Raw genomic sequence first — 57,671 nt, forward strand, 5'->3', positions numbered from 1 at the left:
TCTGCCGCCCCGCCTTCAAACGCGCGGAACATCGACACCTATTCTTCCCAATGCGCGGCGATCCAGTCGCGAAAGAGATTCAGCTTCTGCTGATGCGCAACCGAATCGGGATACACGAAGTAGTAGCGCCAACCCGTTTTGAGGACCATATCGAAAGGCCGCACGAGACGCCTCGCGGCCACGTCCTCGTCGATTAGCGCGAGGTCGCTGATCGCCACGCCGAAGCCCTGCAACGCGGCGTTGGTTGCCATGTCCAGAGTGTCGAAGCTCGGCCCGTGCTCGGCGTCGATCTCGCGCGCGTCTGCCGTGTCTGCTTCGGCGATCTTGGCAAGCCACATTTTCCAGTCACGATGATCTCGCGTCGGATGCAACAGCGTATGCCGCGCGAGATCCCCGACGGCCGCGAGCGGCTTGTCCTTCAACAGATCGGGCGCGCACACGGGCGTGAGACGCTCCTCGAATAACGGCACCGCCTGCACGTCCGCACCGGGCGACGAGCCATAAATGATCGCGGCATCGAACGGTTCGAGTTGGAAGTCGACGTCGTGCTGCCATGTCGTGGTGATCTGTACATGCAGGTCCGGATATTCGGCCTGGAAGCGCATGATTTTCGGCAGCATCCAGCGCATGACGCAAGTGGGCACCTTCAGCGCGAGGTCCGTGCGTTGGCGCGTCAAGCGCAGCGAAATCTCCTCGATTCGCGCGAAGCTTTCCTTCACCGCCGGCAGCAGCAGCTCGCCCTCGGCGGTCAATGTCAGCCCTTTCGCGTGGCGCTTGAAGAGCGGAAACTTGTAGTAGTCCTCCAGCGCGATGATCTGCCGGCTCACCGCGCCTTGCGTAAGGCACAGATGATCGGCGGCGCGCGTGAAGCTGCGGTGACGCGCAACGGTTTCGAAAATCTGCAGCGCGTTGAGCGGCGGAAGGCGTCGCATGAAGTATCAGGTATCCGGATCAGAAAAAATCATTGAGGCGGTGTGAAGGACCGATGTCGTCATTCGTCGCCTGCCCACAGGATACGCGATCGCGCGTCGCCGCACGAGTCGTGGCAACGCGTAGCGGCATGCGTTGCGCTCATGCGCCGGTCGAAAAACGCGCCGAATGTGCGCGGCGCGCACTGCAGCGGGGCACGAGGCCGCCACAAACGCACCAGAACCGAGCTTTGCTCATACCTACGGGCAAGCGCAGAGTGCGGAAAAGCATGGACGTTAACCCGAATACGCCGGTGGCTCAACCTTCGGGTGGATTGCGTGACGCGCTTTCCGCAGTTCGCGATACATGCCCGGCATGAGATTACGTCATGCCCTCCATGCGCATATTTCGTTTGTTGACGGATTTTGGCAAACCTAGAGTGCATCCACAGTACGCATCCGCCAACGCCAACGATCGGTGCCGTGCGGTGCGGCGGCAGCGGTCACAGCGATTATCACCAGGCAACAGGCGTTCAACACAGGGAGACCGCCATGCAAGAGATCAAACGGGGCAGAAGGCAGGCCATCAAGACGATTGGCGCAGCGCTCGCGGCGTCCACGTTGCCGATGCCGTTCGTCAATCTGCGCGCGCAGCAGCAGAACTTCAGCGGCAAGACGTTGCGGCTCCTGACATGGTCGGACGACACGGGCGCGGCCGCGCTGCGCAACATCGCCGCGACGTTCATCGCGAAGACCGGCGCGAAGGTGATCGCCGACCGTGCCGACGGCACCTCGGGCATGGTCGCGAAGGTCAAGGCCGCGGGCGAGCGCCCGACCTACGACGTCATCACGCTCGCGGGCGTGGGCGCAGCCGGTCTCGGCGATGCGGGCTTGCTGATGAAGCCCGATCTCGACAAGCTGCCCAACCTGAAAGAAGTGGCGCCGCAGTACCGCACTGGCGCGAACGGCTTTGGCATTGGCTACCTGCTGTGGTCCGACGGTCTGATCTACAACACGTCGACGGTGAAAACCGCGCCGTCGTCGTATGAAGCGCTGTGGGACCCCAAATACGCCGGCCGCCTGTTCCTGCCGCCGCCGGAATGGGCCGAAGCGGTCGATCTGGCGATCATCGCCGCGAAGATGAACGGCGGCTCGCAGCAGAACATCGAGCCCGGTTTCAAGAAGCTGATGCAACTGAAAGACCACGTCATGACGCTCGGTGAAAATCCGAATCAGGTGGCCGATCTCTTTCGCACCGGCTCGCTCGACATTGGCGGCATCTATTCGCCGGCGTTTTTCCCCGATCAGATTCGCAAGCCGGAATACAAGATGGGCGTGACGTACGGCATGAAAGAAGGCTTCGCCACGCAATTGATGTTCACGGTGATCCCGAAAGCGCATCCCGGCGACATCGATCTCATCCATGCCTTCATCAACCATTCGCTCGATGCCGGCGTGCAAGGCCGCATGGCCGCCGACGTGCTCAACGGCCCGGTCAATTCGAAAGCGGTGATTCCCGCCGAGAGCCGCGCGTTCGTGCCAAGCGCGCAGCAGATCGCCGAAAAAGCCGTGCTGCATGACGACAAGGCGCTCGCCGCCGTGCAGCCCGCGTGGATCAAGCGCTACACCGAAATCTTTTCGGCATGACGACGATGCCCGCGCGCTTCTCGCGGCGTGCTTCAGCGGCCTCCTCCGATGCTACGGCTCACGAGGCGGCGCCTGGCATGAGCGCCGCGTCCCGCGCGGCACTCAACGCCGGACCCGACGCCGCAGGACCCGACGCGCCTGCAGCCAGCGTCGCGCAGAAGGCGCGGCCATGGCTGCTGCTCGCGCCGATCCTGTTGTTTCTCGCGGTGCTCGGCGCGGCGGCGCTCGTCGTGTTACGCATGAGCTTCGGCACGCAAGGCAACGAATGGCATGGCTTCACGCTGCAGAACTACGCTGATCTGCTGGACGGCTACTTCATGCGGTCGTTGTGGCTCACATTGAAGCTCGCGTTCCAGAGCATGATCTGCGCGGTGCTGCTGGCCATTCCGGTCGCGCTTGCGATGGCGCGCACCAAATCGCGTCTCGCGCGGCGGCTGTTGCTGGCCGGCGTGCTGCTGCCGCTGCTCGTCAATCTGCTGCTGCAAGGCTACGGCTGGCTGATCATCCTCGGCCCGGCCGGTTTGCTCAATCACGCGCTGCTCGGCAGCGGTCTCATGCATCGTCCGTTGATGTGGCTGTACCGTGAAAACGGCGTGCTGCTCGGCCTGATCCAGACGGCGTTTCCACTTGCGGTGCTGCCGCTTTCGAGTGCCATGCGCGCCGTCTCCAGTTCATTCGAGGAAGCCGCGGCGACGCTCGGTGCAACGCGCTGGCAAACGCTGCGGCATGTCCTGTTGCCGCTCGCCATGCCCGGTCTGGTGTCGGGCGCGCTACTCGTGTTCGCCTATAACGCCAGCGCGTTCGCCGTGCCGCTGCTGCTCGGCGGCCGCCGCGTGCCGATGCTCGCGGTACTGGTTCACGATCAGGTCGCGCCTTTGCTGAACTGGCCGGCCGCGTCGGCATCCGGTGTCGTATTGATGATCGCGACGCTCGCCGTGATGGCGCTTTCACAACGACTCGTGCGCCGCGCCCAACGTCTCGCCGAGGAGCCCCACGCATGAGCACGCCCGTCCCGAGTGCGCGCCTGCATCGCGCGTCGCCGCCGCCCCGCTGGCCGCGTCTGTCCAACGCTCTGCCCGGTCAGCTCGGCAAGGCCACCGCGTTGGTCGCGGCGATCGTGCTGTTCGTCGCCGCGCTGCCCATTCTCACCATGATCACGATGTCGTTCAGCGCGGCCGACACGCTGGAATTCCCGCCGCACGCGTACGGTCTGCACTGGTATCGCGCCGCATGGCAAAGCTTCGTGTCGCCGGACGCAACCAGTTCTCTTTCGATGGGCGCCGCGTTGAGCACGAGCCTGATCGTCGCGCTGTCGACCATGCTGATCGCGACGCTCGTCTCCGTGCCCGCGGCTTACGCGCTGAGCCGCTATCGCTTTCGCGGCAAACCGGCAGTCGAGCAACTGGTCGCGCTGCCGCTCGTCTATCCGCTCGTGATGCTGGGCCTGTCGCTGTTGCTCGTCTTCAACGTGCTGCCGGTCGAACTCGGCGTCTTCCGCCTGATCGTCGCGCACGTGATTCTGGCCCTGCCCTTCACGGTGAAAAACTGCGCGGCGTCGGTCGCCTCGATTGGTCCCGAGTTCGAAGAAGCGGCCTGCGTGATGGGCGCGAGCCCGGCCCGCGCGCTCGTCGACGTGATCCTGCCGCTGATGCGGCCGGGCATTCTCGCCGGCATGCTGTTCGCGTTCATCGTGTCGTTCAACGAATTCACCGTGACGTTCTTCCTGTACACCATCGACACGATGACCTTGCCGGTGTGGCTCTACAGCCGCACGGTGTCGTCGCTCGATCCGACCGTGTTCTGCTTCGCGGTGTTTATCGTCGCGATCGATTTCGCGCTGATCTGGCTGCTCGAAAAGCTGATCGGCGACGAAGGGGTTGCGCTGTGACCGCTCGTGTTTTTCCGACGCCTTCTTGCTGGAGCATTCGATGACTCATCTGACCTTGCAGGCCGTGACCCGGCGCTTCGGCGCGGCCTATGCTGTCGACAGCGTCGATCTGAGCGTGCCGGACGGCAAGCTCGTGTGCTTTCTCGGCCCGTCGGGCTGCGGCAAAACCACCTTGCTGCGGATGATCGCCGGCCTCGAAACGCCGACCTCGGGCAGCATCGAATTCGCGGGCCGCGACATCACGCGCGTGCCGGCCAACCAGCGCGACTTCGGCATGGTGTTCCAGTCACTCGCGCTCTTTCCGCACATGAGCGTCGCGCAAAACGTCGCCTATCCGCTGAAGCTGCGTAAGACGCCGAAGCCCGAACAGGCGCGCCGGATCGCCGAACTGCTCGAACTGATCCAGTTGCCGCACATGGCGAACCGGCCGGTCACCCAGCTTTCCGGCGGCCAGCGGCAACGGGTGGCGATTGCGCGTGCGATCGCGTCGCAGCCGAAACTGCTGCTTCTGGACGAACCGCTTTCCGCGCTCGACGCCAAACTGCGCGAAGCGATGCAAGTGGAAATTCGCCTGCTGCAACAGCGCCTCGGCATCACCACGATCATGGTCACGCACGATCAGCGCGAAGCAATGACCATGGCCGATGAAATCGTCGTAATGGAAAAAGGCCGCATCGCTCAGGTCGGTAAGCCGCTCGACATCTATCGCGATCCGGTCAGCGAGTTCGTGGCCGACTTTATCGGGCTCGGTAATATCCTGCCGGTCACTTACGACGGCGCGGGCGCGGTCAGTCTGCCAGGCGGCGTGCGCATTGCGGTGTCGCAGGCGGCTCGCGTTCCGGAGTCCACGAGCGACATCCGTTTGCTGATCCGTCCCGAGGACGTCTGCGTGAAATCCGCGACCGGCGCCGCTGCGGGGCCCAACCGGCTGGCCGGTACGGTCACGTTTATCCGCGACGTAGGCGCCTCGCTTGAGGCGACGATAGATTGCGCCGGCTTTACGCTGACTGCCGCAACTACGCCGCGCGAAACACCGGGCCTTGCGCTCGGCATGCCGGTGCTGGCCGAACTGCCGCCGCACGCGTGCAAGCTGATCGCCGCGCGAGCGGTGCAGTGATATCAAATCGCATTCCAACACAACAGTTGCACACATTCGACAGAGGACAGACTATGAATCAGCTCATGAATCAACCCAAGCCCGTTCGATCGACAGCGCGCCGCGCATTCGCCACGCTGGCCGCAGCGCTCGCGTTCACCGGCGCTGGCGCGCTCAGCGCGTTTTCGCCGGCCGCTCATGCCGATGCGCTCGACAGCATTGCCAAATCGGGCACCGTGCGCATTGGCGTGTTCATGGACTATCCGCCGTTCGGCTCGATCGGGCCGGACATGAAGCCGATGGGCTATGACATTGACGTCGCGAATCTGATCGGCCGCGCGCTCAACGCGAAGGTCGAACTGGTGCAGGTGACGGGCGACAACCGCATGGCATACCTCGCGGACCGTAAGGCCGACATGCTGCTGTCGGTCGGCCAGACGCCCGAGCGCGAGAAGGTGATCGACTTCTCGCAGCCGTACGCACCGTACTACCTGGCCGTATTCGGCCCGAAAGCATTGCCGGTGAAAAACGCCGCCGATCTGGCGGGCAAATCGATTTCGGTCGCGCGCGGCACGCTGGAAGACCTGAGCGTGACGAAGATCGCGCCGCCCAGCGCGAACATCAAACGTTTCGACGATCCTAACGGAGCAATTTCGGCGTTTCTTTCTGGTCAGGTACAGTTGATGGTCGTCGGCAACGACGTCGGCGCTACGATTCTCGCGCGTCATCCCGCGAACGATCCCGAGCAGAAGTTCTCGCTTTTCAGCTCGCCGGATCACGTCGGTTTGAACAAGAACGAGCCGCGTCTGAAGCAGAAAGTCGACGAAACCATAGCCAAGGCCCGCAAGGACGGCACCATGAATGCGATTTCGCAGAAATGGCTGCGCACGCCGTTGCCGGCCGACCTCTGATTTTCCTGTACGGAGTTTGACTCACGATGAGCGCCACGCCATGACCTATGCGTTCGATTTCAGCGGCTTCGGCCTCTATGCGGGGATGCTCGCGCGCGGTGTAGCCGTCACATTGGGACTCACGGCGATCTCGACCTTGCTCGGCGCCGTGGTCGGCATCGCGGGCGCGAGCGTCGCCGTGGCCGGACCAAAATGGGCGCGCTGGGTCGTGGCGAGCTATGTGGAACTGATCCGCAACACGCCGTTCATCGTGCAGTTGTTCTTCGTGTTCTTCGGCTTGCCGAGCCTCGGTATTCATATCGACGAAATACAGGCGGCAATTCTGGCGATGACCGTCAACCTGGGTGCCTACGCAATCGAAATCGTGCGCGCGGGCATCGACTCCATTTCGCGCGGCCAGGTTCAGGCCGCGCAAGCGCTCGGTCTCCATGGACGGCAAGTGTTTCGCTACATCGTTCTGCCGCAGGCGCTCGCCAATGTGTTTCCCGCGCTTCTGAGCCAGGTGCTGATCGTGATGCTCGGCTCGGCGGTGGTGTCGCAGATCTCCGTTCCCGATCTCACGTACGCAGCCAACTTCATTCAGTCGCGCAATTTCCGGTCGTTCGAGAGCTACCTGATCATCACGGCGACGTATCTGCTGCTGTCCATCGTGCTGCGGCAAATTCTCAACCGGTTCGGACGCGGCCTGTTTGCGGGCCGCACCGCGCGCGGCGCCGACAGCGCGCCTCGCAGCTGGCGCGCCCGCCTGATGTGGCGCGGCGCCCGCACCCTGCCCGCGGAGCGTTGATCATGGTCGAATTCACCCTGTGGGACATCGCTCGCAATCTGCTGCTCGCGGCGCGCTGGACAGTGCTGCTTTCGTTGATCGCGTTTGTCGGCGGCGGCATCGTTGGCCTGATCCTGCTCGCCATGCGTGTGTCGCCGATCGCGTGGCTGCGCCGCATCGTCGTGCTCTATGTGGAGGTGTTTCAGGGCACGCCGCTACTCATGCAACTCTTTCTCGCGTTTTTTGGTCTGCCGCTTCTCGGCGTGGACGTGTCGCCGTGGGTCGCCGCCACGGTCACGCTCACGCTTTACACGAGCGCGTATCTGGTCGACATCTGGCGAGGCTGTGTGGAAGCCGTGCCGCGCGGTCAGTGGGCCGCCGGCGCGAGTCTCGGCATGACGTTCAGCCAGCAGTTGCGTTATATCGTCTGGCCGCAGGCGCTCAAAATCGCCGTTGCGCCGACGGTCGGCTTTCTCGTGCAGGTAGTCAAGAGCACTGCGCTGGCGTCGATTATCGGCTTCACTGAATTGACGAAGACCGGCACGATGATTACGAACGCAGCGTTCCGGCCGTTTCCCATCTACGGGATGGTCGCCATGATCTACTTCGCGATGTGCTTTCCGCTGACCTGGTACGCACGCGTGCTGGAGAAGCGGCAAAAGGTCGGACAGCATCGCTAGACCTCGCGAGCCGGGTGCGTCGCAGAAGGTAAAAAGCGTCAACCGCCGAAAGACGGTTGACGCTTTTTCATGCGCTCACGCTTTACGCTACAGCTAGCGCGCCGCTTGAGTCGACTTGCGCAGCTTCGTCACGTCGGCGGCCGTGACTGCGGGCGCGCCGTTGTTCCAGCCGGCGCGCACGAACGTGAGCACGTCGGCGATCTGCTGGTCGTTGAGCACCGGCGCGTACTTCGGCATCGGATACGGCGCGGGAATGCCGCCGATCACGAGGTCCTCGGTGCCGTTCAGCGTCACGTTGATGAGCGACGACGCGTCCTTTTCCAGCACGTTCGGATTGCCGGCCAACGGCGCGAGCATCGGCGCAAAACCGCGTCCGTCGACGCCGTGACAATGCATGCAATACGCGGTATAGACGCGCGCGCCGGCATCGTTCGCGGGACGGTTGAGCGACACTTTCGTCGTTTGCGGATCGTACTTGTAGGGCGGCGCACCGTTGCCGCCCACCGCCGGCAGCGACTTCAGATACGTCGTCATCGCCGCGATATCGCCGTCGTTCAGGTTTTGCGTGCTGTTGTTGATCACGCTCGTCATCGAGCCGAATGCGGAAGCGTGACGATTCGCGCCGGTCTTCAGGAACGCCTGCAAGTCCTGATCGCTCCAGCGCCCGAGGCCGACGTTATGTTCGCCGGTGAGGTTCGTCGCGTACCAGTTGTCGAGCAGACCGCCAGTCAGAAACGCGCTGCCGGTTTCGTCGAGCGCCTTCTCCTGGAACGCAATGCCGCGCGGCGTGTGACATGAGCCGCAGTGCCCGAGTCCCTGGATCAGATACGCGCCGCGATTCCATGCGACGTCCTTGCCCGGCTTGTTCTGGTACACGCCCTTCTCGAGGAACACCATGTTCCAGAGCTTCAACGGCCAGCGCATGTTCATCGGCCATTTGATGTCGGACTCGCGATTGGCCTGCTGCACCGGCGCGACGCCGCTCATGAAAAACGCGTAGAGCGCTTTCATGTCTTCGTCGTTGACCTTTGCATACGACGGATACGGCATCGCCGGATACAGGTTGTGCCCGTCTTTCGCGACACCTTCGCGCATGGCGCGGGCAAAGTCCTGTTCCGTATAACTGCCGATACCGGTTTGCGCGTCAGGCGTGATGTTGGTGGTGTAGATCTGGCCCATCGGCGTGTTCATCGGCAAGCCGCCCGCGAACGGCTTGCCTTTCGGCGCCGTGTGGCATGCAGCGCAATCGCCGGCCTTCGCCAGATACGCGCCGCGTTGCACGAGCGCCTGGTCGGCTGCGGATGCCGCCGCGCTTGCCGGCGATGTCTGGGTCAGAAAAGGCAACGCCACGCATAGCGCCGCACCGAAACCCTTCAGAGTGTTTTTCATGTCGGGCTCCCGTTAAGCGGTTTTCAACTGGCTGCCGACCGGCAATTGCCGCAGCCGCTTGCCGGTGGCCGCGAAAATCGCATTGGTCAGTGCGGGCGCGAGCGCGGCTGTTCCCGGCTCGCCGATGCCGCCCGGCGCCTCGCTGCTCTTCACGATATGCACGTCGATAGGCGGCGTCTCGTCGATACGCAGCATCCGGTAGTCCGTGAAGTTGTTCTGCTCCACGCGGCCGTCCTTGATCGTGATCTCGCTATAAAGCGCCGCCGTAATGCCGAAGATGATCCCGCCTTGCACCTGCGCTTCGACGGTGTTCGGATTGACGACCATTCCGCAATCGACCGCGCACACCACGCGCTTGACCGCCACCTCGCCCTGATCGACCGCGACATCGACGACGATCGCGAAGTAGCTGCCGAACGCATGCATGACCGACACGCCGCGCCCTTGGCCCTTCGGCACCGCGCTGCCCCAATTGGCCGCCTGCGCGGCAGTGTTGAGCACGTTCAGCGCGCGCGGCGTCTTGCCGAGCAGATCGCGCCGGTATTTGACCGGGTCCACCTTGGCCTCGGCCGCGAGTTCGTCGATAAAACTTTCGACCACGAACGTGCCGCGCGTCGGGCCCACGCCGCGCCAGAACGCGGTGGGAATGGCGTGCGGCTCCTGGCGCACGTAGTCGACAAGCTGGTTGGGCAAGTCGTACGGCAGATCGGACGCGACTTCGACCGCGTCGGGATCGAGCCCGTCCTTGAATGCAGGCGGTGCAAAGCGCGCCATGATCGACGAACCGACGATCCGGTGCTGCCACGCGAGCGGCTTGCCGTTCGCGTCGAGGCCTGCGGAAATCTTGTCGTAGTAGTACGGCCGGTACATGTCGTGCTGAATGTCTTCTTCGCGCGTCCACAACACTTTGACGGGCGTCGACACCTGCTTGCCGATCTTGACCGCCTGCGTGACCATATCGAACTCGAGCCGGCGACCGAAGCCGCCGCCGATCAGATGGTTGTGCACGACGATCTTGTCGGCGGGCAAGCCGGTCACGGCCATTGCCGCGTCGCGCACGCGCGTGGGCACCTGCGAGCCGAGCCAGATTTCGCAGCCATCGGGGCGCACATGCACGGTACAGTTGATCGGCTCCATCGTGGCATGCGCGAGAAACGGCTGCTGATAGACGGCATCGACTCGCGTCTTCGCGTTCGAAAAGGCGTGCACCACATCGCCGTCTTTGCGTGCGACCGCGCCGTTGCGTTGCGACGCATTGGCCAGATCGTCGACGATCTGCTTCATCGAAAGCTTTGCGTCCGCGCCCTCGTTCCATTTGATGTCGAGCGCCTGCAGCCCGCGTTTGGCTGCCCACGTGTGATCGCCGATCACGGCGACCGCGTTGTCGATCTTGACGACCTGACGCACGCCGGGGATCTTCTTCGCGTTGGTATCGTCGACGCTCGCAAGCTTGCCACCGAACACGGGACAGTTAGCGATGGCCGCGTAGACCATGTCGGGTAGTCGCACGTCGAGGCCGAACGTTGCGGTGCCATCCACTTTTTCCGGCGAATCGAGGCGCTTCACAGCCGTGCCGATGATCTTGAAGTCTTTCGGGTCCTTCAGCGGCACGTTCTGCGGCACCGGCAGCTTGGCCGCGGCATCCACCAGCTGGCCATAGCCGATGCTGCGATTGCTCGCCGCGTGAATGACCTGGCCGGATTTCGCATGACAGCTCGCGGCGTCTACTTGCCATTGCTGCGCGGCCGCGCCGATAAGCAGCATGCGCGCGGTGGCCCCCGCCTTGCGCATCGGTTCCCATGCATAGCGGATCGACGTCGATCCGCCGGTGAGCTGGCCGCCGAGCAGCGGGTCGGTGAAGAGCTTCTCGTCAGGCGGCGCGTGATCGAGCGTGACGGTGTCGAGCGGCACTTCGAGTTCTTCGGCGATCAACATTGGAATCGACGTATAGACGCCCTGACCCATCTCGACCTTAGGAATCACCAGCGTAACCTTGCCTGCCGTGTCGATCTGGATGAATGCATTCGGTGCGAACACGCCGTTCTGCGCCGCTTCGTTCGCGTCGCCGCCAATCACCGACTTGCCGGCTTTCTGGTCCTGACTGACGGCCGGCATGCTGAAGCCGAGCAGCAGCCCGCCGCCGGCCGCCGCGCCGACGGTCACACTCAGCTTGAGGAATGTGCGGCGCGACACGCCGCGCTTTCCGTTTGCCTCGGGCGAAGACGTTGCGCCGTTCTGTGCATCGAGCAATCCTTGCGACATATCAGACTCCCTTCGCCGCATGCTTGATTGCAACGCGGATGCGGTTGTACGTGCCGCAGCGGCAGATGTTGCCGGCCATGGCCGCGTCGATGTCAGCATCGGTAGGATTGGGGTTGCTCGCAATCAGCGAGGCCGCCGACATGACCTGGCCCGACTGGCAGTAGCCGCATTGCACCACGTCCAGTTGGCGCCACGCCTGCTGCACCTTCTGGCCCGCGGGCGTGTTGCCGACTGCTTCGATGGTCGTGATCTTCTTGTCGCCGACAGCCGCCGCCGGCAATACGCACGAGCGCACTGCGACGCCGTCGAGATGAACGGTGCAGGCGCCGCATTGAGCGATACCGCAGCCGAACTTCGTGCCGGTCAAGCCGACGAGATCGCGAAGGACCCACAACAGAGGCATGTCGGGCGGCGCGTCCACGGTATGTGTCTCGCCGTTGATATTGAATGTTGTCATGAGCGACTCCTTGTGGGGTTATCTTTTGCCATGCTGTTTAGTCATGACCGGCGTTCAAAACGCAATGACTCGCCGCGTTTATTCGACAGCAATGACTAATGCACAATGACTATGCGCAATGCCAATATGCGCCGTTGCAAACGCGTCGTCGCGTAACTGCACGCCAGGCATCGCGCTAGTGACTGTGAGGGTTCGGCGAATTGTAGCCGTGCATTAAGAACTTCGCCTGGACCCCGCCATTGCTGTGCAATGGCACCGGAGCGGCCCCAGGCGCCGCATTTTTGTTAGCATGGGCGAGACCTGCACTGACCATCCGAAGGAGCCGCATCATGAACGACCAGCAATGCACCCAATTCCTCTCGGAGATCCGCAGACCTTTGCTGGCGCTGCATAAGGCGATACTCGATCATGAGCGCGCGTCGTACGAGAAAGAATTCGGCCCGGTCACGCCTGCGGCGTTTCTGCAAGTGCTGATCAACGGTACAGGCTTCCGCTGGCTCACGCCGCTCTCGACGATCATCGCGAACGTCGACGAAATTCTCGACGACAAGGAAGCCGACGCCACGGACCGGATCGCCGCTGCCGAAGCCGTTACCGGCCTCTTCTCCCCCGACCAGCCGAATAATATTTTCCTGCCGCGTTATCTGCCGCTGTTGCAGGCCGATCCGGCGATACTGCATCTGCATGGCCAGGTATCGCAACTCTTGCGCGGCGCGCAAGCGAAGTAGTCGAAGTAGTCACTGACAGGCCGCGTCTCCCGGATTTCCTCACCGTTCGCAAGCGGTTGCATGTGAATAGTCTGCGTCGATCCAGCGTGGTTGCTCCTACACGGCGGAGCGTCGCCAATCAGCGATTACCAGGCTTTGCTAACCATGACGGCGCAAAATCGCCCTGATTCAAGGGCATTCATGCGCGATTCGTAAAGATGAGGCATGCGCGATCGGTCGAAGGACATGCTTTGCAAGGGCGATGAAAGACCTATCGACCAAATTGCCTGGGTTTGCTGAACAATTTTAAGGTGAGCTTTTGCGGGATGTGAGCGGTCAAGCGGAGGAGAGTCTGGAGGTGATCGCGGCGCCGGCCGTTTAAAACCACGCAAAACCGTGATGCATGCTGTCGCGAGCCCTGCTAACGTAGGCAGACTTCGTCACAACCGCTCACTGCCATGAACGACTGGCCACTGCCCCAAACCTATACGTTCCGCGATCAAAGCGTGCGCTTCAACGTGACAGGAACCGGCCCGCCACTCGTGCTGGTGCATGGCACACCGTTTTCATCCTATGTGTGGCATCGCATCGCGCCACATCTCGCGCAACATCGCACGGTCCATTATTACGATTTGCTGGGCTATGGGCAGTCCGCCATGTGCGACGGCCAGGACGTGTCTCTCGGTGTCCAGAATGAGTTGCTTGCCGAGTTGCTCGCGCACTGGCAATTGAAGAGCCCGGATGTGATCGCGCATGATTTCGGCGGAGCCACGTCGTTGCGTGCGCATCTGATCAACGGTTGTGACTACCGCAGCCTCATGCTGATCGATCCGGTCGCGCTCGCGCCGTGGGGTTCGCCGTTCGTCCAGCACGTGCGCCGCCACGGCGACGCCTTCGCAGGGCTGCCGTCCTATATTCACGAGGCCGTGGTCAACGCGTATGTGCGCGGCGCGATCGCGCGCGACATCACAGATCACGAGCTTGCGCCGTACGTGACACCATGGCTCGGCGCAACAGGGCAAGCTGCGTTCTACCGGCAGATCGCGCAAATGGATCAGCGCTACACAGACGAAGTCGAACCCCGCTATCCGCAACTGCGCTGCCCGACGCAGATTTTGTGGGGCGAAGAGGATCGGTGGATTGAGCTGGAGCGCGGCCGCCGTCTGGCCGCGCTGATTCCGCAGGCGCGCTTTCAGGCCGTGCCGCGCGCGGGCCATCTGGTGCAGGAAGATGCGCCGGAAGCAATCGTCGCGGCGGCGCTGGGGTGGCTCGGGCAGCTCGACTGAAGCCGCCCGACGAGATGCGCCTAGCCGCGTCCTTGCGGCAGATACGGCATTGGATCAATGGGCTTGCCGTCGCGGCGCAATTCGAAGCCGACCGAGACGCGTGAGTTGTTCTGATCGCCCATCTCGGCGATCTGCTGCCCTTGACGAACGATGTCTCCGGTCTTGACCAGCAGCTTGCGGTTATGCGAGTAGGCGGTGAGGAAGTCTTTGTTGTGCTGGACGATGATGAGACTGCCGTAGCTGTTCAGCCCCGTACCGGCGTACATGACCTTGCCGTCGGCCGCAGCACGAACCGGATCGCCTGCCTTGCCGCCGATCTCTATGCCGCGCGTTTCGCCCGGCTGAAACCCTTCGACCACCCGGCCGCCCGCCGGCCACGCGAGCGCGACACCGTTCGCGTGACGCATGGTCTGTTGCGCGACTTCGCGCGCTTCGGCGGCACTGGGCCCGGCCGAAGCTTGCGCGGCTGACGACGTTCCGGCTGCCGCAGTATCGGCCGCGGAAGTCTGCGCGACAGAGGCGCTCGACGTAGCAGCGGCGGCTTTGGCGGCAGCCGTAGCCGCGTTGACCGCCTGCACCGTTTCCGGCGATGCAACACGCAACACCTGGCCCCGCTTCAACCGCGACAATGCCTTGAGGCCATTCCAAGCCTGCAACTGCCCAACACTGCAATGATGACGCTGCGCGATGCGCGCCAGCGTGTCTCCGCGCTTGACCCGATACACGAGCGGCGGCGCTTTCCTGAGTGGTGAGGCTTCATTGGCGGCGGGCGCCGGCGTATTCGCCGATGCAGACAGTCCCGCCGTGCCTGCCACGTTTGTAGCGCCTGTTGCCGATGCCCCGTCGCCCTGCGCACCCTGCTGCCCGACGTTCGCGCAACCGGTCATCGCAAGCGCCAGCCACGCGCCGGCAATGCTGACCATTATTGCTCTGTCGAAACGCTTTCCGATCATGTTCGAATCCTGACGTATCTTGTTGGCAGGTCGCAGGCGCCTTGCCGCATGCGCGCGATTGAACAACGCGCAGCCTTTCGTTTGGCGGCCCGGCGAGCGCGCGTTGCGCGCCCCGCACCCTTGCTGTTCTTGCCTTGCATTCGACCGGCCCGGCTCGTCGATTCGTCGCTCGCGCGGCGGCGGATTCGGGCGCTCAAAGCAGCCACTCCCTTCGAGTACGGGCCAGACCGGACTAAATTCCCAGCAGAATTGTAAAGTGGCTTCAACAGAAAACCCGGCGCGTCACACAGTCTGATACAAACGTTACGCACGGCCTTGCATGCGTCGTTGCGCGCGCAACGGGCGGGCAACGCGGTCGACGCCATCTGCTTAACGGCACGCCGCCGTCATAACTTGAATGGCCGGTTCGAAAAGGCGATGGGCCACGCACAGCAGTCGACCTGCGAGTGTCAGCTGTAGTACTGCCCCGCATAGCGTACGTAGCCGACGGGATGGTGAGTGAAATGCAGGACTGGCAGGACAGGGTCCGAATTGTCGTCGGTCGGATAGGCGCTCGCCTCGGGAATGTATTCGCCTTGCACCTCGATCGGTTGACCGGCTTGTAGTCCGGGAATCTCTTCGGACAGTCCCTCGTTGTCGCCGAAGCGAACCGCCACGAACACTTCTGTGCCCACCAGGTTTTGCGTGCCGCCTTCGAACTTCAACACTTTGTCGATCTTGATGACCATATGCTGATGATTCGCGCCGTGGTGGTTGTCCGGACTCGCGAATACTTTGCTGATTGTGCCTTGCACGCAGGCGAGCGGCGCGCCCAGCGAATGAACATAGCGATGGTGAGGAAGAATTTGCGTCGCACGATTGCTCATGAAATCTCCATCGAAGAAGTCAGGTCAATGTCCCACGGTTGACTAAGCCGGGGCGGAGCCCGTATCCGCCCTCGCGCTTTAGGATTTCTCCGAAGCGTGATTAGGAAACGGACGATAGGTTGAAGAGCATAAAAAAAATATTCTTAGGCCTCTTTTGTTGCTGACTGCCGCGCACCGAAAAAGCTCCCCAGTTACTCAACTGAAATACCTTCCCTTCAGAATATTTTGCTTCATCAACCCTCACCCGGACGATGAAGAAGTCGAGGCTCAAGTGGATTCTCTTACATCAGCCAACCGCTTCATGAGCGGTTTCTTCTTTGGCGCCGTGATCGCTACCGCCATCATGGTGCTGTTCTGCGTCGGGGCTGAATTTTCCCCGCTCATGGCCAGACTGCATGCATTCGAACAGGTCATTGCGACGGCGGTCATCTCGCTCCTTATCGCCGACACCAGGCCGGTTCTGTACAAGACGGTATGGAGCAAGCGCCGCAGCAGCTTTATTCTCGACGAAGATCTGAGTGCGACTCTCCGCGGCCGAACCTTCGGTATTCCCGCAGGCGTGATGGCCGGCATTCTGGTGCAAAACGTCCTGATGAACTGAGTATCGAATGAAGCAGCCGGTGCGAATGACCGGCAAAAAACGACGCGCCCGGTGAACTGCTCACCGGGCGCGTTTTTCTTTTGTATCGTCGTTATCGGCGGCGGCGTACAGGCCGGATCTAGAATTTATGCCGTATCGCGGCGCGCACCACGACCTGTTTCGATGTCGACGACGGCGCTTGCGCGCCGGTTATAAACGCATCATCGAGTATCGAGTAAGTGGAATCGCCAGTCACGTGCTGGTACTCGCCTTGAATGTAGACATCGGTGCGCTTGGACAGGTTGTAATCGGCCATCAAACCAAACGAATGGATTTTCGGTTTGACGCCGCCGCTCGACGCGTCGTAATTTTCCATCGTGTACACGTATTGCGCCCCGACGAACAGCACCGGTGAAAACTGGTATTTTCCGTTCAACTCGAAGTTCTGATACTTCAACGAATTCAGCAATACGCCGGGCGGCACGAGCGGCGTAACGCCGAGATAACCATTGCCGGTCGGATTCAGATAATTCGAGTTGCTGTATACAAAGCCCGCCGTAGCCGGACCGAAGTTATAGGTAATGCCGCCACCGAATACGCGCATACGGGTTGCGATAAAGCTCGCGTCATTGGCGGTAATTGCGCCATTCACGCCATTGCCGGGATTATTGGCCTGTAAATAGGCGGCGCTCACGAGCAGCCCTCCATAGGCGTACTGTCCGCCGACGCTATAAGCGCGGTTATTGCCGAAGTTGGTATCGTTACTGAAGCTGTACGTGCCGCCGAATTGGAAACCGCTAAGCGACGGGCTCGTGTATTTGACGGTGTTGTTGAGGCGAAACGAGTTATCCGTGTTGTCGTTATCGTAGGGGTGCGAGAAGAGCGAGCCGGCCCAATTGCCATTGGCCGTGGTCTGCGCCAGATAATCGACTACCGAATCGTATTGGCGCCCGAACGTCAACGTGCCAAAGCGGTCCGCGCTCAGGCCGACGAAAGCCTGCCGCCCGAACATACGGCCACCCTGATTGAATCGCCCCGAACTCAGGTCGAAACCATTCTCGAGCTGAAAAATCGCCTTGAGGCCGCCGCCAAGTTCCTCCGCGCCCTTGAGCCCCCATCGGCTGCCTTGCGCATAGCCGCTCGCCAACTCGTAGGCATGGCCACGGCCGGCGTTGTTCGTGTAGTTGATGCCTTCGTCGAGCACGCCGTACAGCGTGACGCTCGTCTGCGCCGAAGCTGGTGCGCTGAAAGCGGCGGACACAGCGGTGGAAACAGCGAGCGCGAACACTTGCTTGTTCATGACGATCCCCCTGCACTCGAGTAATGGGCCTAACTCGATCCGACGCCTTCTTCTTGACCCTACGACAACGCGCTTCTAGATGCCTGACGCGCTTACGGGAAATCCTCACACGCCGTAAGCCGTCCGTCCATTGGGTGTCGCCTGGATATGTCAAAACGTTGCGAAATCTCCACTGTCTTTAACCGCCTATTCCGCCGACAACCCATATGGGCGGGCTTCCCATTTGCGTGACTCCGAGCAGACTTGTCACAGAAAGAAATATAATCGCTGACTTTCGCGGCACCGAAGCGGAACTCCGCCGCTCTGCCCGGGTCATTTTTACTGCATCGTGCAACCGTGCCTTCGTGCCGGTCGACAGCGGCAACGCGATTGCGCGGCCGCCGCAGCACTCATCCACTATTCCAAAGCCATGTGAGACGCCCGACGCGCTGAAAGAGCGCGCCGTCGCACGCGGCTGCTTTTGGCATAAAAACAATGAAACCGTCGCAATCCCGTTTAGTCGAGCTCGACTTTTTTCGCGGACTCGTTCTGCTGATCATCGTGGTGGACCACATCGGCGGAAGCATTCTGTCGCGCGTCACGCTGCACGCGTATGCGCTGTGCGACGCCGCGGAAGTCTTCGTCTTCCTCGGCGGCTTTGCTACCGCGACGGCCTACGCGGCGCTCGCCGAGCGGCGTAGCGAAACCATCGCGCGCAACCGCTTCCTGCGGCGCTCGCTGGAAATCTATCGCGCGTTTCTCGTGACCGCCGGCCTGATGCTGCTCGTGAGCGCGGTCCTGAACGCATTCAGCATCGAGGCGCCGAACCTCGCGATCACCGACCTCGACGACCTGATGGACACGCCCGTCGCCGCCATGCGTGACATCCTGTTGTTCCGCCGCCAGCCTTACCTTGCGTCGGTGTTGCCCATGTACGCTTTCTTCGCGCTGCTCGTGCCGATGATCCTGCCGCTTGCGCGCAGCAAGCCTTGGCTTCTGCTTGCCGGCAGCGTCGCGCTGTGGGCCGGCGCGCCGGCCATCAATGCGTATCTGCCGGCCGCGCCCGACATGCATTGGGACTTCAACCCGTTCGCCTGGCAGTTGCTGTTCGTGCTCGGCGCGCTCGCGCGCTGCCAGCCCGTCTATCAGCGAGTGAGCGAACATCGCTTGGGCTGGCTCGTCACTTTCGCGGCGTGCTCGGTAGTGGCGCTCGCCGCTTACTACAAGCTCTTTATTGAACGTGAGCCGCTCGATGCGAGCTTCAAGCAGAATCTGTCCTACTTGCGAGCGGTCAACTTCCTCGCCATCGCATGGCTTGTCGCCAACCTGATCGAGCTTGGCTGGGCAAAAAAACTCGCTGAGTCGCTGCCGTTGATCGGTGTCATTGGACGCAAGGGCCTGCTTTGCTTCATCGCCGGCGCAGTGATCTCGCTCGTGGTGGACTCGGTGCTGTATGCGGCAACCGACGGCTATCTGAACTATCCGCTCGGTCTGCTCGCCGACGCGTGCGCGGTCACGGCCTTGTTCGCCGTCGCGTGCGGGACCGAGCCGCTCAAGCGCCTCGTGACGCGTCTTTTCACCACGCGACTCCGCACGTCGCCGTAACGCGCCGAAGGCAATAGGCACGGCGGCACTCTCGACACGCCGCTTTGCAAAGCTTTCACCCCACTGCGTGCCCGGTATCCGGAACAGAGGATCGCCGTAAAGCTCTTTGGACAAAGAGCCACCGGATGCTGATAGCATGACGGCCGCGCGTCATCTGGCGCGGCTGCTTCCTACCCTGACATGCGTCCATTCCTACACTCCGTGCTGGCTGTTCTTTGCGCCGCTTGCGGCGCTTCGTCTTTTGCAAGCACGGTAACGAATCGAAGCTTCCATTCGTCCGCGCTCGGACGCGACTGGTCCTACACGCTTTATCTGCCGACCGGCTATCGTCCGGATGCGGCGCGCATTCCGGTCATCTATCTCCTGCACGGCAACAATGGCGACGCGAATGACTGGATCACCCAAGGCCATCTGCAAAGCACGGTCGACGCGCTGATCGAACACCGCGATATCCCGCCGGTCGCGGTCGTGATGCCGCAAGGCGGCACCGACTGGTACGTCGATCGCAAGGAAAAGATGGAGACCGCTTTCTTCGACGATCTCCTCCCAGAGATCGAAACGCACTACGCCGTGTCGACCCAGCGCGCCGGGCGGATGATCGGCGGCGTCTCGATGGGCGGCTTCGGCGCGTTGCGCTACGTGATGACGCAGCCGGAACGGTTTTGCGGCGCGCTGCTGCTAAGCCCTGCCATCTATGCAAACGAGCCGCCGCGCGGTTCGGCCGCGCGACGTGTCGGCGTGTTCGGGGAGCGGCAATTCGATCCGCGCATCTGGCACGAACTGAACTACCCGGCGCAGTGGGAGCGCTATATGAGCCGGCCTTATCGCGTGCCCGTCTTTATCGCCGCCGGCGACGACGATCTCGCCATTCAGGCCGACGCGTCTTTGCTTTACACGCACCTTCGGTTGGCCGGCAATCCGGCAGCGCTGCGCATTATCGACGGCGGCCACACGTGGGACGTATGGAGCGCCCTTCTACCGGGCGCATTGAAATACACACTCGGCTGCGCGAGATCGCCGGTGCAGGAGCATCCGTCGAATCAGCGGCCCTGAGGCGGGCGCCGCGCAGAGCGGGACCGGGCATTGCATTGATGTGCATGCAACTACTGCACGAGATCGGTCCACAGCACCATCAGCACGGTCATCAACGCGGGGCCGATAAAGAGGCCGAGCAGGCCGAACGTCTCGGCGCCGCCGAGAATGCCAAAGAGCACCAGCAGAAACGGCAGGCGCGTCGAGTTGCCGATCAGCACGGGCCGCACGAAATGCTCAGCGACGAACACCACGATCGCACCGAACACCAGCAGACCGATTGCGCCGGCCACCGATCCTTGCGAGAACAGCCACAACGCGGCGAGGCTGAAAGTAATCGGTGCGCAGAACGGCAACATCGCAGCAATCGCGGTGATGAGCGCAAGCAGCGCCACATGCGGCAAGCCCGTTACGAAATAGGCGACGCCGAGCAACGCGCCTTCGCCGAGTCCGACTACCACGAGTCCGGACACGGTGCCGCGTACCGCCGTGGCCATGCGCTGAACGAGCTGCGCGCCGTCTTCACCGAAACCGCGCCGCAGGCCCCGGCTCAATGCGCCCGACAGACGCGGCCCTGCCTGGAAGATCACGAACAACGTCACCAGCATGAATGCGAAGACGGTGACCGCATGCACGGCGCGCGCGCCGAAGTGCCGCCCGAGCGTGACGACCGTGGTGCTGTGCAAGCCCTTCATCGCTGCGGAATCGCGCAACGGCGGCGCGAGATAGGTCTGCCACCACGCCGCGACTTGCTGTGCACCGAACGGCAAACGGTGAAGGAAATCCGGCATTGCAATGCCGTTCTCCTGCGCGGTCTTGAACCACTCGCTGAGGTCACGCGCTTCGCGCAAGGCCTGCGCAATGCCGATGCCGACCGGCAGCACCACGAGCAACGCTATCGCAAGGGTCAGCACGGCTGCGATCAAGGTGGTGCGGCCGGTGAGCCAGCGGTTGCCTTCGACCTTGCGCAGCAGCGGCCACAAGGCAATCGCCAGCACGCCTGCCCAGGCGACCACCGGGATGAAGTCGCGCACGACCCACAACGCCAGCAGCACGAGCCCAATGTAAAGCACCAGCGAAGCCGCCCTCTGCTTCTTGACGCGCCCAGGCGTTGCCGGCAACTCCGTGGAATGCGTCGAGCCTGGCGGGGTGACGGGTGGACGTGAATTCATGTGAGCTCTTCTATTAATGCCAATGTTGAAACCGGGATGCGCGCGAGCCGACTCGCCAAAGCCAAACACGTTAGACTTGCGGGACGCGCTCGAACCATCGCAATGACATCTTAAAGGAAGCGCGCGCACGCCTCTGACCGCGGTTCTGGTGTCTCAGCGATTACAACACTGCGTTGCAAAAAACGCTCCTATCCGATTTCGTGATAGCAAGCTCGCCGCTAGGCCCCGCCGATTCAAGCCCCTTCGAAAGTCAAGTCTGATTGTTGCTAATTGGGGAACAGTGTTTCAACGGGGACACAATGGCTCTGCGGCGCGCGCAGGTCTACATTCGGCACACCCACAAATACGGAGCCGACGATGATGACCCTGGAGTCCATCCCCCTTGACGGTACCAACGGCGTACGCATCGAAATTCTCGAGCGCTCCGACACGACGCTGGTGATCCGCTGGGTCGAGCCGGGGCGATGTCATTACGGCGAGCAGCGCTGGCGGCGCAGATCCGCGCACACTTCCGGAACCTGCGCGGTGACGCGTCGCAAGATTCGACGCGGCGACGCGGTGTTCAAGCCGGCCGAGCGCCCAGCGCCGGCGAATGCTTCCGCCATGATTTGCGCCGAAATTGTCGGCGCGCTACCTGCCGAAGCCTGATTTTTCTGCTGTATCCGTGTCTGCATGCCGGCGCGGCCACACGGTTCCAAGACCGCGCCGCGCACAACCCTCCCCCGATTGCGGCCCTTCGCCACGTGCGTTAAGGTGGACCTGCTTGCGTTACGTCACCCGCCTGCCCACCGCGCGGCGGTAACGTGACGTGCATATTCACCTATCGCGCCGTGCGCGCCACGGCGCTGCTCGAGGGCATACCATGGCAGAAGACACGCCGCATCCGTCGACCCGGCAGGACACCGGCGCGGCGAGCGCGCCTCCCACTCCTTTAGTCGCTCCGCAGCAATTTGCCACCGACGTCCTGCTCGAAAAGTACGCGAAAGGCGACGAACAATCCGCCGACGACATCTTCAGGCGCGTCGCCCGCGGCGTCGCCGAGGCCGAACCGCCGGAACTGCGCGAATCGGTAGAAGCGCTTTTCGTCGATAACCTGCGACACGGCGCGCTCGGCGCCGGCCGCATCATGAGCGCGGCGGGCACCGGCATCGCGGCCACGCTGATCAACTGCTTCGTGCAGCCGGTCGGCGACGCGATTCAAGGCGTGGACGAACAAGGGCTGCCCGGCATCTACGTCGCGCTGCTGCAAGCCGCGGAGACGATGCGCCGCGGCGGCGGCGTCGGCTACAACTTTTCGGCGATCCGGCCCAAGGGCGCGCGCGTTCACACCACGAGTTCGTCGGCGTCCGGGCCGTGCAGTTATATGGATGTGTTCGACGCGTCCTGCCGCACGGTCGAAAGCGCGGGCTCGCGGCGCGGCGCCCAGATGGCCGTGCTCGACTGCAATCATCCGGACCTGCTCGAATTCATCGAGGCGAAGCACTCGAAGGGACGCTGGAACAACTTCAACGTCTCTGTCGGCGTAACCGACGAATTCATGCGGGCGGTCGAAGAAGATCAGCCCTGGCAGCTCGTGCATCGCGCCGAGCCGTCGCCGGCGCTGCGCGCGGCAGGCGACGTCAGACAGCGGAACGACGGTATGTGGGTCTACAGCGAGCGGCCCGCGCGCGAGATCTGGGACCGCATCATGCGCTCCACTTACGACGTCGCAGAACCGGGCATCGTCTTCATCTCGCGGATGAACGACGACAACAACCTGCGCGCCGTCGAAACGATTCGCGCGACCAACCCTTGCGGCGAACAACCGCTGCCCGCTTATGGCTGCTGCAACCTCGGCCCGCTGAATCTCACGCGTTTCGTGATCGATCCGTTCGCGCAAATGAAAGGCGGCAAGCCGTCATTCGACTGGGACGGTCTCGCGAGGCGCACGCGCACGCAGGTGCGTTTTCTCGACGACGTGCTCGACGTCACGCTGTGGCCGCTGCCGCAGCAATACGAAGAATCGCGCGCGAAACGCCGCATCGGCGTGGGCTTCACCGGACTCGGCGATACGCTCGTAATGCTCGGCTTGCGCTACGACTCGCAGGAAGGCCGCGACTTCGCCGTGAGTATTGCGCGGCTGATGCGCGACGAGGCGTATCGCGCTTCGGTGGAACTCGCGAAGGAGCGCGGCGCGTTTGCGCTCTTCGATGCCGCGCGCTACCTCGAAGCGGGCACGTTCGCATCGCGCTTGCCCGACGACATCAAGGAGGCGATTCGCCGCCACGGTATTCGCAATAGCCATCTTCTGTCGATCGCGCCGACCGGGACCGTAAGCCTCGCATTCGCGGACAACGCGTCCAACGGCATCGAGCCTGCATTCTCGTGGACCTACACGCGCATGAAGGTGATGGCGGACGGCGGCCGCGAATCGTTCGATGTCGAAGACTACGCGTACCGGCTTTATCGCGAGCTGGGCGGCGACGTGAGCCGGCTGCCCGACTATTTTGTCAGCGCACTCGAAATGTCCGCGCGCGATCATCTGGACATGATGGCGGCCGTGCAGCCTTACGTGGACACGTCGATCTCGAAGACGGTCAACGTGCCCGCCGACTATCCGTTCGGCGCCTTCGAGAGCCTCTATTTCGATGCGTGGAAAAGCGGCCTCAAGGGTCTCGCCACGTATCGGCCGAACGAAACCCTCGGCGCGGTGCTCAGCGTGAGTCCGCCCCAAGCCGACGACACGCTGGCCGAAACCGATCTCGATCCGCTGCGTATCGCGATCGACCATCGGCCGAAAGGCGAGTTGCCGGCGATCATCGAGAAGGTCGAGTATCTGACGCAAGCCGGCAAGAAATCGCTATACGTCGCGGTGTCGTTTATCGAGGTGACGGGGCGTCTCGGCGGAGAAGACGTGACGATCGAGCGGCCCATCGAGTTCTTTATCCCGACCGGTCAGCGCGACGAGTCGCAGCAATGGATCACGGCCACCATGCGTTCGCTGTCGCTCGCCGCGCGCGGCGGGTTCGTCGCACGCAATCTGCAGGACATGCGTAAGGTGTCGTGGGATCGCGGGCAAGTGCGTCTTGGCGAAGTGCAGCGTCTGGACGGTCACCGCACGCCGCGCTGGCACGATTCGGAAGTCGCCGCCCTCGCCTTTGCAATCCAGCAGATCCTGCATCGGCGTGGATTCCTCGATGCCGAGGGCAATCAGGTTCCATCGCGCCTGCTCGCGCGTTTGCCGCGCGGACAGATGAAAGCGGAAACGGCGTTGCCCGCGGACTTCGGCATCCGCCCGCATCCGGGCGAAGCCGAAACCAGCACATTGCAATCGACGCAACCCGGCGTGCTACCAGGACTGCATACGATGCTGGGGCGCAAATGCGGGTCGTGCGGCGCGAACGCGGTGATTCGCAAGGACGGTTGCGACTTCTGCACGGCGTGCGGCGAAGTGGGGGCTTGCGGGTGACGGGCGCGGGCCGCTACGAATCGTGACGAGTCTGAAACGACTCATCACACCAACTCACGACACGAACGTTGCCCGCACATCGTCCGATAGAGGAATGCGCACCGCGACGACAGTACCCGAACCGGCGCTGCTCGCAATCGAGAGCGCTCCGCCGATCAGGCGGGCGCGCTCGGCCATGCCGAGCAATCCGTACGAGCCGCGGTGCCCGGCCGACACGGCATTCAGATCGAAACCGCAACCATCGTCGCGAATCTCCAGGTCGATCGACGCGTCGTCCGAACGCAGCGTCAATACCACGCGCGACGCGCGCGAGTGGCGCGCCACATTGGTGAGCGACTCCTGCGCAATGCGGAAAATGGCCGTCGCGCACGAATCCTCGAGTGCGGGTTCGTCGCCATATGTCACGAACGAGCAGCGAATGTGGTGGCGTCCGTGGAAGTCCTCGGCGAGCCATTCTAGCGCGGACACAATGCCGAAATTCAACGCTGCAGGCCGCAGATGATTGGCCACATTGCGCACCATCCACATGGTTTTCTCGACGAGTTCGCGCATTGCTTCGGTCTTGCGCAGCGCGTCCGGATTGCCCGCCAGTTTCATCTGCAGCAATGAAATGTCGATCTTCAGCGCGGTCAGAAGCTGGCCGAGTTCGTCGTGAATTTCGAGTGCGATACGCTTTCTTTCCTCTTCACGAATCACTTCGAGGTGCCAGGACAATTGCCGAAGCTCCTCGCGCGAAGCCCGCAGTTCCTGCTCGGTGCGCTTGCGCTCAGCGACTTCCACCTGAAGCCTGTCGCGGTGGCGGCGCAGATTGTCCAGCGCATGTTTGCGAGCCGTGACATCGGCAAGCAAACCGTCAAGCCGAACGATATCGCCGTGCGAGTGCGCGACGCCGCGCGCGCTCAGTTGTACCCAGATAGCCGTGCCGTCAGGTCGCGTGAGCTGCAAATCGAGCTCGGCTATTTCGCCGTCCTGCTTCAGGCGCGCAAAGAGGTCCTCCACCAGCTCGGACGAAAACGGCCGCTTGCCCGGCTCGCCGGTTCCGGCAGCGACCAGCGCCGCTGCGCTGCCATAGCCGAGCAGACGCGCCATCGCCGGATTGGCTTCCTCCAGCCAGCCGTTGCGGTGCAGGCGGAAAATGCCTTCGAGTGCGTTTTCAACAATGCTCCGGTACTTCTGTTCACTGTCGTAAAGGCGCGCCGTCGATTCGCGCAGGCGATCCGCCATTGCATTGACGCGCGCGGCGAGGCGGCCGAGTTCGTCGTCGGACTCCACCGCGCAACGCGCATCGAGATTGCCGCCTGCTATGCGGTCCACCATTTCTTCGAGCCGGTTGACGGGGCCTCGCACCATGCCATTCAGCAGGACCAGCGTGGCCGCATAGAGCGTGGCGACCATGGCGGCTATCGTCGCGAGAATTGCGTTGCGCGCATCGCGCATTGCCTGCATTGCAGGTGCTCTCGACAGTTGAACGCGGACCTCGCCGAGCTTCTCGCGCGGCGCATTGCCGGGCGGCTGGTATTCAATCGGCCGCACCCGCACCACGTCGCTGGACGGGTCGGCACGGCGTGCACCCTTCGCCTCGGCCACGACGCCATAGCCTACCGCGGTGACCGTGAACTGCACGACCTCCGGATTCGGCGAAAGCGCGGCAAGCTGGGCGCTGATCGCGCCGCGGTCCACGTTCCAGAGCGGCAACGCGAGCGAACGGCTGAACAGATCGGAAATGCGCGCAGCACGTTCTTCGAGTTCGGAAAATTTCTGCGCGCGCTGGCGCTCGATCAGCAGATAAGCCGACGTGCCCGCGACCACCGCGACCAGTATCGCGAGCGCGAGCATGAGCTTCGCGTGCAGATTCAACGAGCGTAGACCCGGAAGCGAAAATGGACGCATCACCCGCTCCCGGCGAATGGACCGACAAGCCGCGCGAGACTGAAATCGTAGGGGCCGGGCTCGGGATGGCGCACCTTCGAAAACATCGTGAAATCGAGTTCGTCGCCATGATCGAAGATCGCCTGGTTAAAGCGCTCGACGTTCCCCTGATGAACCACGCTCAGAAAGTCCAGCGCCTGGCGGGCGCCTCCCGATGCCGCAAAATCTTTGCCGTGATGGTAGTCGTATAGCAGCACCATCGCCCACGCGCCGATGAAGTAGTCGCCGCCCACCATCGCGGCAAGTCCACCCTCGGCGACGCTGCGCAGCGCGCCTGGCAGCGCGCCCATGCCGCCTACGAGCACCCGCGCGCCCCGCGACCGGACCGCGCTCAACGCGCCTAGCGCCATTGAATCATTAGCAGCCCAAACAAGATTGGTGTCCCGATAGCGCGCAAGCAGCACGCGCGTCTTTTCCTCGCTATCCGCATAGCTCCAGTCGCTAAACACCAGTTGATACATCCGCGAGCCGCCGACGCGCGACAGGAACGCGTCGACACCCGAGGCGCGTTCCTGCGAAACCGGCGTGTTGGGATCTCCGGTGATGCCGATCACCCTGGCCGGTTCGCCGGCTAGCCGGCCGCACAAATAGCTCATCAGGCGATAGCCGCCGCTCGCCGCGTTGGCTGTCACCGTTCCGATCCAGTTCCGTATGGCTTGCCGTTCGTCGCCGATTTCACGACGTTGCCGCGCGGTCACGTCGTTATGAATGACGACAACTTTCGAAGACGAGCGGGCAAGCGACTGAAGCATCTGCTGGGCGGCCATTTTTTCATTGACGATCACCACGTAATCGGGAGGATCGGCGCGGCGCGCGACTTCCTCGGCCTGACGCAACATAAGCAGATGATCCCGCTCGGCGTACACAACGTCGAGACGCATGTCGAAAGACCGCGCCGCAATGCCCATGAATTCCGACACCAGTTGCCAGTGCTGTCCGGTGCCATGCTCGACGGCCTCACCCGGGTTGAGGAACACCACACGAGGTCTGCCCGCCGATGCGCGAGCCAGACTGACCGGGCCGAGCAGAGCGCCTAGCGAGCATGCAGCGAGCGCATCTCTGCGTTTCATATCACCAATAGGCCGACCATGACGCGGGATACTCATTATGAATCTACCGCCACGTCATTGCACCTCTGGCAAATGCGTAGGCGGCGTTCACAGAGGTCGCAATGGACAGACGAAAGACAGCGGCGTCTGGTCAGATCGGGGTCAACACAGGCTCGCCGGCGAAATGCCGGGCAGCGTTTCGCAGAAAATTGTTCACGGCTGCCGCTATCGCGTCGGGGGAGCGTCCGCCGACGTGCGGTGTCAACACCACGTTGCGCAACTTCAGCAAGGCAGCAGGCGGCTGCGGTTCGCCCTCGTAGACGTCGAGTGCCGCGCCTGCGATCGTCCCTGCTACGAGCGCTTGCGCGAGCGCAGCGGTATCGAGCACGCTGCCGCGAGAAACGTTGACGACGAAACCATCCGGGCCCAGCGCCTCAAAAACCCTGGCGCCGATCAGATGATGCGTACCCGCACCGCCGGGCGTCGCGATCACGAGGAAGTCGCACCACTGCGCGAGTGCTTCGACGCCGTCGAAATACGATAACGATGTGCCTTCGCGCGGCTTGCGGTTGTGATAGCCGATCTCCATGTCGAAGCCGGCGCCGCGCCGCGCGATCTTCTCGCCGATGTTGCCGAGCCCCACGATGCCGAGACGCTTGCCCGAGACGTCCGGACGCATCGGCAATGCATCGCGCCATACGCCTTCACGCGTCGCCTCGTCGAGTCGCGGCACATCGCGCACGATCGACAGGAGCAACGCGAACGCGTGGTCGGCGACGCAGTGATCGTTGGTGCCCGCTCCGTTCACGAGCACGATGCCGCGCGAGCGCGCATGGTCGACGGCAACGTTTTCGTAGCCCGCGCCGAGTGCGCTGACGAATTCCAGCTTCGGCATGCGATCGATCTCAGCCGCGCTGAGCCCGCGTGTACCGTTCGTCAGCACCGCGCGGATCATTGCGCCGTGAGTGGCGATGACAGCGGCATGTTGCGCCGGATCGGGCGCGTAGACGCTATCGAATTCTGCCTCGATAGAAGCGCGGCTCGCGTCGTCGAGGTGAATGAGAATCAGCAGAGAAGGCTTCATGTCCGTCCTTTTTCCCGGTGGCGTGTGTGCAGGTTGCAAACGAAACGCGTCCAATCGAGTGTAGCAAGACCAATTATTGCGTGCTGACGCGAAGCCCTGCTGCAAGCCGATGAAAGCCGTTTGTTTTTTAGGCGGCTTCAAAGGGGCCGTAAAATAGCAGGACTTTTCGCTAAGAGAACCTCATGCTGGATACTCTGCCAGGCGTCCCCAAGCCCGCCAACGACGATTCGAAGATGTTCGACCTCGCGCCCGTCTCGCTATGGGTCGAAGACTTCAGCGGCGTGCGCGATCTGTTCGACGCATGGCGCGCCGAAGGCGTGACCGACCTGCGCGCGCACTTCGCGAATGCGCCCGAACGGGTTGCGGAATGCGCCCGTAGCATTCGCGTCATCAAGGTGAATCAGAAGACGCTGACGCAATTCGAAGCCGCCGATTTCGCCACGCTCAACGACAATCTCGCCACGGTGTTCCGCGACGATATGCTGAAGACGCACCTGGAAGAACTGTGTCAGTTGTGGGCCGGGCAAGCGCACTTCACGAGCCAGACCGTGAACTACACGCTTGGTGGTCGGCGCCTCGACGTACTGCTGAAGGGCTCCGTGCTGCCGGGTCACGAGGAGCGCTGGGACCGCGTGCTGGTGTCGGTGGAAGACATCACCGAACTGGAGGCGGCGCGGCGTCGCGTGACGCTCGCCGAGGAATATGCGCGCGGCCTGTTCGAGCATTCGCCGGTATCGCTATGGGTCGAGGATTTCAGCGCGGTCAAGCAACTGCTCGATCAAGCGCGGGCGGCCGGCATTAGCGATTTCCGCGTATTTACCGATGTGCATCCGGAGTTCGTCGAGCGCTGCATGCAGGAGATTCACGTGCTCGACGTGAACTGGCACACGCTCGAAATGTTTGCCGCGCCGGACAAAAAAACGCTGCTCGCGCGCCTGCCGGAAGTGTTCCGCGACGACATGGGGCCGCATTTCCGCGAGCAGTTACTCGACCTGTGGGAAGGCAAACTGTTCCAGCAGCGCGAGGTGCTCAACTATTCGCTCGACGGCAGCGAGGTGCACGTGCATCTGCAATTCTCGGTGCTGCCCGGTCACGAAAAGAACTGGGACCTCGTGCTCGTCGCGCTGACCGATATCACCGCACGCAAGAAGGCCGAAGCGTACCTCGAATTTCTCGGCAAGCATGACGTGCTCACCAAGCTGCGCAATCGTTCGTTCTATGTGGACGAACTGAACCGGCTCGAGCGCAAAGGTCCGTGGCCCGTCACCATCATCATGGCTGATCTGAACGGCTTGAAACGCGTGAACGACCAGCTCGGCCACGCTGCCGGCGATGCGCTGCTGCGCCGCGCAGGCGAAGTGCTGGCGAAAGCGATGGAGTCGCCGTTCCAGGCCGCCCGTATCGGCGGGGACGAGTTCGCGATCCTGATGCCGAACACGGACGAGCGCGGCGGCGCGGCGATGATCGACGCAATTCGCCAACTCGTCGAAATGAACAATCAGTTTTATCCGGGCTCGCCGCTGAGCTTTTCAATGGGAGCCGCGACGTGCCAACGCGGGGACCGCCTTGAAGCCGGCGTGCAGCGCGCGGATCTGCTGATGTACGAAGAAAAACGCTCGCACTACGAACTGCGGCCCAGTGTGGACGCCAGCGGCGTCTGAAAGCGGGATAGCGCGACGCAGGCGTCGGCTATACTCGCCCCCCTCAACCGATCCCGATCCTCGGCGTACGCGCCTTCCGAAAAGAACCATGTCGACAATTCCCGCCTGCCCCCAATGCGCAATGGACAACACTTACCCGGACGGCGAGAACTATGTCTGCCCCGACTGCGCGCACGAGTGGCCAATCGCCGCCGTCACATCCGCTGACCAGTCAGACGAACGCGTGGTCAAGGACGCCAACGGCAATGTGCTCGCCGACGGCGATGCGGTAGTGCTGATCAAGGATCTCAAAGTAAAGGGCTCTTCGATCACCCTGAAAATGGGCACGAAAGTGAAGAGCATTCGGCTCGCCGGCGGCGATCACGAGGTGGACTGCAAAATGGACGCCGGCAACTTCATGTTGAAGGCGGCGTATCTGAAGAAGGTGTGAGGCAGCGCGCTTACACGGCCGTGACATAACGCGCGACTGGCTGCACGATTCGCGGCGGCGGTGAGTCGTAGATTGCCCGCATGCGCTTCACTTCGTCGACGGGACTCAGGCCAAACAGGCGCTTGAATTCCCGGCTGAATTGCGAGGCGCTTTCATAACCTACGCGCGCCGCTGCGGCGCCCGCATTCAAACCGTCTTGCACCATCAACAGGCGCGCGTGATGCAAACGCGTGGTCTTCACATATTGCATCGGCGAAGTCGCTGTCACTGCCTTGAATTGCGCGTGAAAAACAGCGAGGCTCATGCCGGCTTCCGCAGCAAGGGTATCGACGTCGAGCGCGCCGTGATAATCGGCGTGGATGCGACGCAGCGCCTTTGCAACGCGGCCAAAATGATTCTGGTGCGTGAGCGCCGCGCGAATCGCGTCGCCCTGCTCGCCGGTCAACACCCGATAGCAGATTTCGCGCACGATGCTGGGCGCGAGAATGCGCGCGTCGAGCGGCGACGCCAGCGCATCCAGCAGACGCTGCACCGCGCTGCTCAAAGCGGGATCGAGCGGCGTCGAGTAAATGCCGAGCGGTTCGTTCTTCGCGGCGCCTTGCGTTTCGTTGAGCGCCATCAGCAACTCGGCCACCATGGTCAGATCGACCCGGATCGAGATGCCGAGGAACGGCTGATCAAAGCTCGCCTCGGTCTCGCATTCGAACGGCAGCGGCACGGACAGCACGAGGTACTGCTGCGCATCGTACTGGAACACCTGGTCCCCGAGATAGCCGCGCTTGCGCCCCTGACACACAATAACAATGCTCGGCTCGTACATGACCGGCATGCGCGGCAGCGGGCTGTTGGCACGCATCAGGTTCACACCCTCAAGGCTCGAACGCGTCATGCCGGGCTTCGGCGCGAGCATGTCGAATACTTCGATCAGGCGCTGCTGCGCGGCGTCAGCCACTGGAAGTTCGGCTGAGGGTGACGACAGTTCGGACGAGTGCTGCGACATGACGATATAGTGACGTGCAAGAGAATAATGCTTGAAATTTAGCACCAAACTGCCTGGTGCGCTCCGCTCCAGGAGTTTTAGGCAAATCTTCAAGACATTCAGGTATTCACTGAGTGGCCTCGCGCTCCTACTATGGGAACCCTGCCGGATCATCCTTTCCGCGCTACGCCACCAGTCTGGTCGGCAGTTCATGTTCACGAACTCGCCACCCATGCGGGCGTTCCGATCCGCGCGGTGGTCCGACGCTCTGATCGAAACATTGGCAAGACCTGGCCGCATCGGCGACATGTATCGCCCATCGCGGGCGGCTTGCAACATCCACCCTCTTTTGCTGGAGCTACCCATGAGCACGACATATGCCTATGCCGCGACCGACGCCAGCGCGCCGCTCGCCCCGTTTGAAATCCAGCGCCGCGAACTGCGCGCGCACGACGTACAGATGGAAGTGCTGTATTGCGGCGTGTGTCACTCCGACCTGCATCAGGCCCGCAACGAATGGAAGAACACGGTGTATCCCGTGGTGCCCGGTCACGAGATCGTCGGCCGCGTCACCGCCGTGGGAACGGACGTCACGAAGTACAAGACAGGCGATCTCGTAGGCGTGGGATGCCTCGTCGACTCGTGCCGCACCTGCGCAAGTTGCGCCGAAGGGCTCGAGCAGTATTGCGAGAACGGTTTTGTCGGTACCTATAACGGCGTGGACCGCGTCGACGGACAGATTACGTACGGCGGTTATTCGACGCAACTCGTCGTCGACGAAGAATTCACGTTGCGTGTGCCGCAAAATCTCGACCCCGCCGGCGTTGCGCCATTGCTGTGCGCGGGCATCACGACGTATTCGCCGCTGCGCACATGGGGCGCCGGCCCCGGCAAGAAGGTCGGCGTTGTCGGCCTCGGCGGTCTGGGTCACATGGGCGTGAAACTGGCGCGTGCGATGGGCGCGCATGTCGTGCTGTTCACGACGTCGCCGTCGAAGATCGAGGACGCGAAGCGGCTAGGCGCGCACGAGGTGGTGATCTCGAAGAACGCGCAAGAAATGGAAGCGCATGCGAACAGCTTCGACCTGATTGTGAATACGGTGGCTGCGCCGCACGACCTGAACCCGTTCCTTAACCTGCTCAAGCGCGATGGAACGATGACGCTGGTAGGCGCGCCGGAGCACGATCATCCGTCGCCGCAAGTGTTCAACCTGATTCTCAAGCGCCGCCGCCTGGCTGGCTCACTGATCGGCGGGATTGCCGAGACGCAGGAGATGTTGGACTTCTGCGGTGAGCACGGAATCACTTCGGACGTCGAAGTCATTCCGATGCAGAAGATCAATGAGGCGTATGAGCGGATGTTGAAGAGCGACGTCAAGTATCGATTTGTGATCGATCTCGATTCTTTGCGGAAGTGATCGAGAGGGTTGCTGCCTGCGGCGCGGTATTTTTTTCGCGCCTGCGGGCGGTGGCTTTGTTTTTTGCTTTTTGTGGTTTGGAGTTCTGTTTCTGGGTGGGACCTTTGGCCTCTCCTTGATTTCACGGCGGTCTATTAGCGTTGCCCCTGTGCGGGGCGGCACTTACTTTCTTTGCCGCCGCAAAGAAAGTAAGCAAAGAAAGCGGGCTCAAACCGCTAGCTCATAAGTGGGCGCCGTGGCCTGCAACCGGAAGTGGTGCATCTGGAATCCGTGCTCCCGCACATTCCACGCTCGTGACAAAGCAGTCATTCTTCCGGCAGCGCTTCGCGCGCCGTGGCGGTCGTTCATAAAACCGCCGGTACTTTTTGTTGCGGGCAGTCATGTCGCGCCCAAGTTTTCGATCGGAAGTACTACCGATACGCGTCAAAGCGCGCACGGTGTTCCGTGCACCTTTCCGACAAGCGCACCGCGCGAGGCGGGAAGTATGACTGCCTTGTCACGAGTGCGGAATGTGCGAGGGCACGGATTCCAGATGCACCACTGCCCTCTCTGAGCCAGGGTACCCACTTATGAGCTAGCGGTGTGAGCCGCTTTCTTTGCTTACTTTCTTTGCGGCCGCAAAGAAAGTAAGTGCCGCCCCGCACAGGGGCAACGCTAATAGACCGCCGTGAAAACAGGGAGAGGCCAAAGGTTCAAAGAACCCCAGCGTAATCAAGCAAACACCCAAACAGCCCGCCGCAAAGGCAAAAAGCTAAATCCAAACGAGAGGCACCGAATGATAGACAGAATAACCGCCATGCGCACATTCATCCGGATCGTGGACACGAACAGCTTCACCCGCGCAGCGGAATCGCTGAACATTCCGCGCGCGACGGCGACTACCATCGTCCAGAATCTGGAAGCCCTGCTCGGCACGCAGTTGCTCGCCCGCACCACGCGGCGGCTCAGCGTCACTCCGGAAGGCGCCGCCTATTACGAACGCTGTGCGCAAATCCTCGCCGATATCGACGAAATGGAAGCCAGCATCCGGCACGCCACCGATAACCTCACCGGCCGCCTACGCATTGAAATGCCTGGCTCGGTGGCAAGCGCAATCGTGCTGCCTGCGCTCGACGACTTCCATACGCGCTATCCCAACCTCGACCTTGCCGTTGGCGTCAGCAACCGTACGGTGGATCTGGTGTCCGAAGCAATCGACTGCAGCATCCAGCTCGGTGAACTGCCGGACTCGAATCTCGTCGCGCGGCATCTCGGCACGCTCGAGCATGTCACCTGCGCAAGCCCGGATTATCTCGATCGATACGGCACGCCTACCGACCTCGACGACCTGCGCGGGCACGTCGCGGTCAATTGCATGTCGCCGCATAACGGCCGCGAAGTCGCATTCGATTTCGAAGTGGACGGCGAAGCGCAAAGCGTCAAGGTAAATGGTTTCGTGAAGGTCAGCGACGAGCAGGCGTATCTCACCTGCGGACTGCAAGGCCACGGGCTCATTCAACCTGCGCGGATCGCCGCGCAACCGTACCTCGACTCTGGACTATTGCGCGAAGTACTTCCGCAATGGAAGCCTGTGCCCATGCCTGTTTCGGTCGCCTATCTGAAGAATCGCCGTGTGTCGCCCCGCGTGCGCGCATTCGTGGACTGGCTCGCGGAGTTGTTCGAAAACGCTGAGCACGTCGATCAGGATCTCTCGCGCGTGCGTCAATTGCTGCGTGGCTTGCATCCCGCGTGAAGCGGATTCATGCAGCCTCGCAGCAGTACACGCGTGACAATAGATCAGCCTGGCAGCGGCACCGGCCGGGTCAGCAGGTCCACATAGAAATTGAAGAAGTTCTGGTTGTCGAAGCGTTTGACGATGGTCATCTTCTGCAAGCCAGCCGGCGGTGAGCTCGCATAGCCGGTAGCTTTGCCGTCATTTGCGCCGAAACTCGTATCCACGTCCACCCACTCGTCCACGGTCTGGGTCGCAAACGAAGGATGCATCAGGTACCCGAGTGTCAGTGTGTCCCATATGTTCGTGGTGTAGTTCGGGTTCGTCTCGAAGCCGTTCTTGCCGTCGAAACCGTAGCCATTCAATGTCTTGAACAATTGAGTAATGATGGTCTGCTTCGTTGGATCATGTGCGATACGGTCGTAAAGCGCCTTATCCATTTTCACGGTGTCTGTCACGTCGAGCGGCACGACGACCTGCTTCACCGGCAGACGCAGCACCTCTTTCGCTGCTTGCGGATCGAACCACCAGTTGAATTCCGCCGTTGATGTCGTATTGCCCGGCACGTCGATCGCGCCTCCCATATAGATGATCTGCTTGATCAACGGCACGATCTCGGGATGCTGACGCGCGGCGAGCGCGATATTGGTCAATGGTCCGATTGCAAGAATCGTCACCTCGCCGGGATTCTGCTTCACTGAATCGACGATGAAATCCACCGCGCTTTTGCTCTGCACCTTGGTGTGCGTCGCGAAGCCGTCGGGCGGTGCCACGAGGTCGCTATCCGACTTCGGCTCGGGCGTGCCCCAAGCGCCGAGATAGCCGTCGCCGCCGGGGAACTGCGCCATTTCTGCCTGGATCGTGGCGAAGTCATGCGACAGCGCATAGTTTGCGCCCGCATAGACGCCGATCTGCTTTTCAACGCCGAGCCGCTCGACGGATTTCAATGCATCCGCCACGCCCTGCTTCAACCATTGATTACCCGACACTACGGTAATGCCGAGTACTTTCAGCGATCCCTGCGCCTGTAATTGCGCCGCCATGACGCCGAGCTGGCCGTCGTCGCTCAACGTGTTGTAGTCGCTGTCGATAATGACCTTGGGGGGATTGGAGGGATTCAGTTCGCTGCCGCCGCATGCCGCAATGACCAGAGCAGTCACGACGCTTGCTACATAGCTCAATGCCACGAAAAACCGCTTCATTGATGTCTCCTGTTCTATCGCATCGGTGTGCGACTAGGGAGAGTCATCATAGACTTAAAGACGCCGAAATCAAACCGTAGTATCGACGAGGCTCGCGGATAACGCGAACCTCGCCAAGACCTCTCGAACAGAGAACTCGTATGGCAAAGAGTCAGGGCTGACGCGCTTGCTGCGCAGAGCCTGGACATGCGGGGTCTTTGCCCCAATGACCGTCGCACACGCGCCAGCGGCACAACTGGTCTTCGAAAAAGCCACGCTGTCCGCACTCTTTTACGCGCTCGGCAAGCTTTGCATTGCCCGGCGCCGCCGAGGTAGGCACCTTGGCGGCCGAACTACTGCCGCCCGCCTTGCTGTCCGCCGGTTTGGTCCGTGCAACGAGCGCGGCCAATAGATCGGCGTCCGAATCATCTTTCGACGTCGCACCCGGCTTCGCTTTCTTCGTCTGCGTGGCGGCGATCGTCGTGCCCGAACGATGGTTGCCTGCGCTTGCCGTTACGGTTTCCTTCTTGCCGTGCGCCGCGGCCTCGTGCTTGCTCCTGCTCGCAACGGCCGTTGAACTCTTGTCGTGCTTCGCCGCCGACGCAACCGCTGGTGCCGTTGCCGACGCGCCTGAGACCGGTGCGACCGCAGCAACCGAGGTCGAAGCGCCGCTCGGCACCGCGCCGTCAGCAAGCGCCCGCGACAAGCGGTTGTCCGCGAGACCCGCGGACGCCGATGCAGAAGAAGCCGCGGCTTTGCTGTCGCTGTCATCGGCGATGATCGTCGCCGCTTGCGACGATGCCGGCGCGGGCGCTTGCGCATTCGCGGCGAGCTGAACGGTTGCGCTCGCAACGGAGGCCGGTACGGCGGCCCTGGCGACGTTGGCTCCACTCGCGGGCAGGGCGCCGGCGACCGGCTCCGCAGGCGCACGTTGTTGCATGTGCCACGCGCCCCATCCCCCCGCGGCGATTACAAGCAGGGCGACCAGCGCAAGAGGCGTTCTTGACCGGCGTGGTTTATCGTTAGGCGGCGCGACGCGGCCTTCCAGATTCGCAAGAATTCGCGAACCATTGCCATCTGCGCCTTTAGCCTTATCGGATAACAGGCTAGGCGGGGCTTTGGAATTTGAATTTTCCGGCGCACTCATTCACTGTCTCATTGAATCCTGGATTATTTCGCCGTGATAATACTGCTCCGGCTCCTCTCCGAGCAGGCCTGATTCTAAGAGCAAGCATTACAAAATACAATTGTTTCCAATTTCCGGGGTCGCCATTGATTGCCGTAGTACTTCTTGCCTATTTCGCCATCGCGGTTGTGATCGCCGCAATGCTGCTTTTACCGGCAGTCCGGGCTTCTCTATTAGACGCTGCACTGACCATTCATGGGCGCGTTATGCGCGGGGCATCGCGTAGCGCATCCGTCGCGCGCGGCCAATTAGCACGCTCGGCAAGAATTTCGCAATCCACTGCGGTGGATATGAAGAAATTACTGGCGCGTCGGCGCTTGCTGATTTTTACCACCACAGGTATTCTTGCGACGCCGCCATTGGTGGCATTGGCATTACGCGGCCGGCAGTTATTCCAATTCGACGAAACAGCACGGGTACCCGACGAGAAAATTGCCGCCTTACTAAACGGCGAACAGCTCGTACCCCCGCCACCGCTGCCGCCGGAGGTGTTTGCCACGCGTGAAGTCGAGCAGATCCGGCCCGCGCTGAAAGATGCGAGCCGCGACTGGAATCTGCTCGATGCCGATTTCAGAACGCGTTTATTGCTCGTCTACAAAATCATGCACGAGCAGCACGGGTACGAAATGGCTTTGCTTGAAGGTTATCGCAGTCCGGAGCGGCAAAACCGGCTCGCGCAAATGGGGAGCAACGTCACCAATGCCGCTGCGTTTCAAAGCTATCACCAATACGGTCTTGCGGCGGACAATGCGTTTCTACGCGACGGCAAGCTCGTCATTTCAGAAAAAGATCCCTGGGCGATGCGAGGCTATCAGTTATATGGGCAAACAGCCGAACAGGTCGGCCTGACATGGGGTGGCCGCTGGAAAATGATGGATCTCGGGCACGTTGAATATCACAAACCCGGCTTCGTCCTCGGACGGGGTCATTAAGGCGTAACGGGTACAAGAGGCTGGAAAATGGGGCGTTCAATCATTATTTATGGCAAAAAGCGGCAGTGCAAACCGCAATCGGCCATACGACGGTGCATTCATCAGGCCGCTATTTGCAAGCACCGCACTCACGCATTTAACAATTCACCCATTTTCATGTTTGTCCCGAACCCGCTTTCGTTTTCTTTCGCTTCGGTTTCAAACGCTGCACTCGCGTGATGCCGTTTGCCACAGCACGCGCCACAACACCAATCATCAAGACCTGAACGGCTTATGCGACGCATTCTCAACGTGTTGACCCATCCACGCACGCTCTCGATCATCGGCCTGCTCGCGCTCGCTGCTGTGTTGTTCGTCGGCGCCGATACATTGCAGATCGATCTGATGTGGCCGGCCATCGCACTCGGCGTGGTCATCGCGCTATGGCTGCTCGTGTGGGCGGTGCGCCGCCTGCGCGCGCGGCGCGCGAACCGCAAACTCGGCGAGATGCTGGAACAGCAGGCCGAGAAACAGAGCACAGAGGCCGGTCCTGCGCCCACGCCCGCCCGTCAGGCGGAACTCGACGTGCTGCGCACGCGCCTCGTCGATGCAGTCAAGACCATCAAGACCTCGAAGATCGGTCAGGTCTCGGGCGGCTCCGCACTGTACGAGTTGCCGTGGTACATCGTGATCGGCAACCCCGCCGCCGGCAAGAGCAGCGCCGTGTTGAACTCAGGCTTGCAGTTTCCCTTCGCCGACAAGAACAACGCGGTAATTCACGGCATTGGCGGCACGCGCAACTGCGACTGGTTCTTCACGACCGAAGGCATTCTGCTGGATACGGCCGGCCGTTACTCAGTGCATGAAGAAGACCGCACCGAATGGCTCGGCTTTCTTGGCCTGCTCAAACGCTTTCGGCCGAAAGCACCGATCAACGGGATCATCGTGACGGCGAGCATTGCGGAGCTCACCAGCAGCAAGCCGGAATTTGCAATCAATCTCGCGAAGAACCTGCGCCAGCGTGTGCAGGAATTGACCGAGAAGCTCGAAGTTTTCGCGCCTGTCTACGTGATGTTCACGAAGGCAGACCTGATTACGGGCTTCACCGAATTCTTCAGCGGCAGCGACCGTCATGAATACGACCGCGTGTGGGGCGCCACCCTGCCCTACGAACCGGACGAGAAGCGCGACGTGGTGGGGCTTTTCGACGAGCACTTCGAAGAACTGTACGACGGCCTGAAAGAAATCAGCGTCGCGCAAATGTCAATCAATCGCGGCAATAAGCTCTCGCCCGGTCAACTGAGCTTTCCACTGGAATTCTCGACGATCAAGCCGGCACTGCGTGCGTTCCTTGCCACGCTCTTTGAAACGAACCCGTTCCAGTACAAGCCGATCTTCCGCGGCTTTTATTTCACGAGTGCATTGCAGGAAGGCGAAACCAATAGCTCCGCAGCCACGCGCATCGCCAACCGCTTCGGCCTGAGCGCCGACAGCCTGCCGAAGCCGCATAGCGCATTCTCGAAGAACGGCTTCTTTCTGCGCGATCTTTTTTCGAAAGTAATTTTCGCAGACCGGCAAACGGTCAAGCAGTTTGCAAGCCCCGCGAAAACGCGCATGCGCTATGCAACGTTCTTCGGCTTCGTCGCCGCGCTGGCGCTCGCACTCGGCGGCTGGACCTGGTCGACCATCGGCAATCAGCAACTCGCCGAGAACGTGAAAGCCGACCTCGACAACGTGGTGCGCCTGCAGCAGAACCGCAACGATCTGCAATCGCGCCTGCAGGCCATGGACGTTCTCGAAGACCGTATCGACCAGTTGGAACAGTTCCGCCGCGACAAGCCGCTCGCCGTTTCATTCGGTCTGTACCAGGGCGACCGTCTCGAAGAACGCCTGCTTACCGAGTACTACAACGGCGTGCGCCAGATCCTTCTCGATCCGGTTTCGCAGAACCTCGCGTCGTTCCTGAAGGAGGTCAACGCGCATCCCGATCAGCTTGCGCCGCTCAACCGCACGCCCGATGCGGCCGCCATTCCCGTCTCGGCTCACACGGCCATGGCGGCGAACAGCCAGGGCGGGCTTTATAGCGACGCATCGCCAACCAACGTCGAAGACGCGTACAACGCGCTCAAGACGTATCTGATGCTAAGTGACAAACGTCACGTGGAAACGGCTCATCTGACCGACCAGGTTGCGCGTTTCTGGCGCGGCTGGCTCGAAACGAATCGCGGCAACATGCCGCGTGACGAGATGATCCGCAGCGCGGAGCGCATGATCACGTTCTACCTGTCACGCGTATCCGACGACGACTGGCCGATGATCGACCAGAACCTCGGCCTCGTTGACCAGACGCGCGAAAACCTGCGCCGCGTGGTGCGCGGCATGCCGGCTCGTCAGCGTGTCTACGAAGAGATCAAGGCGCGCGCGTCGACCCGTTTCGCGCCAATGACCATCGCGCGCATCGTCGGCGAAAACAACACGGCGCTCGTGGCGGGCAGCTACGCGATCCCCGGCACGTTCACGCGTGAAGCGTGGTTCCAGTACGTGCAGCCTGCAATCCGCGACGCCGCGACGAAAGAACTGCAAGCGAAAGACTGGGTGCTCAACACCTCCGCTCATGACGACCTCACGCTCGAAGGCAGCCCTGAGCAGATTCAGAAAGCACTCGTCACGATGTACAAGACCGAGTACGCAATGCACTGGCAGAAGTTAATGCAAGGTATTGCTGTGCAGAGCTTCGGCAGTTTCGGACAAGCGGTGGACGCAATGAACCGTCTCGGCGATCCGCAGGATTCGCCCATTCGCAAAGTACTCGAAACTGCTTACGACCAGACCTCGTGGGATAACCCGTCGCTTTTCAACGCGAACCTGAAACGCGCGCAAAGCGGCGTGACGAGCTGGTTCAAACAATGGTTCGCACGCGCGCCGACCGGTCAATTGAACGCGAACATCGACATCAACGGTAATCCAGTGGAATTGCCGATGGGCCCGATCGGCCAGGCGTTCTCCGCGCTCGGCCGCATTGTCGTGACGGGCGACAACGGCTCGATGCTCAAGGGCTACATGGACACGCTGTCGAAGGTCCGTACGCGCTTTAACGTCATCAAGAATCAGGGCGATCCCGGGCCGGGCGCGCGCCAGCTCATGCAGCAGACGCTCGACGGCAGCGGCTCCGAGTTGGCCGATTCGCTCAAGTATGTCGACGAGCAGATGTTGACGGGTCTCACCGACTCACAACGCAAGGCGTTGCGGCCGCTGCTGGTGCGTCCGCTGATGGCCGCGTATGCCGTGGTGATTCAGCCCGCGAGCGTCGAAGTGAACAAGGTGTGGAATGCGCAGGTGTATCAGACGTTCCAGAATTCGCTGGCGAACAAGTATCCGTTTGCCGGCGATGCGAAGGTCGAAGCCGGCGCGGGTGAGATTGCGCAGGTATTCGGACCCGACGGTTCGATTGCGAAGTTCGTCGGCACCACGCTCGGGCCGCTCGCGGTGCGCCGCGGCGACACGCTCACCGCCCGCACATGGGGCGACATGGGCCTCGCGCTCACGCCCGACTTCACCAACGGCTTCGCGCGTTGGGTCGCGCCGCTCGCCGGCGGCGCAGCGGGTGCGTCGGCGGGCCAAAGCTCGGCCGAGCCGCAGACGGTGTTCCAGATTCTGCCGCAGCCGAGCAGCGGAACGACCGAGTACACGCTCGCGATCGACGGTCAGCAGATGCGCTACCGCAACACGCCGCCGCAGTGGACCAACTTCGTGTGGCCGAATCCGTCGGGCTCGCCAGGCGCTACGCTGAACGCGACGACCTTCGACGGTCGCACGCTGCAGCTCGTCAACGAGCCGGGCCGCTACGGTCTTGAGAAGCTGATCAACTCGGCGCAACGAAAGCGCCGCCCGGATGGGACCTTCGACCTGTCGTGGACCCAAGGCAATGTGACGGTGGCGGTGAGCATGCGGATCATCAGCACGTCGCAAGCATCGGGCAGCAGCAGCGACGCGCCACAACAGCAGAGCCTGCGCGGTTTGCGCCTGCCGTCGTCGGTAGCGGACGTGAGTGCGGCGGCCAACTCGGTCACCGCTACGGCCACGAATACGGCGGCGCCCGCATCGCCGGCAGCGCGGCCGGCCACGGCCGCCACTGCGGTTTCGAACACAGGGAGTGCGCAATGACGCAGACCGTGCAGGCGCAGATCGCGTACTTCGGCAAGATTCCGTCGCGTGGGGACTTCGTAAAAAGCGCGCATAACCCGCAGTTGCTCGCCACGCTCGACCGCTGGATCGCCGAGGCAATGGAATTGCTCACTGACGATCCGCGCTGGAAGATCGTCTATGAAAATGCGAAGCCCATGCACTTCGCGTTCCTCGGTTCGCGCAGCAAGCTCGCCATTGCGGGCCATATGGTGGCGAGTCACGATCAGTCGTCGCGCCGCTTTCCGTTTCTTGCGGCAACCGCGCTCGAAGTCGAAAAGCCGCTCACGTTCCTCGCGCACAGCCCGCTCGCTTTCGCGCGTTTGTGGTCGCGCGTGTCGGCGCAGATGAAGCCTTTGCTTGGCGCAAGCGAGCCGGCCGGCGCATTGCAGGCGCTGGGCGAAACGCAGGTGCCGATCGAGATCGGCGGCGGTCCGGGCAATCCGCATGACGGCACCTTCAACGACTTTGTCGAGCACCAGACGCTCGCCGGGCTCGAACAGATGTTGCTGGCAAGCGGCCATCCGGTGCGCTTGCGCGGCGCGATGCTCGCGCTCGGTTCTCTGCTGCGCCCCGTGATGCAAAGCGGCTCGTCGCATCTGGAACGCGGACTCACGCTGCCGCTGCCTAACGATCCGTTCTATCGCAGTCTCGTTGCGGCATTCTGGCTCGAACTGATCGCGCCGTTCGTCGCGCAGGCGGATTTCGAACTGGCGATCTTCATCGGCACGATCGCAGAGCGCGAGCGGCTCATTGTCGGCTTTAACGGCGCGTCGGCGAAAACGCTGCATAGCGTGGTCGATCCGCAAGCCTATGCAGCACATAACATCGATATCGACGATCCCGAGTGGATCGACGAACACGCACAAAACGATCATGGCATCAGCAAGCTTGTCAGCTACCTCGACCAACCGCAACTGTCCTTGCGCGTCAGCATCGACACGTTCCGCGAAGCCTTCACGGGAGCGTAATGCAATGCTGAACTCACGCACCAGGATCGCCGTGCTACTCGCGGGCTTGATGTTCAACGCTTCGGCGCACGCCGACAACGACGGCCCTGCCCGCGTCACACCGGTCGACAACAGCGGCATTTCGATTCGCACCACGACACTGCCCGCGCCTTCGGCCAACCCCTCAGCTACTGCGGGCAATGTGGGGCCCGCGGTGAACACTGCCGGCCTCGCGAGCGGCACGACCGGTGCGGGCACCGGTGCCGTCACGGCATCGCCGCCGCCCGCTAACGCGGCGCCGGGCCAGGTCGTGGTGGGCGGCAAAGTACCGGACGAAGCGACCAAGGCGGCCGTGCTCGCACGTTTGCGGGAGACGTATGGTGCAGCCAGCGTGGTCGATCAGATTGAAGTCGCAGACGTTGCGACGCCGCCTAACTGGTCCGCCAACGTGCAAAAGCTGATCGGCCCGCAACTGAAGCAGATCAGCAAGGGCCAATTGAAAATCGACGGCACGCAGATCGACGTAAAGGGAGAAGTACGCAACGAGTCGCAGCGTCAGCAACTTGCGAGCGATATGGCAAACGCGCTGAATCCGACCTATACGATCAAGAACGGTCTGCGCGTCAGTGCATCCGAGCAGGGCCTGCTGGACCAGACGCTCGCGAATCGTACGATCGAATTCGAGACCGGCAGCGCGACGCTCACGCCGCAAGGCCGCGCCATTCTCGATCAGATGGCTGCTGCGATGCTGAAGATGACCACGAAGACGGTGGCGATTATCGGTCACACCGACAACTCGGGTAACCGAACCTCGAATATCGCTTTGAGCCAGGCACGCGCCGATGCCGTGAAGGGCTACCTCGTCGCGAAGGGCATTCCGCCGCAACAGATGAGCACGACCGGCGTCGGACCCGATCAGCCGATTGCATCGAACGATAGCGCCGATGGGCGCGCACGTAATCGCCGAATCGAGTTTCGCGCGGGTTCCTGAGCGGACCAACGCGTCAGCATGTGAACTGCTCGCGCAAAAAAACCTGGCTCGGTCAAGCGACTCGAAGCCAGGTTTTTTCGTTTTGGCGCGGACCTCTAGCCGTTTTCTTCCGGCTTTACGCCGAGCAACTCGCGAATATGCGCGAGCGATCCGTCGTCTTTCACCACGGTCGAAAGCCACTGATGCAACGGCATGTCCGCAGCCTCGGCGGCCTTGTCGGCGAAGTAAGCCGCGGGATTATGCGGCTCCGTAGTGCGAAAGAACCGGGCCACCGCGCGCAACTGCGCGACGGCTTGCGCGCGGCTCTGGATTCCTGCGATTGCGTGGGTCGGCGGCGTCGTCAACACGGGCTCCTCGCGTTGCGGTGAAGTTTTGAAGGTGGGTTCGGCCCGTTCCAGTTCGTGATGCGTCGGCGCACTCGATCTGTCGACAGACGTCGGTTGCGCATCTGCATTCACGCCCAGTTCGCGCGCAAAACGTTCGGCCAGACGATAAACGCTTTCATATGCGTCTTTCGCCTGACGGAAGCTCGGTGCCGAGTCAGCGGCGCGACGGTCCAGTTCCTGTTCGAGTGCGAGCATTGCCGCTTCGAACGCCTTGAGTTCGGCCAGCAGCGTTGAGTAAAAGGCGGGCGGCGTCGCGCGTTTCGATGCGTCGATCTGCTCGATCGACGGCTTGCCGCGCGCAATGTCGTCGGCATGATCGGGATCGCGCTTCACAGCTTGCGCAACGTGTGTCGCCACGTCCCAATCGATCGTGCTGTACAGGTTGCCTTGCGACGACGTAAGCGGCATGGCACGCAGCAGATCGCCAGTGCGACCGACAAGCCATGCAACGTTGCCGAGTCGATATTCGGTGTCGTCGCCTTCCGGCAGCGGATGGACTGTGTCCCAAAACTTCTCGCACAACCCCGCCAGCAGCGTATAACCCTGCGTGAGTCCGCTCACGCCTTCTTCTATGGCAAGCGCTTCCGTGAGCCACACAGCGAGCCGCAAGTCTTTGGTCTGCGTCTGCAGCAAAGCGCTCGATCGCTCGATAACGAACGGCCAGTCGGCTTCCTTGATCTCGGTGATCCATTCGCCTTGATCGAGCGATGGATCTTCGAAACGCCGGGCGTGCTGGATCGCATCGAAGTCGGCGGAGAACAGCAGATCTTCGCCACAGGGCGCGGCTTCGCTGATTGGAGCGAGCAACGTGTTCAGATTGGTCGGCATGGCACAGAGCTATCAGAATGCATTTGTGAAATTGCTTAGGCGACGGCGTATTCGAACTCGCCAGCCTCGCTTGCGCGCACCGAAATACGTTGAATCGCCACGCCGTTGGCTATGCGCTCCAACACGTGTTGTGCAACTTCGGGCAACAGCGTGCCGTTCAGAATATGGTCGACGTTGCGCGCACCGGAATCCACTTCGGTGCAGCGCGCGAGGACCGCATCGACGAGAGACTCGTCCCACTCGAACACCGCCTTGTGATTCGATTCTATGCGGCGGCGAATCCGCTCCAGCTTCAACGCGATGATCTCGGCAAGCACGTCGTCGGAAATCGGATAATAGGGCACTACTTTCATGCGCCCGAGAAAAGCCGGTTTGAATGCTTTGTATAGTTGCGGGCGCAAGGTTTCTGCAAGTGCATCGGCGTCAGGCAATTCCTCGGCGGTTTTGTTCAGGCACGCCTGCATGACCGCTTGCGAACCGACATTCGACGTGAGAATGATCAGCGTATTGCGGAAATCGATCTCGCGGCCTTCAGCGTCATCCATCGTGCCCTTGTCGAACACCTGAAAGAACATTTCGAGCACATCGGGATGGGCCTTTTCGACTTCATCGAGCAATACGACCGAATACGGGTTGCGGCGCACCGCTTCTGTCAGCACACCGCCTTCGCCATAGCCGACGTAGCCCGGCGGCGATCCTTTGAGGCCAGACACGCTATGCGCTTCCTGGTACTCGCTCATGTTGATGGTCACCATCTTGCGCTCGCCGCCATACAGCACATCGGCAAGTGCGAGTGCCGTCTCGGTCTTGCCGACGCCCGACGGTCCGACGAACATGAACACACCACGCGGTTTGTTCGGATCTTCGAGGTTCGCGCTTGCCGTGCGTACTCGTTGCGCGATGGCTTCGAGTGCATGATCCTGTCCGATCACCCGCGCGCCAAGTAATGGCTGCAGGTTGAGCACAGTCTGGATTTCGTCCTTGACCATGCGGCCGAGCGGAATGCCTGTCCACGACGCGACGATTTCCGCTACGACGTGACCGTCCACCTGCAACGGCACCATGGGCTGACCGCCCTGCAACGCATGCAATTCGGCGACGCGAACCGCGAGCGTTTCGCGCGCCTGTTGCGCCTTCGCCGCTTGCTCCGCGTCCGCGCTACTCACCCGCGCGGCGTCGATCTCCGCCCGCAAGCCGACGATCTCGCTCATCAATGCGCGCTCCCTGTCGTAGCGCGCCTCGTCTTCGGCGAGATCCTTCAGGTCTTCTTCGCGCAGTTCGCGCAACTGCGCGAGCCGTTCGTCGTGAAGCGCCCCGCTCGCCACTTCGCGCTCCAGCGCCGCAATTTCCGCGTCGATACGCTCGAGGCGCTTCTTCGTGTCGTCGATGGCGGCCGGTGTCGAACTGTGCGCGAGCGCGACTTTCGCGCATGCGGTGTCAAGCACGCTGATCGCCTTATCCGGCAGTTGCCGGCCGCTAATGTACCGATGCGAGAGGCGCACTGCTTCGGTAATCGCGTCGTCGAGCACCCGCACGTTGAAGTGCTTTTCCATCAGCGACGCCATGCCGCGCAACATCGCTGCCGCCAGCGTTTCGCTCGGCTCTTCGATCTTCACGACCTGGAAACGGCGTGCCAGTGCTGCGTCTTTCTCGAAGTACTTCTTGTACTCGCTCCAGGTGGTCGCAGCGATTGTGCGTAATTCGCCGCGCGCCAATGCCGGCTTCAGCAGATTCGCCGCATCGTTCTGGCCAGCCTGCCCGCCCGCGCCGATGATCGTATGCGCCTCGTCGATGAACAGGATGATCGGATGCGGGCTCTTCTTGACCTCGTCAATCACGTTCTTCAGGCGGTTCTCGAATTCGCCCTTCACGCTGGCGCCTGCTTGCAGGAGGCCCATGTCCAGTACATGCAGCGCCACGCCTTTCAGCGGCGCGGGCACGTCGTCTGCCGCAATGCGAAGCGCGAGCCCTTCGACCACCGCAGTTTTACCGACACCCGCCTCGCCTGTCATGATCGGATTGTTCTGCCGACGCCGCATCAGTATGTCGATGGTCTGGCGAATTTCGCCTTCGCGGCCGATCACCGGATCGATCTTGCCTTCACGCGCTCGCTGCGTGAGGTTGCTGGTGTAGGTATCCAGTGCCGGCGTCTTCGACGGTGCGCCCACCGCCGCGTCGGCTCTCGCTGAATCGCTCGCGCTTTCGTCCGGACTCTGCGCCGCATCGCTGCGCTCGACTTCGCGAGAGCCTGCAGTCAACTCGTCGAACTTATGCTTCAGATCCGTCACACGCACATCGCCCAGCAATGGCGACATCCGCTCGGCGAATTGTGCGAGATCGGGTGCGCTCAGCAACGCGAGCAGCAAATGCCCTGAACGGATGCGCCCAATCTGCGAGTCGAGCGACGCAATCAGCCATGCCTGTTCGAGCAAATCGATCAGCTGTTTCGAGAACACCGGCGTACGCGTATTGCCTGTTTTCAGGCGCTGCAACTCACGCTCGATATCCGCGCGCAACGCATGCGGATCGATCCTGCTTGCGCGCAGCACCAGCGCAACATCGCTTGCCGGTTCATCGAGCAGCGCAAGCAGCAGATGTTCGAGGTCCACCTCGTAATGACCGCGTGCAAGACAGTTGTTCGCCGCCAGCAACGCTGCTTGCCGGCAAGTCGGATTCAGTTTCGCGATCAGGGTATTGAGGGACGTGCTCATGTCGTGCGATCCGGTCAGGTTCTATCGTTATGGTCAGTGAATCACGTGCAGTTCGTAACGCGCATCCATGCGGTCGCGCTCGGCGTCGCGTGTACAGAGAAACGCGTCCCAACCGAGGCGTGCGCCCTTACTGAGAAGCGTCGGGCCCACGGCCTCGCGGCGCAGCACTAGCGCCACTTCGTATTCGAGCGTGATGCCCGCCAGCAGCGTAAGCATGCGTTCCAGCGCAACGGCGCGGTCCGCACCGGGCAGAAACGCCTCGTAGTCAGCTTTGTCGAGCGGTCCGATCACGAGCCGCGCGCGCATGTCGCGCTGCCAGACGCGCTCCCCCGCGAGCGCAGTCGCGCCAAGTGTTGCGTTGACGCTGCCGAGCAGCGTCAACTGATCGCGCGGCACGTCATACCATTTGCCGACGAACTGCTCGACACGCACCGGCACCTTGAAGTATTCGGACAACGTGCGTTGCAAATACGCTGCCGACACTGGCCTGTGCCGCGCGGGCAGCGCATAGCCGGCAATCGCTTCGTCGAATAGCGCGCCCTCGCCAGTTTGCAGACTGGTGCGGGTGTCGTTGTCCGCAACGCCCGCGAGAGCAAGCAACAACGGCAAGTAGCGTTCGTCGCGATCCAGTTCGTAATGGAACGGCAAGCGGTACTTCTTCCACGCCGCGTAAAAAAGCGCGGTGGCGCGATTGGAAAACACATCGAAAAATTCGCGCGCGGCGCGGTCGCGCTTGATCTGTTCACGGGCGATGATCTGCTCGGTGTAATGCAGCGGCAACGCGCCCTGCCCGCCGAGCAAGCCGAAAAATGCCGGCGTGATGTCCACTTTTTCGAGCGAGCCGTCTTCGAGCGCGGCCGTACGCTGAGCCTTTTCCTTTAGCGCAGTGCCTTCGTCGTCGTACGATTGCGCACCGTGGATCTCGCTCGGCGGGAAAGACATGGAGAGCGAATTGCGAAAGGCAATGCGCTGCGCGACGATATCGCCGGAACGTCCGGTGTCAGACGGCGATTGTTGTGCGAACCACTTTTCGAACAGCCGCACCGCCTGAAAAAATTCAAAGCGATGTGGTTCGTCGAGAAGCTGCTCGACTACGCCAGGATCGATTCGCCGCTGCGCGGTTTGCATCGCAAGATCTCCTCGCCAGTGCGCTTCGACACGACGACCAGTTGCACAAAGCTGTTCAGATGCACATACAGCCCAAAGAATGTGTCGATCACGCGCACGAAAGACGCGAGACTCGTGCCGACAAAATGCTCTTCGTCGATGGTCAAGCGAATCTCAATGCCGCGCACGAACGTCGCGAACGGTTTGCCGGGCAGCCATTGCACGGCCGCGCGCTGCTCGATCCCGACAAGACCGTCGATATGCCGCGCCGACACCGCCGTGCGCCGCAAATCGTAGAGCACCAGCATTTCCTTCAGCGCGGAAAGCCCGCTATTCGCGAGCGACACATGGTTCAGCGCGAGATGCGAAATGAGCCGCCAATGCGCGGCCCGGCCGCGTTCGAAACGCACACTCGGCGCGGGCCGGCGCAACATCGTAATGCTGCCCGTCAGCGACCCGCCTTCGAGAAAGAGATCGCCGCCTTCGAGACCCACGGCGAGGCCCGCTGGCAAGTCGCGGTTCGTACAGGTCAGATCGAGACTCAACGTGTCGGTTTGCGGCGCCGCCGGTTCAAAGTCGATATCGACAATCGAGATCTCGGTCTCGTAGCCTGGGCTCTTTTGCGCGACCCAGTCGTTGCGGCGCGCGAACCAGTAGTGTCCGGCGCGTGCGGCCTCGCCGTGATGCAGCGAATAGAACGGCCTGAATTCGGTGACCGATTCCTGATGCGCCTGTTGCCTGACGAGCTTGACCGAATCGATCGAATAAACCTCGTAGGCAAATGCGCGGCGCGCTTCAGCAATCACCGGGTACGAGACCGCCTGATGGGTCACGCGAATCGGTTCGCCGTGCTGTTCGAACAGATTCACCACCGGCGTGCAGAAGAGACGGAAATGATGCGCCGACAAAGCGTCGAGAAGCCTGGCGACATGCGAATCGCTGCGCACTTCTTTCAGCACGACGTGCAGTGTCAGGCGTTGGCAGCGCCCTGTCGCGCGCGTCATTGCGGTCAGATCGAAGTCGGCGAAATTGAATTTTTCCGGGAATGCAAAGTACTCGGTGAGGAGCCGATAAGCCGGATGGGACCTGGCCGGATAGTCGATCAGCGCGTCTTGCTCGTCAAAGCCTGCCTGCACGAGCGGCGATGCACGCAGTTGCGTCCATACGCCGCGCCGGTCGGCTTCGACATATGTGGCCATAGCATTGACGAACAGGCAGTCGGCGAGCGCCGCAATGAACGACTGCTCGCCGTGCAGATGCGCGCGCAACGTATCCACCTTCAACGCGGACAGATCGAGTTGCGCGGCGGTGGATTCGAAGGTGATCGAAACGATTGCGGTCGCATTGCCGGGTAGCACGGTCGCGCTGGGCGCCATTGCGACTGACGTGTACTTCGCCTCCGAGATACGAACCGGTGCGAGCGTGACGTCGTACGCGGTCCGGAAACGGCATTGCACGCCGCGAATGGGCCGCGACTTCAGCTCAGTACCGCGTTCGATCGTGACCGGTTCCGTCAGATGACTCAATGCGGCGGAGTTGCCCAATTGCGCAATCGAACACGACGGAAATGGCCGCAGATAATGCGGATACAGCACTTCCAGCAGCGCTTCGGTGAACTCGGGGTAGTCGTCGTCGAGCTTCTTGTTGATGCGTGCGCCGAGCAGCGCGAACGACTCGATCATTCGCTCGACATGCGGGTCCTCGCAGTGCTCGCCCGACATGGCAAGACGCGCGGCGATCTTCGGGTAGCGCTCCGCGAAGTCGCGTGAATAGCGCCGCAAAAATGACAACTCGCGCTCGTAATACGGCAGCAATTCTTCCATCGATCTAATCCCCGGACCCGAACCCTCTCCGCTTCACTACTGCCACCGGTGCGCGTGGCGGCGGCGGGGAAGCGGCATTGAAGCCAAGCGGTATCAAGCTAAAAACAGCGTCTACAATTTTGCGCGTGCGCGCGTCACCGAGTATTGCAATGTGGACGGCTGCAACATCGCGTCGAAACTCACCGGTTCTTCTGCCGGATGAACGACCAGCAGCGCCTGAATTGCGAAATTCAGCGCGTTGGTCGATTGTTCGTTCAGTTCGAGCGTGACCGATACCTGCTGCAAGCGCGGCTCATGCCGCGCAATTGCCTGTTGAATCGACTTGCAGATGAACGTGCGGTCGTAGTGACTCGCGAGGCTCAGTCCTGCGAAGTCGTTCAGGCCATACGTGAGCACGGAGCGCTGACATTCGGGCAAAGCCGCGAGCTCATGCTCGGTCAGCGCGATGCGCGTGTTCAGTATCGCTTCGACATCTCGCGCGACAGTGCCCTTTAACTCCTCCAACGACAATTGCCGCATCGCCGGTGAAGCCGGCAGATGCGGTTCGTCGTCGAACAGCTTGTCGAGAAAGCTGGGTTCGAAGCGTTTCATCGGCGTCAGAAGAAGCGGTTAGATGCAGTGCGCACGCCATGCGCTGCAGCCCTTCCGGGCCGCGCGCGCCGCGTGCGCCCATGCATCAGACCGCGTACGTCTTGTCGTTCTTCGTCAGGCTCCACGCGCCCTGCGCGTTGCCGCCCTGGTTGCCACCGATCTTCTGCTGCGTGTACTTCCACTGCACGGCTGCGTACTTCAGCGAGAACTGTTCGGTAGGCAGACCTTCGCCAACGACGCTCGGCGTCACGCTCGAAATGATCACGTACTTCAGCTTTACTTCGAGGTACTTGATGCGATTGCCTTCGCCGTCCGAACGCATGAAATCGATGGTGACTTCGTCGAACGTCGTGCCGCCCGATGCGTGCTGATAGATCAGCGGGCTGACTACGTCGATGTCTTTCGTGAACTGCATGTCCGCGTGTTCGCAACGCTCAGACGTGTGGCCGCCCGCGGTCGAAGCCGTGGCCGAGCGCGGTTGCGTGATCGAGTGGCTCCACGAATCGATTTCGATCCAGCCAGCGTGATCTTTATCGGCAGACTCGCCTTTGATCGCCGGATTGCCGAATTTTAAATAGATGTCCTTCATAACTCATCGACTCCCCAAAGAGGTGGTTTTAACAGCTAACCCGGGCGGCCGGCCCGGGTTTTCTGACTTCGTTTATGAATTGGCCGGTTTCGGCAGATCGGCGACGAGCCGCAAGGAGATCGACAGTTCGTCGAGCTGGAAATGCGGGCGCAGGAAAGCAACCGAGCGATATGCGCCGGGCTTGCCCGGAATCTCCGAGACCTGGATGGATGCTTCGCGCAACGGGAACTGCGCCTTCTGTTCCTGGGTTGCGTTGTCATCCAGCAGCACGTACTGCGAGATCCAGCGATTGAGAAAGACCTCGACGTTCTGCGCCGATGCAAAGCTGCCGATCTTGTCGCGCATCATTGCCTTCAGGTAATGCGCAACGCGCGATACCGAGAAGATGTACTGCAATTGCGCGGACAGAACGGCATTCGCATTTGCGCTGTCGGTGCTGTATTTCTTGGGCTTTTGCACCGATTGCGCGGCGAAGAACGCGGCGTAGTCGGAGTTCTTGCAATGCACGAGCGGAATGAAACCCAGGTCGCTCAACTCTTTTTCCCGGCGATCGGTAATAGCGATTTCGGTCGGGCATTTGAGCGCGACTTCACCGTCGTCGGTCTTGAAGGTGTGAGTCGGCAGATCTTCCACCAGACCGCCGCCTTCCACGCCGCGAATGGCTGCACACCAGCCGAAATCGTCGAATGCAGCCGTGAGGCGCGCAGCGAATGCCCACGCAGCGTTGCACCACAAGTACTTGCTGTGATCGGTGCCGTCGACGTCTTCCACAAAGTTGAAGCCTTCCGCCGTGGCGCCGTCTTTCGGATTGAACGGCAGGCGGCCGAGAAAGCGCGGCAGCGTGAGGCCCACGTATCGCGAATCTTCGGAGTCGCGGAACGACTTCCACTTCGCGTATTCGACGGTGTCGAACACCTTGCCGAGGTCGCGCGGCTTGCCCAGATCGGCAAACGTTTCGAGGCCCAGCAATTCGGGCGACGCCGAAGCGATGAACGGCGCATGCGCGGCCGCCGCGACATGCGACATCTGCTCGATGAAATAGACGTCTTCGGGCTGACGCGTGACCTCGAAATCGCCGATGATCGCGCCGAACGGCGAGCCGCCGAATGTGCCGAACTCTTCTTCGTAGATCTTCTTGAAGAGCGCGCTTTGATCGAATTCGATCGCGGTCTTGAAGTCACGCACGAGATCGCGCTTGGGCGCATGCAGCGCCTTGATCTTGACCGTCGAGCCGGTGTTGCTCTCCTTGCACAGATAGTCCAGACCGCGCCAGGTGCTTTCCATGCGCTGGAATTCGGGTGCATGCATCACCGCGCTCAACTGCGCGGAAATGAGGCGGTCGAGTTCCGCAACGCGTGCGTCGATCGTTGCCGACAGGTTGTCGGAGACGACCACGGTGCCGTCGAGCACCTGATGCACGAGTTCGCCGATCAGGTCTTTCGCACGCGCATGTTCGGAATCGGACTTCGCCACGCGGCTTTTCTCGACGATCTCGTCGAGCAGCGTGGATTCCGGACCGCTTTGCGCAGTAGCGAGTTGGGCCGCTGCTGTTTGCTGGTTCATCTCACACCCCGTACTTATTCGCCTTGCTTGTCGTGGTCCGGCGCGCCGCCGTTCTGGTCCGCCGCATTGCCCTGATCTTTCGCCAGAGTTTGCAACTGCTGCGTGTTGTTGAGCACTTCGGAAAGCAGATCTTCGAGCTTGTCGTTGCCGGCGAGCTTGTTGCGCAGATCCGCGAGCTTCGAACGTGCTTCGAGCAGACGCCGCAACGGCTCGATTTGCGCGACCACTTCGTCCGGATTGAAATCGGCCATCGACTTGAAACGCAGATCTACGGCAAATTTGCCACCGGCTTCGCTCAGGCGGTTTTCCACCTGGAACGCAGCGCGCGGCTCGATCGCCTTCATCACGTCGTCGAAATTGTCGCGGTCGATATTGACGAACTTGCGATCGCGAAGCTTCGGCTGATCGACTTCGGATTGCCCCGCCAGATCGGCCACCACGCCGACGACGAACGGCAGCTCTTTCACCTCGATCGCATCGCCGCGCTCGACCTCATAGGTCAGCTGCACGCGGGGCGGCCGCACTTTTTGCAAGCGTTTTTGTATGCTTTCTTTCTTCGCCATCGTCGGCTCCCGAATGCTGATGGTGAGACGTGGAGATCAGCGCAGCGCGCTGAACGGATCTGACGCGCCGCCGCTTTGCGCGGCCTTTGCGGGCGCTGCGGGTGCCGCAGGGGCAGGCGCCGCCGGAGCCGCCGGCGTGGCGGCCGGAGCCGCAGCCGTGGTGCTCGCATCAGGCGCCTCTACTGTCTTGCTCTTCGCGACGCGGCGAATCACGCGCTTTTTCTTTGCAGTCGTCTTGTCGCTCGGGTCAGGCGGGAACAACGTGGCTTCACCCAGCGTGTCGCGCAACTGCTTGGCGAGCGCTTGCGCGTCCGACTTGGCGTCGCCCGCGAGCGACGCGTCCTGACGCAATTCACCGAGCGATTGAGTGGCGACGCGAAGACCTGCCACGGCCAGTACGCTCTTTGCCTGACGGTCGGTCTGGTCGCGCTGCAGCGCCTCTTGCGCGGCGACGATAGCCTGACCGTAATGACCTTGCGCAAACTGGATCTGCGCAATGCGCGACCACGGTTCTTCGCGCGTCGGATCTGATTTTGAAAGCTGCTGATAAAGCGCGATAGCACGATCCTGATCGCCGCCTTTCGCTACAGTATCTGCGTCCGCGAGCTGCTTATTAAAAGCCTCCGGTGTGGTCGCCGTGTTGTTGCCTTGTGTCGCGCAACCGGCGATCACGCCGCATGCCAACACTACCCCAGATAGTTTTACTAACAGACGGTCATTCATCGTTTTTCACCGACGTGCGATTTTTTAATTCAAGGAGAAACCGGAGTTTTGCTTTGCTTCAAGTGCGCGGGTATAGTACAGGCCAATTTTCGATAATTCAACTTTCATGTGAAGAAGCATTGCACGAAAAAAATACGCATGGATCTTTAAAACCAGGCACGCAGAAATTGTTTCCTGGCGCAATAGGGGCAGTCGGGTAAACGGGAAATTTTGCCACTCACCGGGCGCAAAGCCAATGTATGCGCGGCATTACATGCAAGCAGCATCGCGAGGCAGTAAACGGCAGAAAGCGGCATTAGTTGGTGAAGTTCTGCAGAAATTATTTTGTTATCGATGTTTAGACGGGGGACGGCGGCCAGCCGGTCGAAGTATATGAATTCGCGTCTTGTTCGCCATGCATCGCTATTGATTGCAAACGCCGCCTTGTGCGCCGCGCTAGGGGGTTGTGCCGCAGGCGTTACCGTGCTGGGAGCCGCTGCCAACGCGGCTTTGCAGGCGAGCGGCCTCGGCAAGCCTGATTTGCCGGACGCGCAAAAACCGCCGCGCAATGTCGGCCTCACGTTATATGCGGCGCCCAATCTGAATGCCGCGAATGACAAGCGGCCATTTGCGCTGGTGGTGCGGCTTTACACATTGAAAGATCCCACTTCATTCCAACAGGCGCCATTCGACGCATTTACCGATCCGGCAAAGGAAAAGACCATACTCGGCGGCGATCTGCTGGGCGTGCGTGAAGTGACGCTGATCCCAGGCCAACGTTACGTTGTTACCGAAAAGGTATCGCGTGAAGCGCAAGCCTTCGGTATCGTCGCTCTATTCCGCGATCCGGCCATGCAGCGTTGGAAATTCGCCTTCGACCCGGCGAAGTCGGAGAAATCCGGCATAATGATCGGCCTGCATAACTGCGCAATGACGGTGACCAACGGCACGGTGATCCCGCCAGAACAGGGATTGCCCGCGCAGCCGCTGAATATGCTTTCCGCTGTTAGCTGTGGTTAAAACCTGCCGCGAAAGATGCGGAGGCAGTGAGATTTAACATTTTCAAGAGAATTAACAATGCGGCGCCCGAATAGGCTTATTGCGGCCGCGCCGCACGCTGAACCCATATAACAGGTTTGAGATGAGTTATTCCGCAAAAGTGCTCTGGGGGGAAGGCCTGTTTCTGAGGCCGCAGCATTTTCAGCGTCAGGACGCCTATCACGAGGCGCGCCTGTTCGAGTCCATTCAGGCTATCCAGCCGTACAACTGGGGCGTGCGTTCGGCGCGTTTCGACCGTGATGCACTTGGCAGCAACGTGCTGCGTGTCAGCGAGCTTTCGCTGGTGTTCCCCGACGGCGCACTGTATTCGGCGCCGCAAGCGGACGACCTGCCGCCGCCCATCGCGTTGGACACGCTGCCCGACGGCATCAACGAATTTACGTTTTATCTCGCGCTGCATCCGTTGCGCGAGACGGGCGCCAATTATTCGCACGACAACAACGCGGGCTTCGTCGCGCGCTACGTCAGTGAGCAGACTCCCGTCGCCGATCATTTCACCGACGCGGCCGAAGCCGACATCACCTTCCTCAAGACGAGTGTCAAGTTGATCGCGCACAGCGAGCCGCGCGATCAACTGCTTTCGGTGCCGCTCGTGCGCGTGCGCCGCACAGCCACGTCGGGCTTTGAAATCGACGACAGCTTCGTGCCGCCGTGCCTCGCAATCGACGCTTCGCCGGTTCTGCATCAACGGCTGCGTCAGCTGATCGACGCGTTGCAGGCCAAGGTCAACGCGCTATACGGTTTTCACCGCGAACCGACCAAGAACATTATCGAGTTCCGTTCCGGCGACATTGCTTCGTTCTGGCTGCTGCACACGGCGAGCGCGGCGTTCGCGTCGCTCGCTCATCTGTATCAGCATTCGGCGCTGCATCCGGAGCGGCTGTTTCAGGAGTTGCTGCGCCTTGCCGGCCAGTTGATGACGTTTTCCAAGGGCTATGCGCTGTCCGATCTGCCGGCTTATCGTCACGACGATCCGGGCCCCGGCTTTGCCCGGCTCGATATGATCCTGCGCGATCTGCTGGAAACCGTGATCTCCACACGCTACTTCGCGATCGCGCTCGAAGAAGTGCGTCCGTCGTTCCATGCCGGGCGGCTGGACTCGGGCAAGATCGACGACAAGACGCTCTTCTATATTGCAGTATCCGCCGACATGCCC

The 57,671-nt window shown here is 61.6% G+C and carries 47 protein-coding genes (1 of these 47 cut by a window edge); 24 read left to right on the forward strand and 23 right to left on the reverse strand.

Going from position 1 to position 57,671, the window contains the following annotated elements; genetic code table 11:
• Window positions 1-38: 38 nt before the first annotated feature.
• On the reverse strand, window positions 39-932 hold the full coding sequence (locus tag SB753_RS25235; protein WP_204523490.1) for a LysR substrate-binding domain-containing protein: 894 nt from the start codon (window positions 930-932) through the stop codon (window positions 39-41).
• A gap of 528 nt (window positions 933-1,460) precedes the next feature.
• Between SB753_RS25235 and SB753_RS25240 the strand changes: the two genes are divergently transcribed.
• The 7 genes from SB753_RS25240 (at window position 1,461) to SB753_RS25270 (ending at window position 7,896) form a co-directional block, all read left to right on the forward strand.
• A complete protein-coding gene (locus tag SB753_RS25240) occupies window positions 1,461-2,555 on the forward strand; it encodes an ABC transporter substrate-binding protein (RefSeq protein WP_410802436.1) in 1,095 nt (364 codons plus the stop codon).
• 77 nt (window positions 2,556-2,632) lie between these two features.
• Window positions 2,633-3,556: an ABC transporter permease gene (locus tag SB753_RS25245; protein ID WP_410802438.1), complete on the forward strand. Its 924-nt coding sequence runs from the start codon at window positions 2,633-2,635 to the stop codon at window positions 3,554-3,556.
• A complete protein-coding gene (locus tag SB753_RS25250; RefSeq protein WP_087754443.1) occupies window positions 3,553-4,443 on the forward strand; it encodes an ABC transporter permease in 891 nt (296 codons plus the stop codon). The genes SB753_RS25245 and SB753_RS25250 overlap by 4 nt, the downstream gene beginning before the upstream one ends.
• 40 nt (window positions 4,444-4,483) lie before the next feature.
• Window positions 4,484-5,560, forward strand: coding sequence for an ABC transporter ATP-binding protein (locus SB753_RS25255; RefSeq protein ID WP_087754444.1), 1,077 nt, complete (start codon window positions 4,484-4,486; stop codon window positions 5,558-5,560).
• A 65-nt stretch (window positions 5,561-5,625) separates the two neighbouring features.
• Window positions 5,626-6,450 carry a transporter substrate-binding domain-containing protein gene (locus SB753_RS25260; protein WP_087754534.1) on the forward strand — a complete coding sequence of 275 codons (825 nt, stop codon included), beginning with the start codon at window positions 5,626-5,628 and terminating at the stop codon, window positions 6,448-6,450.
• A gap of 40 nt (window positions 6,451-6,490) precedes the next feature.
• Window positions 6,491-7,237: an amino acid ABC transporter permease gene (locus SB753_RS25265; protein ID WP_020070418.1), complete on the forward strand. Its 747-nt coding sequence runs from the start codon at window positions 6,491-6,493 to the stop codon at window positions 7,235-7,237.
• 2 nt (window positions 7,238-7,239) lie between these two features.
• The gene (locus SB753_RS25270) at window positions 7,240-7,896 is read left to right on the forward strand and encodes an amino acid ABC transporter permease (protein ID WP_027800089.1); all 657 of its coding nucleotides are present in this window, start codon (window positions 7,240-7,242) and stop codon (window positions 7,894-7,896) included.
• 93 nt (window positions 7,897-7,989) lie between these two features.
• Here the strand turns inward: SB753_RS25270 and SB753_RS25275 are convergent, their stop codons facing one another.
• The 3 genes from SB753_RS25275 to SB753_RS25285 are packed head-to-tail and all read right to left on the reverse strand — an operon-like array spanning window position 7,990 to window position 12,004.
• Window positions 7,990-9,285 carry a cytochrome c gene (locus SB753_RS25275; protein WP_087754445.1) on the reverse strand — a complete coding sequence of 432 codons (1,296 nt, stop codon included), beginning with the start codon at window positions 9,283-9,285 and terminating at the stop codon, window positions 7,990-7,992.
• Window positions 9,286-9,297: 12 nt separating this feature from the next.
• Complete coding sequence (locus SB753_RS25280) at window positions 9,298-11,547, reverse strand: xanthine dehydrogenase family protein molybdopterin-binding subunit (protein WP_087754446.1); 2,250 nt, start codon at window positions 11,545-11,547, stop codon at window positions 9,298-9,300.
• A gap of 1 nt (window position 11,548) precedes the next feature.
• Window positions 11,549-12,004, reverse strand: a complete 456-nt coding sequence (locus tag SB753_RS25285; RefSeq protein ID WP_020070414.1) for a (2Fe-2S)-binding protein — start codon at window positions 12,002-12,004, stop codon at window positions 11,549-11,551.
• A gap of 329 nt (window positions 12,005-12,333) precedes the next feature.
• On the opposite strand from SB753_RS25285, the gene SB753_RS25290 reads away from it, so the two are divergent.
• Together SB753_RS25290 and SB753_RS25295 are read left to right on the forward strand one after the other, a co-directional pair.
• A complete protein-coding gene (locus SB753_RS25290; protein WP_020070413.1) occupies window positions 12,334-12,732 on the forward strand; it encodes a hypothetical protein in 399 nt (132 codons plus the stop codon).
• Between the two features lie 437 nt (window positions 12,733-13,169).
• Window positions 13,170-13,997, forward strand: a complete 828-nt coding sequence (locus SB753_RS25295) for an alpha/beta fold hydrolase (RefSeq protein ID WP_087754447.1) — start codon at window positions 13,170-13,172, stop codon at window positions 13,995-13,997.
• Window positions 13,998-14,017: 20 nt separating this feature from the next.
• Here SB753_RS25295 and SB753_RS25300 read toward each other — a convergent pair whose 3' ends face one another.
• On the reverse strand, window positions 14,018-14,950 hold the full coding sequence (locus tag SB753_RS25300; RefSeq protein ID WP_410802441.1) for a peptidoglycan DD-metalloendopeptidase family protein: 933 nt from the start codon (window positions 14,948-14,950) through the stop codon (window positions 14,018-14,020).
• A gap of 449 nt (window positions 14,951-15,399) precedes the next feature.
• Window positions 15,400-15,816, reverse strand: a complete 417-nt coding sequence (locus SB753_RS25305; protein WP_020070410.1) for a hypothetical protein — start codon at window positions 15,814-15,816, stop codon at window positions 15,400-15,402.
• 157 nt (window positions 15,817-15,973) lie between these two features.
• Here SB753_RS25305 and SB753_RS25310 point away from each other — a divergent pair, with 157 nt between their 5' ends.
• Window positions 15,974-16,417, forward strand: coding sequence for a hypothetical protein (locus SB753_RS25310; protein ID WP_227471270.1), 444 nt, complete (start codon window positions 15,974-15,976; stop codon window positions 16,415-16,417).
• Window positions 16,418-16,535: 118 nt separating this feature from the next.
• Here SB753_RS25310 and SB753_RS25315 read toward each other — a convergent pair whose 3' ends face one another.
• Window positions 16,536-17,696, reverse strand: a complete 1,161-nt coding sequence (locus tag SB753_RS25315) for a porin (protein WP_020070408.1) — start codon at window positions 17,694-17,696, stop codon at window positions 16,536-16,538.
• A 474-nt stretch (window positions 17,697-18,170) separates the two neighbouring features.
• Between SB753_RS25315 and SB753_RS25320 the strand changes: the two genes are divergently transcribed.
• Both SB753_RS25320 and SB753_RS25325 read left to right on the forward strand, forming a co-directional pair.
• Window positions 18,171-19,280: an OpgC domain-containing protein gene (locus tag SB753_RS25320; protein ID WP_020070407.1), complete on the forward strand. Its 1,110-nt coding sequence runs from the start codon at window positions 18,171-18,173 to the stop codon at window positions 19,278-19,280.
• Between the two features lie 180 nt (window positions 19,281-19,460).
• Window positions 19,461-20,333 carry an alpha/beta hydrolase gene (locus SB753_RS25325; protein ID WP_020070406.1) on the forward strand — a complete coding sequence of 291 codons (873 nt, stop codon included), beginning with the start codon at window positions 19,461-19,463 and terminating at the stop codon, window positions 20,331-20,333.
• 50 nt (window positions 20,334-20,383) lie between these two features.
• Here SB753_RS25325 and SB753_RS25330 read toward each other — a convergent pair whose 3' ends face one another.
• On the reverse strand, window positions 20,384-21,484 hold the full coding sequence (locus SB753_RS25330; RefSeq protein WP_410802444.1) for an AI-2E family transporter: 1,101 nt from the start codon (window positions 21,482-21,484) through the stop codon (window positions 20,384-20,386).
• A 360-nt stretch (window positions 21,485-21,844) separates the two neighbouring features.
• Here SB753_RS25330 and SB753_RS25335 point away from each other — a divergent pair, with 360 nt between their 5' ends.
• Together SB753_RS25335 and SB753_RS25340 are read left to right on the forward strand one after the other, a co-directional pair.
• On the forward strand, window positions 21,845-22,132 hold the full coding sequence (locus tag SB753_RS25335; protein WP_027779345.1) for a DUF3331 domain-containing protein: 288 nt from the start codon (window positions 21,845-21,847) through the stop codon (window positions 22,130-22,132).
• 214 nt (window positions 22,133-22,346) lie between these two features.
• On the forward strand, window positions 22,347-24,932 hold the full coding sequence (locus SB753_RS25340; RefSeq protein ID WP_410802445.1) for an adenosylcobalamin-dependent ribonucleoside-diphosphate reductase: 2,586 nt from the start codon (window positions 22,347-22,349) through the stop codon (window positions 24,930-24,932).
• A gap of 54 nt (window positions 24,933-24,986) precedes the next feature.
• On the opposite strand, the gene SB753_RS25345 is transcribed toward SB753_RS25340, so the two are convergent.
• From SB753_RS25345 to SB753_RS25355, 3 genes are all read right to left on the reverse strand, one after another.
• Window positions 24,987-26,822 carry a histidine kinase gene (locus tag SB753_RS25345; RefSeq protein WP_410802447.1) on the reverse strand — a complete coding sequence of 612 codons (1,836 nt, stop codon included), beginning with the start codon at window positions 26,820-26,822 and terminating at the stop codon, window positions 24,987-24,989.
• Entirely contained in the window at window positions 26,822-27,931 is a 1,110-nt protein-coding gene (locus SB753_RS25350) for an ABC transporter substrate-binding protein (protein WP_410802449.1), read from the reverse strand. Before SB753_RS25350 ends, SB753_RS25345 begins: the two co-directional genes overlap by 1 nt.
• A 130-nt stretch (window positions 27,932-28,061) precedes the next feature.
• Complete coding sequence (locus tag SB753_RS25355) at window positions 28,062-28,994, reverse strand: 2-hydroxyacid dehydrogenase (protein WP_410802451.1); 933 nt, start codon at window positions 28,992-28,994, stop codon at window positions 28,062-28,064.
• A 182-nt stretch (window positions 28,995-29,176) separates the two neighbouring features.
• Here SB753_RS25355 and SB753_RS25360 point away from each other — a divergent pair, with 182 nt between their 5' ends.
• Together SB753_RS25360 and SB753_RS25365 are read left to right on the forward strand one after the other, a co-directional pair.
• Window positions 29,177-30,655 (forward strand): diguanylate cyclase domain-containing protein, encoded by a 1,479-nt coding sequence (locus SB753_RS25360; RefSeq protein ID WP_087754455.1) that lies wholly within the window; start codon window positions 29,177-29,179, stop codon window positions 30,653-30,655.
• An 88-nt stretch (window positions 30,656-30,743) separates the two neighbouring features.
• Entirely contained in the window at window positions 30,744-31,085 is a 342-nt protein-coding gene (locus SB753_RS25365) for a zinc ribbon domain-containing protein YjdM (protein WP_027805005.1), read from the forward strand.
• A gap of 10 nt (window positions 31,086-31,095) precedes the next feature.
• On the opposite strand, the gene SB753_RS25370 is transcribed toward SB753_RS25365, so the two are convergent.
• On the reverse strand, window positions 31,096-32,085 hold the full coding sequence (locus tag SB753_RS25370; RefSeq protein WP_027805004.1) for an AraC family transcriptional regulator: 990 nt from the start codon (window positions 32,083-32,085) through the stop codon (window positions 31,096-31,098).
• A 343-nt stretch (window positions 32,086-32,428) separates the two neighbouring features.
• On the opposite strand from SB753_RS25370, the gene SB753_RS25375 reads away from it, so the two are divergent.
• Window positions 32,429-33,481 carry an NAD(P)-dependent alcohol dehydrogenase gene (locus SB753_RS25375; protein WP_020070394.1) on the forward strand — a complete coding sequence of 351 codons (1,053 nt, stop codon included), beginning with the start codon at window positions 32,429-32,431 and terminating at the stop codon, window positions 33,479-33,481.
• Window positions 33,482-34,256: 775 nt separating this feature from the next.
• Window positions 34,257-35,213 carry a LysR family transcriptional regulator gene (locus SB753_RS25380; protein ID WP_088175985.1) on the forward strand — a complete coding sequence of 319 codons (957 nt, stop codon included), beginning with the start codon at window positions 34,257-34,259 and terminating at the stop codon, window positions 35,211-35,213.
• 44 nt (window positions 35,214-35,257) lie between these two features.
• On the opposite strand, the gene SB753_RS25385 is transcribed toward SB753_RS25380, so the two are convergent.
• Window positions 35,258-36,394 carry a nucleoside hydrolase gene (locus SB753_RS25385; protein WP_410802453.1) on the reverse strand — a complete coding sequence of 379 codons (1,137 nt, stop codon included), beginning with the start codon at window positions 36,392-36,394 and terminating at the stop codon, window positions 35,258-35,260.
• A gap of 151 nt (window positions 36,395-36,545) precedes the next feature.
• Window positions 36,546-37,520, reverse strand: a complete 975-nt coding sequence (locus tag SB753_RS25390) for a hypothetical protein (RefSeq protein WP_410802455.1) — start codon at window positions 37,518-37,520, stop codon at window positions 36,546-36,548.
• Between the two features lie 125 nt (window positions 37,521-37,645).
• On the opposite strand from SB753_RS25390, the gene SB753_RS25395 reads away from it, so the two are divergent.
• The 4 genes from SB753_RS25395 (at window position 37,646) to SB753_RS25410 (ending at window position 44,593) form a co-directional block, all read left to right on the forward strand.
• Window positions 37,646-38,491, forward strand: a complete 846-nt coding sequence (locus tag SB753_RS25395) for a M15 family metallopeptidase (protein WP_027805001.1) — start codon at window positions 37,646-37,648, stop codon at window positions 38,489-38,491.
• A 273-nt stretch (window positions 38,492-38,764) separates the two neighbouring features.
• Window positions 38,765-42,634: a type VI secretion system membrane subunit TssM gene (tssM, locus tag SB753_RS25400; protein ID WP_410802457.1), complete on the forward strand. Its 3,870-nt coding sequence runs from the start codon at window positions 38,765-38,767 to the stop codon at window positions 42,632-42,634.
• Window positions 42,631-43,623, forward strand: coding sequence for a type VI secretion system-associated protein TagF (gene tagF / locus SB753_RS25405; RefSeq protein ID WP_020070388.1), 993 nt, complete (start codon window positions 42,631-42,633; stop codon window positions 43,621-43,623). Before tssM ends, tagF begins: the two co-directional genes overlap by 4 nt.
• Before the next feature lie 4 nt (window positions 43,624-43,627).
• Entirely contained in the window at window positions 43,628-44,593 is a 966-nt protein-coding gene (locus SB753_RS25410; RefSeq protein WP_408492712.1) for an OmpA family protein, read from the forward strand.
• A 95-nt stretch (window positions 44,594-44,688) separates the two neighbouring features.
• Here the strand turns inward: SB753_RS25410 and tssA are convergent, their stop codons facing one another.
• From tssA to SB753_RS25455, 9 genes are all read right to left on the reverse strand, one after another.
• Entirely contained in the window at window positions 44,689-45,807 is a 1,119-nt protein-coding gene (tssA, locus tag SB753_RS25415; protein ID WP_088175981.1) for a type VI secretion system protein TssA, read from the reverse strand.
• A gap of 35 nt (window positions 45,808-45,842) precedes the next feature.
• A complete protein-coding gene (gene tssH / locus SB753_RS25420; RefSeq protein WP_410802459.1) occupies window positions 45,843-48,518 on the reverse strand; it encodes a type VI secretion system ATPase TssH in 2,676 nt (891 codons plus the stop codon).
• A gap of 33 nt (window positions 48,519-48,551) precedes the next feature.
• Complete coding sequence (gene tssG / locus SB753_RS25425; RefSeq protein ID WP_310071399.1) at window positions 48,552-49,646, reverse strand: type VI secretion system baseplate subunit TssG; 1,095 nt, start codon at window positions 49,644-49,646, stop codon at window positions 48,552-48,554.
• Window positions 49,610-51,448 (reverse strand): type VI secretion system baseplate subunit TssF, encoded by a 1,839-nt coding sequence (gene tssF, locus SB753_RS25430; protein WP_410802461.1) that lies wholly within the window; start codon window positions 51,446-51,448, stop codon window positions 49,610-49,612. Before tssF ends, tssG begins: the two co-directional genes overlap by 37 nt.
• A gap of 111 nt (window positions 51,449-51,559) precedes the next feature.
• On the reverse strand, window positions 51,560-52,039 hold the full coding sequence (gene tssE / locus SB753_RS25435) for a type VI secretion system baseplate subunit TssE (protein WP_020070382.1): 480 nt from the start codon (window positions 52,037-52,039) through the stop codon (window positions 51,560-51,562).
• An 85-nt stretch (window positions 52,040-52,124) separates the two neighbouring features.
• Window positions 52,125-52,628, reverse strand: coding sequence for an Hcp family type VI secretion system effector (locus SB753_RS25440; protein WP_020070381.1), 504 nt, complete (start codon window positions 52,626-52,628; stop codon window positions 52,125-52,127).
• Between the two features lie 72 nt (window positions 52,629-52,700).
• Window positions 52,701-54,191: a type VI secretion system contractile sheath large subunit gene (gene tssC, locus SB753_RS25445; protein WP_020070380.1), complete on the reverse strand. Its 1,491-nt coding sequence runs from the start codon at window positions 54,189-54,191 to the stop codon at window positions 52,701-52,703.
• Window positions 54,192-54,205: 14 nt separating this feature from the next.
• Window positions 54,206-54,754, reverse strand: a complete 549-nt coding sequence (tssB, locus tag SB753_RS25450; protein WP_027779365.1) for a type VI secretion system contractile sheath small subunit — start codon at window positions 54,752-54,754, stop codon at window positions 54,206-54,208.
• 36 nt (window positions 54,755-54,790) lie between these two features.
• Window positions 54,791-55,477 carry a tetratricopeptide repeat protein gene (locus SB753_RS25455; protein ID WP_392395229.1) on the reverse strand — a complete coding sequence of 229 codons (687 nt, stop codon included), beginning with the start codon at window positions 55,475-55,477 and terminating at the stop codon, window positions 54,791-54,793.
• A 372-nt stretch (window positions 55,478-55,849) separates the two neighbouring features.
• Between SB753_RS25455 and tssJ the strand changes: the two genes are divergently transcribed.
• Window positions 55,850-56,476 carry a type VI secretion system lipoprotein TssJ gene (gene tssJ, locus SB753_RS25460; RefSeq protein WP_020070377.1) on the forward strand — a complete coding sequence of 209 codons (627 nt, stop codon included), beginning with the start codon at window positions 55,850-55,852 and terminating at the stop codon, window positions 56,474-56,476.
• Between the two features lie 121 nt (window positions 56,477-56,597).
• On the forward strand, window positions 56,598-57,671 hold the 5' portion of the coding sequence (gene tssK / locus SB753_RS25465; RefSeq protein ID WP_020070376.1) for a type VI secretion system baseplate subunit TssK. Its footprint extends 273 nt past the window's final position; only the first 1,074 of its 1,347 coding nucleotides appear in the window; the start codon lies at window positions 56,598-56,600; its stop codon lies beyond the right edge, outside the window.

It is taken from the genome of Paraburkholderia sp. SIMBA_053, assembly GCF_046534895.1.
GTDB classification, from domain to species: Bacteria; Pseudomonadota; Gammaproteobacteria; order Burkholderiales; family Burkholderiaceae; genus Paraburkholderia; species Paraburkholderia caledonica.

Coding starts and splice junctions, on each gene's coding strand:
- SB753_RS25235 (WP_204523490.1), bottom strand. CDS start 932: ATGCGACGCCTTCCGCCGCTCAACGCGCTGCAGATTTTCGAAACCGTT.
- SB753_RS25240 (WP_410802436.1), top strand. CDS start 1,461: ATGCAAGAGATCAAACGGGGCAGAAGGCAGGCCATCAAGACGATTGGC.
- SB753_RS25245 (WP_410802438.1), top strand. CDS start 2,633: ATGAGCGCCGCGTCCCGCGCGGCACTCAACGCCGGACCCGACGCCGCA.
- SB753_RS25250 (WP_087754443.1), top strand. CDS start 3,553: ATGAGCACGCCCGTCCCGAGTGCGCGCCTGCATCGCGCGTCGCCGCCG.
- SB753_RS25255 (WP_087754444.1), top strand. CDS start 4,484: ATGACTCATCTGACCTTGCAGGCCGTGACCCGGCGCTTCGGCGCGGCC.
- SB753_RS25260 (WP_087754534.1), top strand. CDS start 5,626: ATGAATCAACCCAAGCCCGTTCGATCGACAGCGCGCCGCGCATTCGCC.
- SB753_RS25265 (WP_020070418.1), top strand. CDS start 6,491: ATGACCTATGCGTTCGATTTCAGCGGCTTCGGCCTCTATGCGGGGATG.
- SB753_RS25270 (WP_027800089.1), top strand. CDS start 7,240: ATGGTCGAATTCACCCTGTGGGACATCGCTCGCAATCTGCTGCTCGCG.
- SB753_RS25275 (WP_087754445.1), bottom strand. CDS start 9,285: ATGAAAAACACTCTGAAGGGTTTCGGTGCGGCGCTATGCGTGGCGTTG.
- SB753_RS25280 (WP_087754446.1), bottom strand. CDS start 11,547: ATGTCGCAAGGATTGCTCGATGCACAGAACGGCGCAACGTCTTCGCCC.
- SB753_RS25285 (WP_020070414.1), bottom strand. CDS start 12,004: ATGACAACATTCAATATCAACGGCGAGACACATACCGTGGACGCGCCG.
- SB753_RS25290 (WP_020070413.1), top strand. CDS start 12,334: ATGAACGACCAGCAATGCACCCAATTCCTCTCGGAGATCCGCAGACCT.
- SB753_RS25295 (WP_087754447.1), top strand. CDS start 13,170: ATGAACGACTGGCCACTGCCCCAAACCTATACGTTCCGCGATCAAAGC.
- SB753_RS25300 (WP_410802441.1), bottom strand. CDS start 14,950: ATGATCGGAAAGCGTTTCGACAGAGCAATAATGGTCAGCATTGCCGGC.
- SB753_RS25305 (WP_020070410.1), bottom strand. CDS start 15,816: ATGAGCAATCGTGCGACGCAAATTCTTCCTCACCATCGCTATGTTCAT.
- SB753_RS25315 (WP_020070408.1), bottom strand. CDS start 17,696: ATGAACAAGCAAGTGTTCGCGCTCGCTGTTTCCACCGCTGTGTCCGCC.
- SB753_RS25320 (WP_020070407.1), top strand. CDS start 18,171: ATGAAACCGTCGCAATCCCGTTTAGTCGAGCTCGACTTTTTTCGCGGA.
- SB753_RS25325 (WP_020070406.1), top strand. CDS start 19,461: ATGCGTCCATTCCTACACTCCGTGCTGGCTGTTCTTTGCGCCGCTTGC.
- SB753_RS25330 (WP_410802444.1), bottom strand. CDS start 21,484: ATGAATTCACGTCCACCCGTCACCCCGCCAGGCTCGACGCATTCCACG.
- SB753_RS25335 (WP_027779345.1), top strand. CDS start 21,845: ATGACCCTGGAGTCCATCCCCCTTGACGGTACCAACGGCGTACGCATC.
- SB753_RS25340 (WP_410802445.1), top strand. CDS start 22,347: ATGGCAGAAGACACGCCGCATCCGTCGACCCGGCAGGACACCGGCGCG.
- SB753_RS25345 (WP_410802447.1), bottom strand. CDS start 26,822: ATGCGTCCATTTTCGCTTCCGGGTCTACGCTCGTTGAATCTGCACGCG.
- SB753_RS25350 (WP_410802449.1), bottom strand. CDS start 27,931: ATGAAACGCAGAGATGCGCTCGCTGCATGCTCGCTAGGCGCTCTGCTC.
- SB753_RS25355 (WP_410802451.1), bottom strand. CDS start 28,994: ATGAAGCCTTCTCTGCTGATTCTCATTCACCTCGACGACGCGAGCCGC.
- SB753_RS25360 (WP_087754455.1), top strand. CDS start 29,177: ATGCTGGATACTCTGCCAGGCGTCCCCAAGCCCGCCAACGACGATTCG.
- SB753_RS25365 (WP_027805005.1), top strand. CDS start 30,744: ATGTCGACAATTCCCGCCTGCCCCCAATGCGCAATGGACAACACTTAC.
- SB753_RS25370 (WP_027805004.1), bottom strand. CDS start 32,085: ATGTCGCAGCACTCGTCCGAACTGTCGTCACCCTCAGCCGAACTTCCA.
- SB753_RS25375 (WP_020070394.1), top strand. CDS start 32,429: ATGAGCACGACATATGCCTATGCCGCGACCGACGCCAGCGCGCCGCTC.
- SB753_RS25380 (WP_088175985.1), top strand. CDS start 34,257: ATGATAGACAGAATAACCGCCATGCGCACATTCATCCGGATCGTGGAC.
- SB753_RS25385 (WP_410802453.1), bottom strand. CDS start 36,394: ATGAAGCGGTTTTTCGTGGCATTGAGCTATGTAGCAAGCGTCGTGACT.
- SB753_RS25390 (WP_410802455.1), bottom strand. CDS start 37,520: ATGAGTGCGCCGGAAAATTCAAATTCCAAAGCCCCGCCTAGCCTGTTA.
- tssM (WP_410802457.1), top strand. CDS start 38,765: ATGCGACGCATTCTCAACGTGTTGACCCATCCACGCACGCTCTCGATC.
- tagF (WP_020070388.1), top strand. CDS start 42,631: ATGACGCAGACCGTGCAGGCGCAGATCGCGTACTTCGGCAAGATTCCG.
- SB753_RS25410 (WP_408492712.1), top strand. CDS start 43,628: ATGCTGAACTCACGCACCAGGATCGCCGTGCTACTCGCGGGCTTGATG.
- tssA (WP_088175981.1), bottom strand. CDS start 45,807: ATGCCGACCAATCTGAACACGTTGCTCGCTCCAATCAGCGAAGCCGCG.
- tssH (WP_410802459.1), bottom strand. CDS start 48,518: ATGAGCACGTCCCTCAATACCCTGATCGCGAAACTGAATCCGACTTGC.
- tssG (WP_310071399.1), bottom strand. CDS start 49,646: ATGCAAACCGCGCAGCGGCGAATCGATCCTGGCGTAGTCGAGCAGCTT.
- tssF (WP_410802461.1), bottom strand. CDS start 51,448: ATGGAAGAATTGCTGCCGTATTACGAGCGCGAGTTGTCATTTTTGCGG.
- tssE (WP_020070382.1), bottom strand. CDS start 52,039: ATGAAACGCTTCGAACCCAGCTTTCTCGACAAGCTGTTCGACGACGAA.
- SB753_RS25440 (WP_020070381.1), bottom strand. CDS start 52,628: ATGAAGGACATCTATTTAAAATTCGGCAATCCGGCGATCAAAGGCGAG.
- tssC (WP_020070380.1), bottom strand. CDS start 54,191: ATGAACCAGCAAACAGCAGCGGCCCAACTCGCTACTGCGCAAAGCGGT.
- tssB (WP_027779365.1), bottom strand. CDS start 54,754: ATGGCGAAGAAAGAAAGCATACAAAAACGCTTGCAAAAAGTGCGGCCG.
- SB753_RS25455 (WP_392395229.1), bottom strand. CDS start 55,477: ATGAATGACCGTCTGTTAGTAAAACTATCTGGGGTAGTGTTGGCATGC.
- tssJ (WP_020070377.1), top strand. CDS start 55,850: ATGAATTCGCGTCTTGTTCGCCATGCATCGCTATTGATTGCAAACGCC.